At 41.5% G+C, this 57,671-nt stretch carries 47 protein-coding genes and 1 pseudogene (3 of these 48 running past the window's edge); 27 read left to right on the top strand and 21 right to left on the bottom strand.

Features of this window, described 5'->3' with window-relative positions:
* Nucleotides 1-10, bottom strand: the 5' portion of a protein-coding gene (locus tag J2T13_RS11970; RefSeq protein ID WP_429371491.1) for an FtsX-like permease family protein. 1,937 nt of this gene lie to the left of the window's left edge; the window shows 10 of its 1,947 coding nt (coding positions 1-10); it begins with the start codon at nt 8-10; the stop codon falls past the left edge of the window.
* Nucleotides 1-761, bottom strand: the 5' portion of a protein-coding gene (locus tag J2T13_RS11965) for an ABC transporter ATP-binding protein (RefSeq protein ID WP_429371489.1). Its footprint begins 1 nt before the window's first position; 761 of the gene's 762 nt are visible here — the first part of the coding sequence; the start codon lies at nt 759-761; only part of the stop codon is in view: it crosses the left edge, with 2 bases visible at nt 1-2. The genes J2T13_RS11970 and J2T13_RS11965 overlap by 11 nt, the downstream gene beginning before the upstream one ends.
* 100 nt (nt 762-861) lie before the next feature.
* The gene (locus tag J2T13_RS11960) at nt 862-1,866 is read right to left on the bottom strand and encodes a sensor histidine kinase (RefSeq protein WP_429371487.1); all 1,005 of its coding nucleotides are present in this window, start codon (nt 1,864-1,866) and stop codon (nt 862-864) included.
* A complete protein-coding gene (locus J2T13_RS11955) occupies nt 1,859-2,554 on the bottom strand; it encodes a response regulator transcription factor (protein ID WP_429371485.1) in 696 nt (231 codons plus the stop codon). The genes J2T13_RS11960 and J2T13_RS11955 overlap by 8 nt, the downstream gene beginning before the upstream one ends.
* Before the next feature lie 9 nt (nt 2,555-2,563).
* Nucleotides 2,564-3,184, bottom strand: a complete 621-nt coding sequence (locus J2T13_RS11950; protein ID WP_429371483.1) for a TetR/AcrR family transcriptional regulator — start codon at nt 3,182-3,184, stop codon at nt 2,564-2,566.
* Nucleotides 3,185-3,314: 130 nt separating this feature from the next.
* Here J2T13_RS11950 and J2T13_RS11945 point away from each other — a divergent pair, with 130 nt between their 5' ends.
* The gene (locus tag J2T13_RS11945; protein ID WP_429371481.1) at nt 3,315-4,574 is read left to right on the top strand and encodes an MFS transporter; all 1,260 of its coding nucleotides are present in this window, start codon (nt 3,315-3,317) and stop codon (nt 4,572-4,574) included.
* A gap of 346 nt (nt 4,575-4,920) precedes the next feature.
* On the opposite strand, the gene J2T13_RS11940 is transcribed toward J2T13_RS11945, so the two are convergent.
* Nucleotides 4,921-5,712 (bottom strand): hypothetical protein, encoded by a 792-nt coding sequence (locus J2T13_RS11940; RefSeq protein ID WP_429371479.1) that lies wholly within the window; start codon nt 5,710-5,712, stop codon nt 4,921-4,923.
* Nucleotides 5,713-6,245: 533 nt separating this feature from the next.
* On the opposite strand from J2T13_RS11940, the gene J2T13_RS11935 reads away from it, so the two are divergent.
* Together J2T13_RS11935 and J2T13_RS11930 are read left to right on the top strand one after the other, a co-directional pair.
* The gene (locus J2T13_RS11935) at nt 6,246-6,614 is read left to right on the top strand and encodes a PadR family transcriptional regulator (protein ID WP_429371477.1); all 369 of its coding nucleotides are present in this window, start codon (nt 6,246-6,248) and stop codon (nt 6,612-6,614) included.
* Complete coding sequence (locus J2T13_RS11930) at nt 6,571-7,461, top strand: permease prefix domain 1-containing protein (protein ID WP_429371475.1); 891 nt, start codon at nt 6,571-6,573, stop codon at nt 7,459-7,461. Before J2T13_RS11935 ends, J2T13_RS11930 begins: the two co-directional genes overlap by 44 nt.
* A gap of 175 nt (nt 7,462-7,636) precedes the next feature.
* Here J2T13_RS11930 and J2T13_RS11925 read toward each other — a convergent pair whose 3' ends face one another.
* The gene (locus tag J2T13_RS11925; RefSeq protein ID WP_429371473.1) at nt 7,637-7,978 is read right to left on the bottom strand and encodes a transposase; all 342 of its coding nucleotides are present in this window, start codon (nt 7,976-7,978) and stop codon (nt 7,637-7,639) included.
* A 403-nt stretch (nt 7,979-8,381) separates the two neighbouring features.
* Between J2T13_RS11925 and J2T13_RS11920 the strand changes: the two genes are divergently transcribed.
* Together J2T13_RS11920 and J2T13_RS11915 are read left to right on the top strand one after the other, a co-directional pair.
* The gene (locus J2T13_RS11920) at nt 8,382-9,416 is read left to right on the top strand and encodes a stalk domain-containing protein (RefSeq protein ID WP_429371471.1); all 1,035 of its coding nucleotides are present in this window, start codon (nt 8,382-8,384) and stop codon (nt 9,414-9,416) included.
* Nucleotides 9,417-9,740: 324 nt separating this feature from the next.
* Nucleotides 9,741-11,255 (top strand): DHA2 family efflux MFS transporter permease subunit, encoded by a 1,515-nt coding sequence (locus tag J2T13_RS11915; RefSeq protein ID WP_429371469.1) that lies wholly within the window; start codon nt 9,741-9,743, stop codon nt 11,253-11,255.
* A gap of 107 nt (nt 11,256-11,362) precedes the next feature.
* On the opposite strand, the gene J2T13_RS11910 is transcribed toward J2T13_RS11915, so the two are convergent.
* The 5 genes from J2T13_RS11910 to J2T13_RS11890 form a co-directional block, all read right to left on the bottom strand.
* A complete protein-coding gene (locus J2T13_RS11910) occupies nt 11,363-12,199 on the bottom strand; it encodes a MurR/RpiR family transcriptional regulator (RefSeq protein ID WP_429371467.1) in 837 nt (278 codons plus the stop codon).
* Nucleotides 12,200-12,301: 102 nt separating this feature from the next.
* Nucleotides 12,302-13,060, bottom strand: a complete 759-nt coding sequence (locus J2T13_RS11905) for a PHP domain-containing protein (protein WP_429371465.1) — start codon at nt 13,058-13,060, stop codon at nt 12,302-12,304.
* 17 nt (nt 13,061-13,077) lie between these two features.
* Complete coding sequence (locus J2T13_RS11900) at nt 13,078-13,917, bottom strand: energy-coupling factor transporter transmembrane component T family protein (protein ID WP_429371463.1); 840 nt, start codon at nt 13,915-13,917, stop codon at nt 13,078-13,080.
* A complete protein-coding gene (locus J2T13_RS11895; protein WP_429371461.1) occupies nt 13,904-15,673 on the bottom strand; it encodes an ABC transporter ATP-binding protein in 1,770 nt (589 codons plus the stop codon). Before J2T13_RS11895 ends, J2T13_RS11900 begins: the two co-directional genes overlap by 14 nt.
* Nucleotides 15,673-16,548 carry a cell division protein FtsQ gene (locus tag J2T13_RS11890; RefSeq protein WP_429371459.1) on the bottom strand — a complete coding sequence of 292 codons (876 nt, stop codon included), beginning with the start codon at nt 16,546-16,548 and terminating at the stop codon, nt 15,673-15,675. Before J2T13_RS11890 ends, J2T13_RS11895 begins: the two co-directional genes overlap by 1 nt.
* 235 nt (nt 16,549-16,783) lie before the next feature.
* Here J2T13_RS11890 and J2T13_RS11885 point away from each other — a divergent pair, with 235 nt between their 5' ends.
* On the top strand, nt 16,784-17,539 hold the full coding sequence (locus tag J2T13_RS11885) for a PHP-associated domain-containing protein (RefSeq protein ID WP_429371457.1): 756 nt from the start codon (nt 16,784-16,786) through the stop codon (nt 17,537-17,539).
* Nucleotides 17,540-17,557: 18 nt separating this feature from the next.
* Here the strand turns inward: J2T13_RS11885 and J2T13_RS11880 are convergent.
* A pseudogene (locus J2T13_RS11880) lies at nt 17,558-17,707 on the bottom strand (hypothetical protein); the annotation flags it as partial.
* Nucleotides 17,708-17,960: 253 nt separating this feature from the next.
* Between J2T13_RS11880 and J2T13_RS11875 the strand changes: the two are divergent.
* The 3 genes from J2T13_RS11875 (at nt 17,961) to J2T13_RS11865 (ending at nt 21,419) form a co-directional block, all read left to right on the top strand.
* Nucleotides 17,961-19,166, top strand: coding sequence for a nitric oxide synthase oxygenase (locus tag J2T13_RS11875; protein WP_429371455.1), 1,206 nt, complete (start codon nt 17,961-17,963; stop codon nt 19,164-19,166).
* A gap of 177 nt (nt 19,167-19,343) precedes the next feature.
* Complete coding sequence (locus tag J2T13_RS11870; RefSeq protein ID WP_429371453.1) at nt 19,344-19,952, top strand: class I SAM-dependent methyltransferase; 609 nt, start codon at nt 19,344-19,346, stop codon at nt 19,950-19,952.
* A gap of 231 nt (nt 19,953-20,183) precedes the next feature.
* The gene (locus J2T13_RS11865) at nt 20,184-21,419 is read left to right on the top strand and encodes a sensor histidine kinase (RefSeq protein WP_429371451.1); all 1,236 of its coding nucleotides are present in this window, start codon (nt 20,184-20,186) and stop codon (nt 21,417-21,419) included.
* Between the two features lie 204 nt (nt 21,420-21,623).
* Here the strand turns inward: J2T13_RS11865 and J2T13_RS11860 are convergent, their stop codons facing one another.
* Nucleotides 21,624-22,154, bottom strand: a complete 531-nt coding sequence (locus J2T13_RS11860; protein WP_429371449.1) for a DUF3298 and DUF4163 domain-containing protein — start codon at nt 22,152-22,154, stop codon at nt 21,624-21,626.
* Between J2T13_RS11860 and J2T13_RS11855 the strand changes: the two genes are divergently transcribed.
* Entirely contained in the window at nt 22,154-23,092 is a 939-nt protein-coding gene (locus tag J2T13_RS11855) for a hypothetical protein (protein ID WP_429371447.1), read from the top strand. The two genes, J2T13_RS11860 and J2T13_RS11855, sit on opposite strands and share 1 nt — an antisense overlap.
* A 231-nt stretch (nt 23,093-23,323) precedes the next feature.
* Here the strand turns inward: J2T13_RS11855 and J2T13_RS11850 are convergent, their stop codons facing one another.
* Nucleotides 23,324-23,968: a lysoplasmalogenase gene (locus J2T13_RS11850; protein ID WP_429371446.1), complete on the bottom strand. Its 645-nt coding sequence runs from the start codon at nt 23,966-23,968 to the stop codon at nt 23,324-23,326.
* Between the two features lie 64 nt (nt 23,969-24,032).
* Nucleotides 24,033-24,926: a MerR family transcriptional regulator gene (locus J2T13_RS11845; RefSeq protein WP_429371444.1), complete on the bottom strand. Its 894-nt coding sequence runs from the start codon at nt 24,924-24,926 to the stop codon at nt 24,033-24,035.
* Nucleotides 24,927-25,107: 181 nt separating this feature from the next.
* On the opposite strand from J2T13_RS11845, the gene J2T13_RS11840 reads away from it, so the two are divergent.
* From J2T13_RS11840 to J2T13_RS11830, 3 genes are all read left to right on the top strand, one after another.
* Complete coding sequence (locus tag J2T13_RS11840; protein WP_429371442.1) at nt 25,108-26,034, top strand: methyl-accepting chemotaxis protein; 927 nt, start codon at nt 25,108-25,110, stop codon at nt 26,032-26,034.
* Between the two features lie 227 nt (nt 26,035-26,261).
* A complete protein-coding gene (locus tag J2T13_RS11835) occupies nt 26,262-26,960 on the top strand; it encodes a response regulator transcription factor (RefSeq protein ID WP_429371440.1) in 699 nt (232 codons plus the stop codon).
* A complete protein-coding gene (locus tag J2T13_RS11830; protein WP_429371438.1) occupies nt 26,953-28,089 on the top strand; it encodes an ATP-binding protein in 1,137 nt (378 codons plus the stop codon). The genes J2T13_RS11835 and J2T13_RS11830 overlap by 8 nt, the downstream gene beginning before the upstream one ends.
* A gap of 933 nt (nt 28,090-29,022) precedes the next feature.
* On the opposite strand, the gene J2T13_RS11825 is transcribed toward J2T13_RS11830, so the two are convergent.
* Nucleotides 29,023-30,252, bottom strand: coding sequence for a VWA domain-containing protein (locus tag J2T13_RS11825; protein WP_429371436.1), 1,230 nt, complete (start codon nt 30,250-30,252; stop codon nt 29,023-29,025).
* Between the two features lie 1,157 nt (nt 30,253-31,409).
* On the opposite strand from J2T13_RS11825, the gene J2T13_RS11820 reads away from it, so the two are divergent.
* From J2T13_RS11820 to J2T13_RS11765, 12 genes are all read left to right on the top strand, one after another.
* On the top strand, nt 31,410-32,267 hold the full coding sequence (locus J2T13_RS11820; RefSeq protein ID WP_429371434.1) for a M15 family metallopeptidase: 858 nt from the start codon (nt 31,410-31,412) through the stop codon (nt 32,265-32,267).
* A gap of 37 nt (nt 32,268-32,304) precedes the next feature.
* On the top strand, nt 32,305-32,826 hold the full coding sequence (locus tag J2T13_RS11815) for a VanZ family protein (protein ID WP_429371432.1): 522 nt from the start codon (nt 32,305-32,307) through the stop codon (nt 32,824-32,826).
* A gap of 128 nt (nt 32,827-32,954) precedes the next feature.
* Entirely contained in the window at nt 32,955-33,458 is a 504-nt protein-coding gene (locus J2T13_RS11810; protein ID WP_429371430.1) for a hypothetical protein, read from the top strand.
* Entirely contained in the window at nt 33,455-34,447 is a 993-nt protein-coding gene (locus tag J2T13_RS11805) for a linear amide C-N hydrolase (RefSeq protein WP_429371429.1), read from the top strand. The genes J2T13_RS11810 and J2T13_RS11805 overlap by 4 nt, the downstream gene beginning before the upstream one ends.
* Nucleotides 34,448-35,004: 557 nt before the next feature.
* Complete coding sequence (locus tag J2T13_RS11800) at nt 35,005-36,828, top strand: non-ribosomal peptide synthetase (RefSeq protein WP_429371427.1); 1,824 nt, start codon at nt 35,005-35,007, stop codon at nt 36,826-36,828.
* Between the two features lie 16 nt (nt 36,829-36,844).
* Entirely contained in the window at nt 36,845-38,161 is a 1,317-nt protein-coding gene (locus tag J2T13_RS11795; RefSeq protein ID WP_429371425.1) for a glycosyltransferase family 4 protein, read from the top strand.
* A 4-nt stretch (nt 38,162-38,165) separates the two neighbouring features.
* On the top strand, nt 38,166-43,676 hold the full coding sequence (locus J2T13_RS11790) for an amino acid adenylation domain-containing protein (RefSeq protein WP_429371423.1): 5,511 nt from the start codon (nt 38,166-38,168) through the stop codon (nt 43,674-43,676).
* 77 nt (nt 43,677-43,753) lie between these two features.
* Nucleotides 43,754-44,500, top strand: coding sequence for an HAD family hydrolase (locus J2T13_RS11785; protein WP_429371421.1), 747 nt, complete (start codon nt 43,754-43,756; stop codon nt 44,498-44,500).
* A gap of 295 nt (nt 44,501-44,795) precedes the next feature.
* A complete protein-coding gene (locus J2T13_RS11780) occupies nt 44,796-47,225 on the top strand; it encodes a TIM-barrel domain-containing protein (protein ID WP_429371419.1) in 2,430 nt (809 codons plus the stop codon).
* 37 nt (nt 47,226-47,262) lie between these two features.
* Nucleotides 47,263-48,249 carry an ABC transporter ATP-binding protein gene (locus tag J2T13_RS11775; RefSeq protein WP_429371417.1) on the top strand — a complete coding sequence of 329 codons (987 nt, stop codon included), beginning with the start codon at nt 47,263-47,265 and terminating at the stop codon, nt 48,247-48,249.
* A 3-nt stretch (nt 48,250-48,252) separates the two neighbouring features.
* Entirely contained in the window at nt 48,253-49,041 is a 789-nt protein-coding gene (locus tag J2T13_RS11770; protein WP_429371415.1) for an ABC transporter permease, read from the top strand.
* Nucleotides 49,042-49,091: 50 nt separating this feature from the next.
* Entirely contained in the window at nt 49,092-49,883 is a 792-nt protein-coding gene (locus J2T13_RS11765) for an ABC transporter permease (RefSeq protein ID WP_429371413.1), read from the top strand.
* A 195-nt stretch (nt 49,884-50,078) separates the two neighbouring features.
* Here the strand turns inward: J2T13_RS11765 and J2T13_RS11760 are convergent.
* From J2T13_RS11760 to J2T13_RS11745, 4 genes are all read right to left on the bottom strand, one after another.
* Nucleotides 50,079-51,427, bottom strand: a protein-coding gene (locus tag J2T13_RS11760) for an IS3 family transposase (protein ID WP_429371411.1) whose coding sequence is annotated in 2 segments (ribosomal slippage) — nt 50,079-51,043 and nt 51,043-51,427 — 1,350 coding nt in all. Because the reading frame shifts where the segments join, the coding sequence is not laid out codon by codon here.
* Nucleotides 51,428-51,622: 195 nt separating this feature from the next.
* A complete protein-coding gene (locus tag J2T13_RS11755) occupies nt 51,623-52,441 on the bottom strand; it encodes a carbohydrate ABC transporter permease (protein WP_429371409.1) in 819 nt (272 codons plus the stop codon).
* Nucleotides 52,442-52,446: 5 nt separating this feature from the next.
* The gene (locus tag J2T13_RS11750; RefSeq protein WP_429371407.1) at nt 52,447-53,316 is read right to left on the bottom strand and encodes a carbohydrate ABC transporter permease; all 870 of its coding nucleotides are present in this window, start codon (nt 53,314-53,316) and stop codon (nt 52,447-52,449) included.
* A 69-nt stretch (nt 53,317-53,385) separates the two neighbouring features.
* Nucleotides 53,386-54,714: an ABC transporter substrate-binding protein gene (locus tag J2T13_RS11745; RefSeq protein ID WP_429371405.1), complete on the bottom strand. Its 1,329-nt coding sequence runs from the start codon at nt 54,712-54,714 to the stop codon at nt 53,386-53,388.
* Between the two features lie 153 nt (nt 54,715-54,867).
* Between J2T13_RS11745 and J2T13_RS11740 the strand changes: the two genes are divergently transcribed.
* Together J2T13_RS11740 and J2T13_RS11735 are read left to right on the top strand one after the other, a co-directional pair.
* Nucleotides 54,868-56,649, top strand: a complete 1,782-nt coding sequence (locus J2T13_RS11740) for a sensor histidine kinase (RefSeq protein ID WP_429371403.1) — start codon at nt 54,868-54,870, stop codon at nt 56,647-56,649.
* Nucleotides 56,646-57,671, top strand: partial view of a response regulator transcription factor gene (locus tag J2T13_RS11735; protein ID WP_429371402.1) — the 5' portion only. Its footprint extends 534 nt past the window's final position; 1,026 of the gene's 1,560 nt are visible here — the first part of the coding sequence; it begins with the start codon at nt 56,646-56,648; the stop codon falls past the right edge of the window. Before J2T13_RS11740 ends, J2T13_RS11735 begins: the two co-directional genes overlap by 4 nt.

The raw sequence follows: 57,671 nt of genomic DNA, 5'->3' as shown, positions 1-57,671 counted from the left end.
TAATACTCATTCTGCACCCCGCCTAATACACCCTGTGTTTTCATAATGTCTTTGAAGAAGTCTTGTCTTGTTTCTTCACCTTTATTTAATTGTGTATAGATTTGCCCATCTTTTATAAAAATGACTCTACTGCAATAACTAGCGGCCACAGGATCGTGCGTAACCATAACAATGGTTGCTTTTCGATTTCGATTTAATTCACTCATTTTGTTCAATAAATCAGAAGCGGATTTAGAATCAAGTGCGCCTGTAGGTTCATCGGCAAAAATAATACTCGGGTTATGAATAAAGGCTCGTGCGGCAGAGGTACGTTGTTTTTGACCCCCGGAAATTTCATTGGGATACTTATTTTTTAGATCAACAATTCCTAATTCCGTCGCAACAGCTTTAAATCGAAGTTCTGCTTCTTTTTTGGGGGTCTTGGTAATCGATAACGGTAAAAGGATATTTTCCTTAACGGTCAGTGTATCTAGTAAATTATATTCTTGAAAAATAAAACCTAAATGGTTCTTTCGAAACTCGGCTAGCTGCTTTTCCTTCATGCCGGAAATCTCTGTTCCTTCGATTTTAATAGTCCCGTCACTAATCTTATCAATCGAGGACAGAACGTTGAGTAATGTCGTTTTTCCTGAACCGGATGCCCCCATAATACTCACGAATTCCCCTTGTTCAATGCTAATATCCAGCCCACTTAATACGGCTTGTCTATTAAATTTATTGCCATAACTTTTATGGATTTTGTTTGCTTCTAATATAACCATCTCGATACACTCCCTTTTCTTCATAACTTTATTATAAAAGGGTTTGCCGTTTTTATCCTTCGATTGACCGAACAAAACAACGAAGCATGTGACATTGTTGTCACACGCTTGTGATCTTAACAAATTCATTTTTTTGTGGAAAGGTTAAGGTGAAAGTCGATCCTATACCCATGGTTGATTGTACGTGGATTTGAATGAGTAATGACTGTGCTGCTTTTTTGGCTAAATATAACCCCATGCCTGTTGCGGCATTGTCTTGATGCAGGGTCGTTGATGTAAAACCTCTATCAAAAATACGTGAGAGATCCTTGGGATCGATGCCACGTCCGTGATCCTTTACCTCAAGGAGGGTGTGATCATCTTGTTGGTAGCTGGTAATCCTAATATCGGTTTCTTTGCTGTTTTTCACAGCATTAGTTAAGAGTTGTCTGAGGATAAAGGCCAACCATTTGGCATCACTAAGTACTTCTGGTACTTCTAATTGGATGTCAAAGCCGATTCCCTTCTGAATACACCATGATTGCAGGGTTTTAATTTCACTAAAAATGATCGTCTCTAAATGGGTGTGTTCAATATATAGATCATTCTCAATAAAGGGTATACGCCGCTGATGGAGCTGTTGGTCGAGTAGGAGATGAATTCGTAGCCATTCATAAGTTAACTGAGTTTTCATCACGCCTTCGTCTAAACGGTCGATCATTAAATGCATGGCTGTTAATGGCGTTTTAACTTCATGAATCCACGAGAGTAAGTCATCTTTCTCTTGTTCTAACATGATTAGATTGTGCGAAGCTGTCTGTTTCAGGAGTTGGACATGGTTTGTCATCCCATGTTCAATAATCTTTTCAAACGGACTTTCTGCATTTGCTAACCTCGATAAATCAAGATTGTTGTCCCGTTCTTCTAGACTTTTGTAGAATTTCGTTTCTATATTGTAGCGAATGACGAAGAAGATCATAAACATGATCAGCGATAAAAAAACGAGATAGACGATGGGCATGAGGGGGATTTCTGAATCAATCGATGCGACAAAGATGATAAATAGGAGTTGGAGGATAACTAGCATGATCCAGCTAAGTCGTTCTATGACATACTTTTTAATCATAATCAGGTGCCTCTTCAGTAGCGATGTACCCTTGCCCAACTTTCGTTTCGATATAGCCTCCTAGGCCAAGCTCATCCAACTTTTTACGTAGACGGTTTACATTGACTGTAAGGGTATTATCACTTATAAAACGCTTATCATCCCATAGGTTATTCATTAATTCCTCACGGCTAACGATCTTATTCTTCTTCTCAATTAATATTTTTAATACAAAAATTTCATTTCGTGTAAGTTCAATCGATCCTGTATCATGGGTGACCACATTTTTCTCATAATCTACGGTTGCACCACACCACGATTTAAGTTCGCTCTTGTCTGTATTGTAATTATATACACGTCGTAGTACCGCTTGGATCTTGGCAATGAGTACGTCGAAGTGAAAGGGTTTTTGGATATAATCATCAGCTCCCAGCTGCATAGACATCACAATATCCGTTGGGTGATCGCGCGAAGATAAGAATATAATCGGAATATTGGAATGGGCACGAATCATTCTACACCAATGAAACCCATCGAATTTAGGCAACTGAATATCAATAATAACTAAATCAGGTTTAATATCTGTGAATTCTTGCATGACGTTACTGAAATCGTAAATACCATAAACATCATAAGACCATTGTGATAATCTTTCTTTGATTTCCTTAAATAAGGTTGTGTCATCTTCAATTAACAAAAGTTTAAACAAATGGTTTCACTACCCTTCATAGTAAACGTCATTCAGGTGAACCAGGCATACCTGTTGTAAATAAGCGGAGAAGCTTTCGATATTCATCTGCATATGTCGATTGTCTCCTTCTAGTTTGCTCATCATGATGCCACCCTCCATCGTGGAAAGGGTGAAGGAAGCTAAGGCGTCGATATCGAGATCTGCTTTAAACTCTCCGCTTTCAACCCCTTTGGAGATAATCGCTTTCAGGGTATCCAGCGTATTCTTTAGGCCTTGCTGGGCTCTTTGGCGTAAGAATGGATGACCATCATCGCTTTCAATAGCTATGTTGAGGAGTGGACATCCCCCGATAAAAGGTGGGGCTTCGACCACATTTTCGTAAACATATAAATAGGCTAACAGTTTGTTGGAGGCTGTCTCTTGCTGATTAACCGCATCCGTAAAGTGACTACCCACTATGTTCCCTGCATAGTTATAAGCTTCAATAGCTATCTCATCTTTACTGGAGAAGTGGCGGTAGATACCGCCTTTTTTAATGCCTGTAATCTCTGTTATATCTGATAAGGATGTGCCCGAATATCCCTGCTGGTTAAAAAGCTCAGCGGCTTTAGCTATGATATACTTGCGGGTATTTTCGCCTTTTTGCATTGTCATCCTCCATATAAAATGAAATTGTAAAGTTATTATAACAAAAGATGTTGTCATATTGAAAAGCATAGCATATCATAAAAGATACCGATTGGTATCTTTTATGATATGCTATGGGGAGGAAAAAGAAATGAGTGCGACATGGTTCAAGGAATCTAAGGTTGCTTGGGTTGGATTAGGATCGTTGTGGATTATAGGACTTATTGGGTCGCTGACGCGCTTTAGCATGGCTTATTTTCAAGTACAAATATCAGAGGATTTACAGATCAGCAGAGGATTCATCTCGATGACATGGTCAACCAATCTGTTGATTGCAGCCTTATGTGCACCTATAGGAGGTTGGGTTGTGGATCGTTATGGGCCCAAGAGGGTGATGTTGATAAGTGCAATCATGAGTATATTGGGCACGGGGATTGTTGTGCTAGGCGATGGTTCTACCCTTTTCTTTATTGGATACGGTGTTATTTCTGGTCTAGCTGGTATTGGGTTGACGACAACGTACATATTGATGTTTGAATGGTTTCGCTATCATCGGGCCAAAGCAGTGGCGTTGCTAGCAAGCGCCTCCTCTGTTGGGTTAGCGATAACTACGCCAATCTTCGTTTCTGAGAGTTGGCTGACATGGAAAGATGCCTTTTTGATCTCATTTGTTCTAAGTATTCTTGTTACACTTCCTGTCATTTGGCTGGGTGTTAAGAGTCCGCAGCAGAACAAAGCGAAGATCGTTCAAAGGGATGGAGCCATAGAAGTTGAGAATTACGATAAGTCACATACAGCAGCTCCATCACGCAAGAGATTAGCTCACCTGCCTATCCTTATCTTGGTTGCCATCGCACTGTTCACCTGTGGCTTAAACATGGGGTCCGTCGAGATGAATTTGGTCGCTATTCATCAGTTGGCGAGTGTGTCGCCGAGCATGATCGCTCTATCCATGAGTATACTTGGCATCATGGAAATTACGGGGTCGTTTATATTTGGATTTTTTCTTGATCGATTCAATAAGTTAGCTATGATGACCCTTTTGTATGGTATACGTATTATGGGTTTTGCCTTCCTTTTTATGCATGTGGGATGGTCGCCAATTCTTTTTGCCGTAGCGTTCGGGGTGACATATTTAAGTGCATTTCCCGGCGGGCTTCTTATCGTTAATGAGTTTGCAAAAGGCAATGGGAAACAAACTGGCTTTCTGCTTCTTTTCCATCATGGAGGCGCCATTTTTGGTGCCTTAATCGGGGGCTTATCCTTTGATTATTTTAAAAATTATCAGGTGTTAATCGTTGTTGACGTCGTTATTTGTATGCTCGTAACTCTGGGTTATTTCCTACTATTCACAAGCCAGAGGCGAAGACGAAGTCTGCAACTTCTCAATATGGAAGCCACTGTTTGTTAAGGGCGTCAGTAAATGTTATCTATTTTAAAACTTTTTTGTTATTTATGGCTCAATAACAAAATCAGTGCTTGACAAATGTATCGAGTTAATAAATGACCGCTACGATCAGCCTGGAATTGTATTTTTAGAAAGCACTAATTATGAATTAGAGCCTATGTATTATACCAATTTCCTTCAGATCTCAATTGGATACTTGTTTACTTTACTAGTCTATTGAATCTTTTGGCATGAATATTATTAGATAAAAAGCTGGAACAAGATGATCCCTTATATTAAAGGGTCATCTTGTTCCAGCTTTTTAATTATTTGAAAAAAAGAAAACGTATGTTATATTATATGGTTACTATTAATTGGTATATACGTTACCGGCACCGTCTGTTAGAGATGTTGCCCAACTTACAATACGTATATGATAGTCGCTTCCAGCTGCAATACCACTGAATGTTTTAGTATACCAATCGATAGTATTCCCTGCTGTACTGTTACCAAATTCATTCTGTGGTTGTCCAAATGTGCTCCAACCCCAAAAAGTATCTTGGGCTATTTGATAATCGACATCTGCATGTTGGCTACTTCCAGCGTTCTGCCATCCTTTAATAACAATATTATTACCGTTTGTGGAAAATGAATTAATTGTATAATGTGGAGAATTAAAATTATAACCAGTAAAGCTATAGTAATCGACAACTGCTCTAGTTGAAATTTCAGGTGCGTTAAGTGCCTTGATTGTACCTTCATCTCCATCTCCGAGCAACAATTTCCACTCGCCTTCCACTTCTTTAAGATTTAGTTCTTGTTGAGTGTTAACGCCTGATATATTTCCTTCAATTGTGACTGTGACGGTTGAGTTATCTTCAACATCTGAACTTATAATTTTCATGTTTCTAAAATCGCTTACCTCATTATAATGCTTATATTTGTCAATTTGTTTTTGTTTATCAGGATAACGAGGATCTACTACTAAAGAAACTGCTTTAAAGAAGTCTTGCTCATACATAGCAGTAAAATACTGTTGAACAACTCGTTCTGGGGCTCTTTCAGGAGATTCATTTGCATAACTTGAATCAGGATTAGAAAAAAAGGTAGGAGTAGCAACTAGAACAATGGCTACTAAAGAACTAAGAAATTTTAATTTCATTTTTTGCTCCTCTTATAAATTATTTTACTATTAATACACTATTATGTAAGTACTTACAAGTAAATGATAACATTTTACAATTATACCTAACAATGGTGATATGTACCTATTTATCTGATGATTATCGACACAAGTGATGAAATTATGTCATTTTATGCTTATGATTTTACATATATTACGTTATTATGTCGGTATTTAAAATTAGATGAAGATTTTGAATGTATTGGAAGCGAATGTTCAGTGTGAAAATAAAAGAATGTGCAATGGAGGTATTTAATTTACAATTGAATCAATTTTAAAGGGGGAGGTTTTCTTCAAATTTTAGTTAATCCCTTTAACCACTGCTCTCGCTCATCTTTGGATTTGCGACCATTTTTTTCTTTGGAAGTTTAGTTGCCAATGCATCGATTTTAATAATCTGATACAAAATGTGATGAAGAGAAATTATATTTTGTTAGCGTGTTGAAATTTAGATTCGTATAAGTTATTCTTTATACATAGAATAACATAGTATATAGGGAGGAGGTGGGATATTGCGAAATGAAATGATTAAAGGCTATATTGATGCAATTGTACTTTCTATTTTGAATCGTGAAGATGCTTATGGGTATGAAATTTCTAAATTTGTTCATGCGGAAACCGCAGGGCAATTTGAACTTAAGGAAGGTACATTATATCCGGCTTTAAAGCGAATAGAGGCGAATGGTTACATTGAAGGTTACTGGGACGATAGAGATTTGGGTCCTCGTAGAAGATATTATCGTATTACTAAGGATGGGCAGAAAAAGTTAAAGGAATATAGAAATTCATGGACAAATAACATACAGATCATTAATACTTTTCTTGGAGGAGAGCTTAATGGAACAAATCACACTATTCTTAAACCAAATTTTACGTCATAGTTTTCTTTCCAAACGGGAAAAGGCAGAATGGATGGAGGAAATGAGCGCTCATTTGCATACTTCTATTGAACATTTTAAAACCCAAGGATTTAGCGACGACCAAGCGGTGGAGAAATCGATTGAAAAATTTGGATCCCCATCTGAATTGAAAGACAAATTAACGAAAGAAACATATGGATTCAAAAGCAAAACAATATTATTAATAGCATCATTAAGTCTCATCCTATTTGTTGGTTCATTGATTGGAGGCTTGGGTTTAAACTGGTTTGGCATCCATAACAGGTACATAGAGATATTACCGGTCTTATTTATAACATGTTCCATACTGGGCATATCTTTGTTCTTAACCCGTAAACGGATGGATAGAATTTGTTTAATATTTATGCCTGTGCTGTTTGCAGTGGGGTATTTACAAGCGTATTTCCATTTTTTATCAAATTCGTTTGGGAATAAATTAGACTTTGCTATGTTTGAGAATCTTTTCTTCAGTGGGGCTTACGATTATTCTAATCGTTTCAATTTTATGTTGATAGGATGTTTATTTTTAATCGGCCAGTCGACTATTATATACTTAATAAGTAAAAATAGATACCTTTCTGTGTTACCTGCTGCTTTGTCGATTGTTTACACGGTAACACACATGATTATTTTCAAACTCTATTATGCCCTCTTTTTATCTGTTGATTTTATGTCCGCTGTGACTTTGGGTTATGATCGTTTTACTCAGGGAAATACGCATCGAATAATAGATATTGTTCTGAAATTAGTAGTATTAGTTTTACTATTCGTAATTTTTAATGTTATTGAAAAAAGTATTTTGAAACTAAAACGAAAAGCGATTATTTAATTTCAGAAGAGTAACTAAGATATGGACAATACACTCATCTTAAAGGTGTGACCGGTCATTAAGCTAAAATCAGCAATGTTATATTGATTCTAAATGACAGTAGGGGAAGGCCGAGTCTTCATTATCTTAGTAAACTACTAAGCCCTTCTTCTCGTGTATGAAAAATGAAGAGGCTTTAAATGTTGACGTGCACGGGGAGAAGGGCCTTTCTGAACCTGTTTTCTAATGACTTGCTAGGCCTTGGTACGTACCGATTTGCTTGAAAACGATTGGCAGTTTGAAGGGTAGAAGGATAGATTTCCTTGATGAAGGTAAGGTAAGGTAAGGTAATCCTTTTCCAAATCCATAACGACTGCCACAGGTGAAGATCCGTCCACCTTGGGGTCTCCTCATAATAAGTCCGCATTTCTTCTAACCTCCGACCCGGAATGACGTCCAAAAACGTCCCACCCCGCAAATCATGGAGACCGGCATTATAGGTATGGCCTTTGCGGATTGCGAAGTCATCAATACCCAAAACAAGTTGCTTACTTTCTGAATCCTATTGCTTACAAATGGTTTGAATGCTGACTAAGGCATTCAAGTGAAAATGTAACCATTCAACTGGAGAAATCCCGATCATCCGTTCAGCCTACCATCAGTAACCAAGCACAACAATTAAGTGAAGTGGATCTTATGTTTCTTTTTAATCGTTTTTATAAAGCAGATCAGATGAGGGCGGGAAAGGGCACGGGCTAGGATTATCCATTGCAAAAAGCCTTATGCAAAAAATGAATGGTAATCTTTCAGCTGAATTAAAAGGAGATCAATTGTTCATGAAATGTGAATGGGAAATCAGGTAACCAAATTTTGGATCAAAACTAATCGAGCTTGTTTTCGTCAAAGTAGTTGAACATATCAATCAACGAGGTGATGACAACATGACGATAAAAAGGGGTTCACTACTACTTCTATTACTTACATCCATGCTTTATTCAGCCCCAGTTCATGCGGAAGCTACACCTTCGACACCGGTCTCAGCCGTCTATCTGGACGATCGTCAGCTTCAACTTGACGCTGAGCCTTTGCTCATAAAGGGCACTGTACTCGCTCCAATGCGCAAACTATTTGAAGATCAGGGAGCCGAGATTACTTGGAATAAGGATACGAAAACCGTTACAGCGACCAAGGGTAATAAGGTGATTTCCTATCACATTGGGGAGCATACAGTTTATGTCAATGGGCAACCCCTAAGCTTGACTGTTCCTGGTCAAATTAGTGGCGGTTATACGATGATGCCATTGCGGTTTGTCAGCGAAGCGCTAGGAGGCACGGTGAAGTGGGACGGGAACACTCGAACCGTTCGCATCTTCTCCACGATCGATTACAGTACGACGGTCAAGTATGGAGTCAACCTACGAAGCTTGCCGAGTTCTGCAACGGATTCCGCAATCCAGCAAATGCTGCCTACAGGTGAAAAAGTTCAGGTTATCCGAGAAGTTGGCGCTTTCTGGCTGGAAGTCCGTACGAAGGACAATAAGACCGGATACATATCTGCCAAACCCAAATATAGCGATTATGCGAGTGCGTCTCTCGTCGAGCGGCAAGCGGACGAGCTGATCGCTTATGGAGAGACGTTCTTGGTTACACCCTACGAGTTCGGTGCGTCAACGGACCAGACGCTTGCATTTGATTGTTCTTCTTTTGTGAGTCGTCTTTTTAAGGATAAGTTGTCGATCGACCTCCCACGCGTTTCTTATAACCAAGCCAAAGAGGGCAAGGAAGTTGGGATCAACGAATTACGCAAAGGGGACTTGTTGTTCTTTAGTGCACGCGGGCTCGATATTGGACACGTTGCCATCTATGTGGGGAACAATCGGATATTACATACGTATTCGAAGGAGCTAGGCGTTCATTATGAGAGCTTAGATACCCATTGGATGAAGCGGTTTGTGACGGCACGCAGGATATTGTAGTGCGGTTGCCATGGAGATACCAAATGGGTTCTTATCGAGCGAACAACTTATGCAAATGAGGCCTTCATTTGAAGTTGGAATCTAAGTAGAATAGATAGCAAAGGAGTCACTTCTCATAAGTGACTTTTTTGCTTTTCTTATGTTAATGGAGCTTGATAATCATCCATGTTGTTCGGAAAAAGGTATCTACTTGCAAATTTTCAAAGATAACAGAGCGCTCTCGATTAAGAAAACCCTAGGTTCTTGTGGTTCATGAGCTCTAGAATAGACGGGCCCATTTAGACGCACAATACAATGAAATGAATTGTTAAGTGGGGGTCCGAAATGAAAGCAAAAGAAAAAGAAAATAAACCATCATATGGCATTTTGGCAATCCTCATGATTGGTGCGTTTGTGGCTTTGCTGAGTAATACACTACTCAATATAGCTTTACCATCCATTATGAAGGAATTTGATATAACGGCGGCAACCGTACAGTGGTTATCAACGGGTTATATGTTAGTGAATGGGATCATGATTCCATCAACAGCCTTTTTAATTCAAAAGTATACCGCTAGACGACTATTCTTAATTGCCATTGGCTTATTTGCAGTAGGGACACTTATTGGAGGATTTGCACCGAGTTTCGCTATATTACTGTCTGCAAGAATGGTTCAAGCCTCAGGGGCAGCGATCATGATGCCATTATTAATGAACGTGTTATTCACGACATTTCCACCTGAGAAACGTGGATCTGCTATGGGGATGTTCGGATTAGTTATGATTTTCGCACCCGCTATTGGGCCGACATTATCAGGATGGATTATTCAGCATTATGAATGGCCAGTACTATTCTTTATGATTGCACCGATTACCATCTTGGTATTCATCCTAGCCTTCTTTAAATTGCATGATAAGAAAGAAAAAGTGGATATTCATATCAATGTTCCTTCTATTATCTTATCAGCTATTGGATTTGGGGGAATATTATACGGATTCAGTTCGGCAGGAAATAAAGGATGGGATGCTCCTATCGTATATACAACAATCATCGTTGGGGTCATTTCTTTAACCCTATTCATTATACAACAGTTGAAAATGAAACAGCCTATGCTAGACTTCAGAGTCTATAAATATCCGATGTTCGCCTTATCATCAGCGATCTCCGTTACATTAAACATGGCGATGTTCTCGGCGATGATGCTAATGCCAATCTACTTGCAGAACATTAGAGGGATCTCACCTCTAGATTCCGGATTACTCATGTTACCTGGAGCTATAGCGATGGGGATCATGTCTCCAATAACAGGTAAAATATTTGATAAATATGGCGCGAAAGTATTATCGATCATTGGTTTAGCCATTGTCATTGTTTCTACGTATTTCTTTAGTCAATTGACAGACAGCACGGAATATTCGACATTGGTGATTCTGTACACGGTGAGAATGTTCGGAATAGCTATGGTTATGATGCCAGTCATGACCAATGGTTTAAATGCTATACCGGCAAAATATACACCGCATGGTACGGCCATGAACAGTACGATTTCACAAGTGTCAGGGGCGATTGGAGGAGCGTTACTTGTAACGATTATGTCTACTCGCACCGTAACCCACACGAAAGAAATGGTGACTGATGCTGTAAGTAAATTAACTACGACGCCTTCAGAGAGTGCTTTGGCAGAAATACAACAACAGATTCTTTCGAAAGCTACAATTGAAGGGATTAATGATGCATTTCTAGTGTCAGCAGGAGTAGCGGCTGTTGCCTTAATCCATGCGTTCTTTATCAAAAAAAGAAAAACAGATGTGGAATCAAAAGGAGAAAAGGGGGTTGCCAAGGAAGTAGCAAGTCCATAGTGATGTTGCCAAGATAACGATATAAACTACAAGCTCCAGACCTATAGGTCTGAGCTTGTAGTTATTCACATATTAAAGAGGTTCATCATCCTCTGAATGAGATTTCTTTATTTGGGTAATAACGAGGCGTAATGCTTACGCATTGCATGAAGTTGCTGAAGTTTCTCCATCGCCGACTCTCCCCGATGTCCAGCTAGTGATATGGAGAGGCTCTCGACAATGGTCATTGGAGCTACAAGGGAATGAAAGGCATCCCGGTCACCACGGTCCACTTGGAGAACGATGTCGCTGTCGTCAATCATGTCCGAGAGTAGAAGATCCGTAACTAGAATCGTCGTATAACCGGACTCAGAGGCTTGATCCAAAATGACTGTCGCTTCAGGGGATTTACGGACGAATCCGAAGAAAAGAACGACGTCATTCGGACCTGCATGGACGAGACTTTCCAGCAATTCGTGTCCACTTTGAGCCATGATCCGAACTTCCATGCCAATCCGATTCAGTCGGAAACGTAATAAATCACTTAGACATGAAGTGGAGCCCGGCCCGTGAACATATACTTTATCCGCAACGCTTAGCACCTCTACAGCTTGGTCGAACGCTTGACGAGAAATCCGCTTTGCCGTTTCTTCCAAATTAACTGTCGCCGAGGTAATCATCTGAACGACGACTTCACCTTCGGTTTTATCCAAGACATGTTTCATTTTGCGTGCTGGGGTTGAATGCTGTATTTCCTGCAAATATTTCTTGAATGATTTCAAATTATCATACCCAATGGATTTCCAGAATCGAGATACTGTTGCAATGCTGACGCCTGTCTTGGTCGCAATATCTTCTTCTGTATAGAAAGGAATCCGTTCGGGTGATTTAACGATGAAATCGGCGATTTTCTGTTGGCTTTTGGACATTTGATGAAATGGAATCTCGAATTCGAGCTTGTTCATGGGCATCCTCCCATAGGGTAAGTAGTATGTAACCAGCCATGATGACTGAGGAAGTAATACTCACATTGTATCTTCTTCAGTCCAATTTTCCAAACGGTATGATTACATAATCACTTTCCCGTGCTGTTTCAAAAGCTTCTTAATCAAGTTTGCACCCTTCACTTTTTCCTCCAGACATGGAGATACGATGATGTGATAACGTCCCTGCTTGAGACAAGTGGATAGCTCAGAGACTTTGTTATATTCACCATCTAGTTCGTTGATGATACTTCCAAATTGAAGAGGGTGATGCGTATCACTACCTGCGACCATCGGAATACCGGTACTATGAGCCAACGCCTGTACAGTGTCTCTCATAGTTGGGCCGTAGGAGAACAGATCCTTGGCATTGAGATCGAAACCATCCAGCCGACGGAGTAATGCAGGATCATGTTGGGTTAGGGAGTTACTTTCCCGGTAAGGATGAGCTCCGATCCTCAGTAACGATAATTCATCACACCAATCAAGTAGTTGTTCGAAAGCTATGAATTCGTCGGCTTCGATATGGGGTTCGAGTCTTGAACGCAGTTCCAAGATAGCGCCTCTCGTACCGATAACCAGGATATGACCTCCGAATTTGACGTCGATTTCCATGCCAGGGAACACTTTGAACCCATCTACGTCGTAATAATCTTCTGTATATGTGTAATTTCGATCCAACGAATCATAGATATCATGGAAATGGTAGGTATTAAAGTGTTCTGTCATGGCAATGGCGTTGAGACCATTGGATATGGCTTCTTGGATCGATTCTTGGAAATATTCAATAGAAAATGTTGTTTTTTTAGTCAATTTGATATGGGAGTGGAGATCGATTTTCATTGGTAATGCTCCTATCATTATAAATTGATGATACTGCCCATCCAGAATAAAAGGGCAACGTAAATAGCAGATACAGTAATGAATACATAATCTCGTGGAAGTATTTTTAAATAGGCTAGCTTGATACGTTTGACTTTCGGATCCTTGATGGCATAAGTAAAGCCCTTCACTTCTAGAGCTTCAACTGTTGTTCGCGTACGCTTTGCCGTATTGAGAATGAGCGGATAAAAGGCTAGAATGGATATTTTTCCGATATGAATGAGCGATCGATAGCCTAGAAACCCCTTGCGCAGTGGCGCACGTCCACGAAGCCTGTAAGAGTAAAGTAGATTGTTATATTCTTCAATCAGGATCGGTAACATCCGGTAGCCATATGCTACCCCGAAGCTGAATTGCGCTGGCATACCGAGACTGAGTAGGGCATCGCTAAGTTTCTCAGGATCCATACTGGAGAAGACAGCAATGCTCGCAAGCGCAATGACCAGAAGTTTCAGCGTTAGCGTGGACAGTGCCCATGCGGCAGAGAGTCCACCACCGAATGCGAGCGAGACGATCAGCATATAAGCTGTGTCGGTCAGTAGTCCAAAGGCCAGAACAATGAGTACGAGAACGCTAGGCTTCGAAGTGTAGGTAAGGATAGCGATCGCTAGTAACATACCGATGAGTACTGTTTTGTCATGAATAAACCAAGGGGCAATCGCAAAGAAGGAATACCATACGATGAGAATCCGTGGGTCGAACTTTGAGAGGAACGTCAAAGAATGCCCGAAAGCTGTTCTTAGCAGCTCAATCTTGATTCTTTCTACACTTAACTTTTCCCAAAGTGTCGATTTATGGGGCTGTTCAACTAATTCCATATGAAGGCTCCTTTCTTGGTGTACTCTGCATATGAGCTACGAATTCATCCACAGATAAACATGCTGGCACGATACCCAGACGCCCACTTAATTGAACGATCTGTGGCGCAATCAATGCTGCCTTTTCGAGAATATCCGTATGCTGAAATACAGTACGGCTGTCTGTGTCGAGTAGGATGTGGCCTTCATTCATGACAATAACCCGAGTGGCCCAATCCGCCACAAGTTGCATGTCATGTGTAGCTACGACGACGGCCTTGATATGATCATGGAGCTGATCGAACAACAGGGTCATTTCCTTGCGGCTGGCAATGTCGAGGCTCGCGGTTGGTTCGTCGAGTAGCATAATGGTCGGACGCATAGCCATACCGATCGCAAGTGTCGCACGTCGTTGTTGTCCGCCACTTAGTAACCGGCCATCACGCTCTTGCAAATCGGTTAATTTAAATCTTTCTAACACCTCGTCCACGAATGAATCGATTCCCTCTTGTTTTCTAGCGTCCAGGAAGTAAGATATATCTTGGCGAATGTTATCGGCAATGAACATTTCCTCGGGATTCTGGAAGAGGAAAGCGACTTGGTCGGACAATTGTTCTGGTGTCGTCTTGCGTGTATCTGTCCCGCAGACAGTTACCTTGCCTTCCCAAGGACGGCGTATCCCTGAGATTAATCGTAATAGAGTAGATTTGCCAGCACCGTTGTTGCCAATCAGTGCGATTCGCTCTCCTTCGTGAATGTCTAAGTCGATGCCACGAAGTACAGGCTTCTGCTTACGATCGATGCCTTGATAACCGCAGGTTACTCTCTCGAGACGGACAAGTGGTTGAAGGGGAGTTACTCTTATAGGCAGGTCCTGCTTAGCTTGGGTCAAGTCCCTTGAAGTACTTATTCCGAGCGGTGCCCAATGGGCAGTAGCTTCTTCAATTGTTATAGGGTACACGGTTCCTGGTTTCCTATCTTGTTCGCTGCAAAGAGCATGGAATGCTTGAGTCACTTGTGGAGGCTGAATATTCATTTCGTTGAGCTCTGTGACCGCAGACAATCCTTCGGAGACAGATTTCACCCACCGGATTCTACCGCCAGCTTCCATGAGAACAATCTTGCGGCAGTAATCGGCGATGAATTCGGTGTGATGCTCAATGACGATAATTGTTTTTCCATACTTTTCATTCAACAGTTTAAGCTTCTCATAAATAATGCGTGCATGAGCAGGATCAAGCTGCGCTACCGGTTCATCCACGACGATAATATCGGGATTCAGAGATAATGCTGCAGCTAGTGCAGCCATATGTTTCTGCCCACCACTTAGTTGCCATATCCACTCTTTCTGCAAGTGTTCAATTTCGAGCATTTGCAGTGCAAGCATACCTCTTTCCTTGTAGTCCTCGAACCCGAAGTTAAGGGGTGCGAAGCAGACTTCATCGTAAACAGTGGGACGTACCAATTGGTTCTCGAAGTCCTGGAATACGTAGGCGACATCCTTAGAGAGTTCAGCAACGCTTCGTTCCGATGTAAGATGTCCGCCAATCATCACAGTTCCTTCCATATCACCGGAATAATAAGTGGGGATTAGACCGTTAAAGCATTTGCAAAGCGTCGATTTCCCACTCCCGTTACTTCCTGCGATCGCAATAAAATCACCGCGGTTAATCGTTAGACTAACCTGTTCTAGAGAATTGGATTGTGCACCTGGGTAACGGAAGGTCACGTTGTTGAGCTGGATAATCGGTTGTTCCTCCGTCGATGTGTTCGCCATTAAGCTGCTTCACCCTTCCGTTTATTTGATTTTCTATTTAAAGCCCATAGTATCGTTGTAATGAAAATAACGGTTGCAACGCCCATACTGATCCATATCGCGCCATTACCCATACCAGCTATGAAATCCGATTCCCAGTCAATGAAGTTAATGTCCGATTCTGCCATAAATTCTGCTGTACCTGCTGCGACGAACAATAGAATGCCTAGAATGAGTAATCTTGGTGTGACGAAATCGCCAATAGATGTAGTCGCACGTCCATCACGAGGCTTCATACCGAGTAGGGGTTCAACTTTACCGTACAGACGCGGGACCAGGTATAACGTCGGGAGTAATGCGAATAGTGTTCCAGAGATAACCATGGCATTTAGAAAAGCAAAACCTTCGATAGCCAATATGCTCTCAGGTAGGCCTGGAACGGCTTCGAATTCCTCGATTCCAAAAGTTACTTTTCCGATATCGACGATGGTACCGAGCAGTTGATCGATCCCTATAGCGACATAAGCCGCAATGGCCAGCTGGCGTTTGTTGGAGGGGTTCGTGACAAGCATTCCGGCGATAAATATAGCCAGTGAGAATTCGATGAATTTCTCTAACTCACCTAGCCCTCCGAATTGACCTAGTAGTAGTTCTCCAAAAATAATTTCTCCCACACAAGCACCTAAAGCTGCATACAGAGGATTAAAGAGAATAGCGAATAGAAGTGGAATGAAAATGAAATATTCAACTTTAAGTTCAATGGGTCCAATCTTTAATTCCGGTAAAAGCTCCGTAATCATGTTCGAAATACCGTACAAAGACATGGATAAAATGAAAATCATAAGTTTTTGCTGTGAGGTTAACTCCCAGCGTTTCTTCATAGTTCCAGCGTTCATTTTCGTTCCCCCTAAAAGTTTTGGATGGCCAACTAGTGCTCCAAAAGACTACATTGTAAGTTAGGATGTGTGTTGTTACGTCTTCTCTTTATAGAATAGGGTAAGTTTGTTCTCAGACTGTTAAGACAATGTTATTTATGCGTTAAATTTTATCATGTTATTGCATATGAAAATAAACTTTCATTATAATAAGCATATAACGTTATAACGATGTCGATAAAGGGGCGGTTATGGAGTGAGAATCGATTTGCATACACATGCTAAATGGTCAAAAAGTATTGGATTTTCCTATGATTATTTTCGGAATATGATGAAGGAGGCCGGTAAAAATCAGTTGGATGCCATAGCATTAACGGAGCATTTCAACACACATCGGTTCTACGATATTTACGATATCTTAGACCGTCATTGCGAATATGTTGGGGGTTATTATATTGTTGAAGGGATAAAGGTATTTCCTGGAATGGAAGTTGATGTCGATGAGTTGGGGCATATTCTGTTGATCGGAACGAGGGAGAGTATCGTTAGGGTCCGCTCGAGGCTGGAAGGGTATACAACGGAGGGTAACTATATTGAAATGGATCCATTGCTGGATCTGAGTGATGAGCACGGTTGTATTAGTATTGGGGCCCACCCGTTTCGCGAATTGAATCCTCTTTACCATATGAAGCGGGAAGTGCTGAAGCGATTGGATGCCTTCGATTTGAACGGTAGAGATCTACATCATTATGGACTGGATATGGAGGGAAAGGTAAACGCTCTGGCAGAACTTATCGGATTACCGGTCATCGCGGGAAGTGATACACATCAGCCATTGCAATTCGGAAGTGTGTACAATCAATTTGAACAAAGTTGTGACACGATTGATCAGTTGCGTAATGCCATACGGTTAGGGGCTTATGACTATCATATTTCGCAGCATCTTCATTCGAAGGTGAACTCGGCTGAAGTAGAACAAGCTCAATATAAGAAGAATTTAATAAGGATTTAATAACACTGAAGGAACTCGTAGCCCAACGACTAATGGAATTCCGAAGTAAAGAACCGTTTGATTTGAATTCCTTTCAACAAATCTCCTTGTGGTGAAGCCAAATTTTCTTGAAATAATATAACTAGACTTTTCATCTTCACTCTCATTCATTTGTTTAAAGTAAAGAATAATACACGCATCATGAATCCCCTGTTTTGTTTCTGGTTGTTGCTCATTTCTACTTGAGAATCATATTTACGCATATTATCGAATCCTATTTGATTGTCCGTAGTGGGAAATCAGCTGCTTTCTAACCATATAACCATTTCACAATTAGTGGATGACTCTTATCCAAGCTACAAAATGAGGTTAAAGTAGCGCGAATGTTATACTGAATGGAAGAGTTGTGTGAGATCAGGATCGAGATTGAGGAGTGAGCAGCATGGATAGTACGAACAACGAAGAATTAAGCTGGCAGGCGGAAGCATTTCTCCGCCTTTGTTACGTTGAGCTGAACAAATCTGAAGCCCAGCTGGAGAATCGCATCATAGCCGTACGCGAAGAAATACAGAACTCTGGCACCTATTCTCATACAGAGGAAGAGTTGGAGCACGGAGCGCGTATGGCTTGGCGACATAATAGCCGCTGCATTGGTCGCCTGTTCTGGCATACGCTGGAGGTCATCGACGCACGTCAGGCAGAGAATGAGGAGCAGGTAGCGGAGGCTCTGTTACAGCACTTGGAAAGGGCGAACAATGAAGGGCGCATTCGTCCGCTAATCACGATATTCCGTAGCGATGAAGACCCTGCTCGGAGCATCCGCATATGGAACCATCAACTGATTCGGTATGCCGGTTATCCCGGCGCAGGAGACACCCGTTTTGGTGATCCGGCATCGGATGACTTCACCCGAGTATGTCAGCGTCTGGGTTGGCAAGGCACCGGCGGAGATTATGATGTGCTACCGTTGGTTGTCGGTATCGGAGAAGGACATCCTCGTTGGTTTACTATTCCCAAGAGCCTCATTCAGGAGGTCCCATTAAGTCATCCGGAAATTGAACGGTTTCCGGAGCTGCAACTTCGCTGGTATTCTGTACCTATCATTTCAGACATGCAGCTGGAAATTGGAGGAATTCTGTACAAGGCCGCTCCATTTAATGGCTGGTATATGGAAACTGAAATTGGCTCACGGAATCTGGGAGATACCGAGCGATATAATCGTCTACTGGCTGTTGCTGATCTGATGGGACTCGACCGTTCCAGCAATACGACATTGTGGAAGGATCGGGCACTTCTAGAACTGAACCGTGCGGTGCTTCATTCTTTCAAGCAAGCAGGTGTCAGTATTGTTGATCATCATACTGCGGCCGATCAATTCGTTCGCTTTCAGCAGCAAGAGCAAGACAGAGGACGTCAGGTATCAGGGCGCTGGTCTTGGCTTATTTCGCCGTTGTCACCATCGGCGACTCCAATCTGGCATGATCATACCTTGAAGGAAATAGATCTCAGCCCCCGCTATCTATATCAGAATCCAGCATATACAGGTTGGTTGGAACAGGAGGATCGTTCTCCAAATGTTACTGATAACGACGACATAGGGTCGTCCGAAGTGCGATCGGCTGAAAGTCATTGTCCTTTTCACCGTTGATAATATATGGTTCACGTTTTAGAAAACATGTTTACTTGTATGGGATTGGCACCCAGGGGCGAATAGCAAGAGTGAATCCTCAATAACCGAGAATTATGGGTTTAATCAACACTGTGACATACTATAAGGTGCGTTAATAACATACTAATTAGTATTGAATTTGAAAGGGGGATGTAGGTGGAGAAGGAGAAGATTGTACGCATATTTGACAAGCAAGCAAAGCAATATGAGAATAGAAAAGAAGGATCGACATTGAGACAATGGCGACAGAAGCTATTACAGGATGCAGATGGGGAAGTGCTCGAATTGGCTGTGGGGGCAGGGGCCAATTTTCCATTTTATCCTTCTGGTGTGAAGATTACAGCAACTGATATTAGCCCAGAGATGTTGAAGAAAGCTAAGCAAGCGAGTAAGGTACATAATCTTCAAACCAAGTTTGTCTTGTCTGATATTGAAGAGCTTGAATTTGCCGATCATTCATTTGATACGATCGTGTCGACGTTATCCTTGTGTTGTTATGAGAATCCATTAAAGGTATTGAATAAGCTCAATAGCTGGTGCAGTCCCGAGGGGAAGATCTTACTCATGGAGCATGGGATTAGCTCGAATATAGCATATTCCACGGCTCAAAAAGTATTCGATCCACTCTTATATCGCTTCATTGGATGTCACCATGCAAGAGACATGCAAGATTTGCTTCAAAAGTCAGGCTTAACGATGATCAGAGTGGAAAGTTACTGGATGGATACGGTGAAGTTGATCTGGGCTCATCCCTCCCGTGTATGAATCCTGCTCTATATAGTATAATGTTAAGGCTCAGATTGTAGGTAGGGATCACTGATCCCATGGATCAAGATGGCATATCCGAAAAAATCCTAATCCAAAGCCCTATTCTGTCGATAATAATATATTAAAGTCATAAGGCAAAAGGACTAGATGATGAAATTTAGCAGACTATATACCGATAAGAGAATTGCATATCTTATGTTTGTTTCCATTGTTGTATTGAGCGCGCTCATGAGCGTCAAACTATATATATCGCACTACTCGACTAACCAATCAGCTCAGGTTGCGCTTGCAAAGCAGTATATCGGGATTGCCACAAATGTTGCAGAGGGACTTGATAAAGATGCCTATCAAAAGTTTCTATTAACTAAAGAAGATGAAGATAACCGTAAAGAGATAAGTCATTATTTAGAACAATATCGCTATCGTATTAATGCGCTCTATGTTTATATTTTAATGCTAGACGAAAGTGATGTTTCTAAGGTTATGGCATCGGCATTTCCTCCCCATTTGAAAGATTTCCCCATAGGTGAGCCGTGTACGGTTCCTCCTGCTCAAGTGAGAAGGGCTAAGAGCGGTAAAAGTTATTTTACGGATATTATTAAGGATGAAATGAACGGCGCTTACCTGTCTGTGGGAGTGCCATTGTACAGTGATGATGGAACGATTCTTGGTGTTGTTGGCATTGATATTGATGCGAAGGAGTTAGAGGAGGTTAGTCAGCAAGTCGTCGTTAATAATAATGTCTTCGTCTTTATTATTGATATATTATTTGCGATGTCATTGTTAATCGTTGTATTTCTCTTAAATAAGTGGTACAAAATACGTTTCAAAAGAGATTTAGATCAAACAGAAAAAATGTATATCTCTGAACTTGGAAAAGTAATGGATACGATTAAGTCAAGCAGACATGATATGATGAATCATCTTCAGGTTCTAGGTGGATTAATGGATTTGCAGTTGCATGATAAAGTGAACGATTATTTAAAACAACTGACGAAAGAGTCTAAAATTTCAGAGATGTCGTTACGGATTAAGAATCCAATCCTGATGGTCTTATTTCAGAGTAAGTGGGAACTTTCCCAGTCTAAAAACATACAAATGTACTTCGAAGCCGATCAGTATGATTATAGTAGAGTGGACTCTATGGACTTAGCCAAGATATATTCTAATCTGCTGGATAATGCCATTGAAGCAACGGAGTCTTATTCAGGGGATCTTCCCCAACAGATCCATGTCGTATGCCAAAGAGTGGGAGGCAAATATATATTTGCAGTAGAGAATCCGGCTCAACTTACAGCTAAAGAACAGAAGAACCTCTTTCAATATGGTTATACAACCAAAGAAAATAAAGATGCTCTGCGGGGTAATGGTTTAATGATCATTAAAAGAACGGTTGAGAGATACATGGGCGATATTTATTTTCAGTATGAAAAGGGTAAGGTGAATATTCGGATAATCATTTGAGAACGCAATAGGCTGAAAGCTTAACAGTAACAATACTTGAGCTTAAATTATGAGGACAAGCATAAAAAGAGGCCATTTCATTATGAAATGCCTCTTTTTATTTTGCTAATCGTTGGTTAGGTAAGTTCTATGAAATAATGGGCATTCGGGAGTATCCTTATTTCAGGGTAGTTAAGGCAGGGTGACCTTTCACTTAACAGAAGATCATTCACTAAAAGATACGAAAGGATTTGTACCCTTGGGTAGCAACTCGCTAAAGTTAAATTCGTAAGTAGGGAATCCCGCCGCATAAGGTGCAATTTCATACTGTTGGTATAGTATGGCGATTCCACCTTCTCTGACGTAGAAATCTGGCTTAGCGTTCAATCCAGCGGACACATCTGCGAAGGATTCGTTCTTTGTTCTTTCTTTTAGCATGTTATCCAGCGTTTGCTTGTAGTTCGGATCCGCCTTAAGTAAGTCTCCCAGTTCCAGCTGCATTCCACTCTTCAATGAGAAGGTAAGTCCTTCACGTACTGTGCTACCATGGGCTCCGCCAGTATAGGAACTTTGATCGATCACGACACTGAGGATACCTTCACGATTAAAGGTAACAAGAAAATCCTGACGGAAATCATACTTGTGCTCTTCCACTGATGCGTCTCTATTGTTGGCACTTTTTTCACTTTCGGTTACGAATTTCTCGGTTTTCTGCTTGAACACGGCATTTATTTCTTGTTGCGCTTCATTTGTCATTGTTTATTTTTCAGGATGATGGAATGCTTCGATATATTAATCCTAGCACTATGCCGAATGTGGGAATCCTAATCAACTTTAATAAACCCATTACTAATGCTCTGGAAGATATAGATGCACTTAAGAGTAAAGTTTTCTTCTCTACTGACGATGGGCAGAACTATAACCCTTTAAGTGAACAAGATCAGGTGAGTTTCGAAGGAAATGCTTTAGTAGTCACCTTCGATAAGAAATACAAAGGTTCGCAAAATGTATTAAAGTTGCTTGCTGGTGCTGTTAAAGATGCAGATGAGAATGTGAATAAAGAGGTTATTACTTACTCAATCAGTGCAGGACCTAATTTGGTCTTTTCATCCGATACTCATGATATTAATGTTGGTGATAGCATCCATTTCAGCATTGATCAAGCTGAGACTGTATATCTGGTTTCACAGAGTTTTGGGGGTGGGAACCAGACCGATTACGAATATCTAGTGGTTGAAGGTAAAGCCGCAAAGCGGATTGTAACAGAGAGTGAAATTAATACTGATGTTACGCTGGATACGACAGGTTTAACTCCAGGGCGATACAGCTTGCAGGGGTGGTCCGGTGAGAGTACTTGGATTAACCTTTCAATTACGCCGCAATTTAATATAAATAATACTAATTTTCACGTTGATAATCAAAGTGGAACCGATTCGGATTCCATTGCATTTAGTGGCCTTCAACCAGGTGATATTGTACGAATCTACACTGGGTATGATCTGAGTGGCTTGATTACATCTGGGACTGTTGCTGAAGGAAGCACGGAGGTTACAATCTCCGTCCCTCTTGATGATGCAGGTGAAATTACTCTCTATTATACGATTCAATCAACAGGCAAAGCAGAGAGTTGGTCTGTAGGAAGTACCTACCCTGCGAAAAGTGATCCGCCTCTTGTCAATGACGTAGTCGAATAAGTTACATCGCAATAATATAGTTATCATAAACCCGCGAGATTAATCGCGGGTTTATTTGTTATGTAACCTTACAGAACCTTTGTTAATCTTTGGACTCGGATACAGAAGAGGACATGACTCAGACTGTAAAGCTTATGTTATGTGGAGCGGAGTAAGGGAGGATCTCTTCCATTTACCCGATAATCGTTTTTTCCTTTGGTAAAGGTAACTAAATCCCCACGTTGCAGCAGTTCATAAGCTTCGTGGGATTGGAGGAAGCGAGATAGGATTGTGTTTACTCTGATCTGCTATTGTTCGAATACTATAAGCTATACAAAATTGAGCAGCATAATAGGTTGTCATGACGAGTGGACCGGAGAACGAAATATCGGATACAAATAGATTCCAGGATAATATAGAGTCCGAAATCGCAAATAAGAGGCTTCCGATAATTGCCCATTTGCGACCCGTCATGATAGCAGACCAGGTCATCAAGGAAATTACGATTACATAAAGAAGAACAGGCACAATTAAGGATTCATTGTTATTTCGTATTAAGGCATATATGAGCTCTCGACCCATAAATGAACAATACAGGGCAATCGGAACAACGGTTGCGAACCGAATTCTTGAGTAATGCCACCTGCTAAAGAAACCAGTCATGTAGAATAGATGCCCGATTAGAAAAGCAGATAAGCCAACGACAAACGAACCGAGCAGACCATCACCCAACATACAGAAGAACAATCCGATGAATAACACCCAGTGAGAACGTTCTCTCATGGAGGGGATTTGCAGGTACGCATAGACGATAATGAGCCACATCGGAATTAACTTGAATAGAAGCTTAACCGCGTGTGGATCAGAAGGAATGAAGAAAATATAGAGCAGGCTCATTAGAAGGATTAGGGCAGGCAAACGATAATGTTTCAGAACAATTGCTCCTTTATAATTTACTTACCTATAGTTTGGATTCGATTTCCGAGTTATACCATTGTTCCCAGCTTATCTGATCATCAGATAGTACATAACTCGATATAGGTGTCACGCAATCTTGAAAACCAACCCCACCCAGTACAAACTTTAAATCAGGAAATTCCCCGTGACAGACTTCTATCGAATCCTCCAATACCCCAATGTGGCACGGATGGGTAATCGAGATGGCCACTACTCTAATATTCTTCATTTCAATTAATATCGTCAATTCGGATAAGGGTACATTGGGGCCTAAGTAGATGACATCCATCCCTTTTTTTCGTAAAAATAAACTGAATAGCATCAATCCTATATGATGTTGCTCTCCCTCAGGACAGAGTGCCAAGACTTTCGGAAGATGCGGATAAGTAGGAAGGATTCTAAAGAATTGGGTAAATCTTTGCATAACTAATTGGGTAGAGAAGTGCTCTTGAGCAACTGTGATGTTCCCATTCTCCCATTCCAGACCCATTTGGAATAATACAGGAATAAGTATGTTGTGGAATACGTCGTCATAGTGATACATCGAAAATGCTAGATCGATGGTCTCATGTGCCCGAATTGTATTGAGATCAGCCAAATCATGGAACAGTCTATTGATCAAATCATCGTAAATGGTATTGCTATGAAGTACTTGTTCCCTCTTAACTGGCCCTTCAAGAGTTCTTTGTTTCAACAACCAAACAGCTTCACTAATTTTCATGTTGTTTACGTCAATTTGATGCTTTAACCATTTCAGAGTTTCAATATCTGTTTCGCTGTATAACCGATGTCCGCCATTACTGCGAATGGGACTTATAATCTGGTATCTATTCTCCCAAGCACGTAGGGTAACAGTGGGAATACCGAGTAATTCAGAAGCCTTTTTAATACCATACATATATTCACACCTCAGCTTTATTATACATAAACTACACAAAATAAATAGGGTAAGTATGATATGAACGCAAGACGAGATTGTTTTAACAATACTGTTGCATATTTTGTATAGATTACGTATAGTTATAATCATTATTATACAAAAACTATACTAATATACCCAACCCACGAGGGGGAGCTCCATGAGTAGTGTGAGATATGATACATATGCTAGTACGCAAGTACTGGAACAGAACGCAGTCCTTGCTGCGATTGAGAATTCATTAGCCATGATCGAATTCGATATTGAAGGGAATGTGCTGTGGGCAAATGACAACTTTGCACGGGCTATGGATTATGAAGCATTTGAAATGCCAGGAATGATGCATCGGCAGTTTTGTACATCAGAATTTGTGAACAGTGCGGAATATACAGCGCTATGGAACGATTTGAAAAGTGGACGTCCTTTTCAAGAAAAAATATTACGAGTTACAAAAAATCATCGTCTCTTATGGTTTGAAGCGACATATACCCCCGTTTTTGATTCAGAAGGTCATGTGCAAGCTGTTATTAAAATAGCAACAGATATTACGGATCGGGAAAATGCGACTACAAGAGTTACAAGTGAATTTCAACACATGGCTGAGGATCTTTTGAAACGAGCAGAGGAAGGAATCTCCAGCAGTCATCAAATTGCAGCAGCCATTGAACGGGTCGTTAAGGAATCCGATGACAACATGCGAAACCTCCAGTTGTTGGAGAATAGGGCTGACTCCGTTCGTGGGTCTTTACAGACCATTCAGTATGTTGCCTCGCAAACTAATTTGCTGGCTTTAAATGCTGCGATTGAAGCAGCGCATGCAGGGGAATATGGGCGTGGATTTAACGTGGTGGCAAACGAAGTGCGCAAGCTGGCTAAGCAAGCAGAAGAAACAACGAAGGAAGTGAACTCCAATTTGGAGGGGATCACTGCTCAGGTGGAAGAGATTGCAAAAGCTACGAAACGTTCACAAACGGTTATTATAGATAGCCAACGCCTTACCCAACTGGCTGTTGATGAATTTACAGGCATCGGTCAAGCGGCAGGTCTTCTTGATAAACAGGCCAGAGCACTAGGGGATATGTTGTAAAGAAGCGCGAAAAGGGGATTCTATAGATAGATACATACTTGGTTATTAGGGCACCCTTGGGGTGCTCTTTGTTTCAGTTGAATATGATTAAGATTGACCTCATTCATATTTGAGCTTATTCGTAAATTACTGGCATGTCTTGGATAAGCATCCTACCCTAGTAGATAAATGAGGAACGAAGGGGTTATAATGAGTTGTTAATCTATTTATTTAGGAGTGGAATACGAATGAGGCGTATCACGATTTTGATAGCTGACGATGAGGCAGAGATTGCGGATCTGATTGCCTTACATTTAATAAAAGAGGGATATCATACGATTACAGCATCCGACGGGAAAGAAGCCATCCAGGCTATTCAGACGCAATCGATAGATTTGGCGATTCTAGATATTATGATGCCTGAACTGGATGGTTATGAAGTCACTCGTCAAATTCGAGAGCAACATCATATGCCGATTATTTTTTTAAGTGCCAAAACCTCTGACCTTGATAAGATCACGGGACTAGTGATGGGGGCAGATGATTATATGACCAAACCATTCAACCCGATGGAACTGGTTGCTCGTGTAAATTCCCAATTACGACGTTCTATGGAGTTTAATCAGCCTACAATCATGAACAAATCGGTATTAGAAGCGGGCGGGTTGACCATTAATCCCGATCAACATACCGTGACTCTATATAGTGAGACGATTGAGTTAACACCGAAAGAGTTTGATATTCTATACCTATTAGCCACTTATCCCAAGCAGGTTTTTAGTGTGGAAAGCCTTTTTCAACAAGTGTGGGGAGAAGCCTATTACGAAAGTGGCAACAATACGGTCATGGTGCATATTCGGACCCTACGTAAAAAGCTTGGAGAGGATAAAAGCAAAAACAAATTCATCAAGACCATTTGGGGTGTGGGGTATACATTCAATGGATAAAATGAAGCGAAGCTTTCGGACTAGAATGATTGTGCTATTAGGGTTAAGTATGCTGTTGTCCGGGGTCATCACCTATGTGGTCTATAGAGTTCTACAATTCTACTATGTTGGGGTCCGTGCCGAAGATCCAGTGGCTCAGTATCGTCGGATCATGTACAACATAGGGGATATTTACTTTTTCCTCATTATTTTTATCCCGTTAGCGATTCTGTTCTTCTTCCTGTTTACTAAACCTTATGCGACTTATTTCAATGAAATCTCCAAGGGCATTCACCATCTTGCGAATGGGGACTTTAAGAATCGTGTGCATATTTCCTCTAATGATGAGTTTAGCGAAATTGCGGAGCAACTAAATGTTGCTAGTGAGAAACTGCAAGAGGCGGTAGAAAGAGGAGAGTTCGCTGAGAGTAGTAAGGATCAATTGGTCGTCAATTTAGCTCATGATTTGCGTACGCCACTTACTTCGGTGTTGGGTTATTTAGATTGGATTCTTAAAGACGATCAGTTGACAGAGGCGCAAATCAGACATTATACATCGATTGCTTTTACCAAGTCCCAACGTTTAGAGAAGCTTATTGATGGATTATTCGAAATCACTAGAATGAACTATGGCAGGCTACCTGTTGAAAAAAACCAAATCGATATAAGTGAACTGCTCCTACAGTTAAATGAGGAATTGTATCCTGTGTTCGAGAAAAATCATGTTGTAGCTAGATTGAACATTACGCCTAGCTTGTGCATCTACGGGGACGGAGAACTGTTGGCCCGTGTGTTCGAGAATCTTCTGACCAATGCTACTCGTTATGGAAGGGATGGTCAGTTTGTAGATATCAACTGCCATCTTGATGGAGAGCAAGTGGTAATTCAGGTGATCAATTATGGCGGGAGTATCTCTCCAGAAGAATTACCTCATATCTTCGATATGTATTATACAAGTGACCGAGCACGGACACATCATGAGGGTGGCACAGGTCTCGGCTTGTTCATTGCGAAGAATATTGTAGAGCAGCATAATGGAATCATTGCTGTCGAGAGTAATGTGGTGCGGACACTCTTTGAAGTACAGTTACCACTAGAAAATATTCTAATTCAAGAAGTAACGACTTCAGTGCCCGCAAAGGGACGGTAACCGTTTCTTGTAGAAGTATGAACAAAGTAGAGTGAAAGCTTAATCATTCTTATATCTTGGCTATGTTAAATCTTAATGTTGATTTTCAACCTAAAGAAAACCGCCCCCACGTAGGGCGGTTTATTGAGCTAACGTGTCCCGTTAACTTAATGAAGAACTGACTTCAATCCTCTAAATGCTATGGGAGAATCCAATGAACCGAAGCGTCCTTGAAATTCGCCGGCTTTTATGGGGCGAGCAAGGGGATTGTCTCCGGAGAGGATAAAACTCTTGTTTACCTGGAGCCAAAGATTCGTGCTCAGGTGAAAATGAGGAGTTGGACCAAGGCAAGGCTCCCTCGCGATCCAGTCTTCACACGGTTTATAGTGTAGCTCGCATATATAAACGTGCAGTTATCGCGCATATAGAACTCGTTATTGGCGTTACACGTGTTCTGACCTATAGTAGTTAAATACAATATCTTCCCTACCTCAAGGTTATTAACTATCTACCTAATTTAATAACTATCTAATCGGCAATGAGACCATCTTCTTATCCATAATCGGTTAAGGGGTCAAGTTCTTGTCTTTTGTCCAGGACAAGAACTTGATCCCTTAAAAAAGTTTATTGTCCGTTGAACTTAATCTTATTGCTTGCATCTTACCTGCCCGGTCTATATCCGCATACTTTTGCCTGAAAATAATGTCTTTCCTAGGTTTTCCGCTCTGGTGTAACTGAACCATCTGTGCTCTTCAAATGTAATGTCTGTAGTTTACTAGACCACAATTTTTCTGTCCAGATGAGTGTAGCCGATACAGTATATTTATTGGTGGTTCAACTGTTTTTCAAGTACTTCTATTTATTTCATTAATTAGCCACTCTCTTTAGCAGATATAAAGAGAGACACTTTAAATTTAAAGGTCCCTCTAATATATTAAATATTACCTATTGGTGTTATGGGTTAACACTCTCGTCACGTTCTGATTTTGAATCCTCAACAGCCTTGTCCCTAGACTGTTTTGATTCCTCAATAACCTGATCTTTCTCCGCCTTCTTTTCCTGGATTAATGCTTCATTTTCCTGTTTAATTCGCTGATAAACCTCATCACCAAATTCTTTAGCATCTGGATCCTTATTATTTTTTCTACTTGATATCTCAGCATAAATTTTATTATTTTGCGTCGTGAGCTCAAGCCAAGTACAGTTTGACTCTTGCGTTTCTTTGAGCCACACAGCGTTGCTTTGACTTGTTTCATTTAACCATACACAGTTATAATAGGTCGTCCATTCTAACCAATTGAAATTATCCTCAAAGATTTTCTTTAACGCAGCATCACTTTTTGCATCAAAGTACTTACCGTTCCCATTCTCTGCTATCTTGTTTAAACTGTCTGTACTCTCTTGGACATCGAACCCGATTACATTGACGACGCCCTCGATATCGGAATCGGCTAAAGTTGTAGCTACAGCCGCTGGATTACCACCACAAGTTTCAAGCCCGTCCGTAACAAGATAGATGATGTTTGTGTTACTCTCACCTTTATATTCAGTAAAATCCTTTTTTGCCTCTTCGAGTGCCTTAGCAATCGGTGTCCAACCAGCAGGTTTTGTATCTTGTATTATGGTATTAAATTTAGCCTGGTTTAACTCTTGAAAAGGGTAGACTGTTTCTGTAGAAGAGCATGAAAGATTTCTTTGCTCCGGATCGTTTGCCCCTTTTTGACCGTAAACTCTAAGAGATACTTTTGTATTCTTTGGAAACCTGGTCACGAATTTTGCAATCTCATCTTGAGCAATCTCCATCTTGCTGCGGCCATTTATCAGTTGATCCATACTTTTAGATGAATCCAAAATAATCTGAATGTTTATATTTTCTTTCAGATCAGTTGATAAAGAACTTGGTTTTGAACATTCAGCCGCTCCATCCACTTCGTTTTGTCTGCAGCCTGCAAGATTAACAGGGTATTGTTCCTTTAGTTCTTGATACAATTGTTCTACTTTTTGTTCACGAGTTGGCTCTACTTCCTGTCCACTAGTCGGCTCTACAGCTTCCTCAGAATTCACTTCAGTAACCGTTGAATTTCCTTGTTCCTTTGTAGCTTCATCTGCTGGTCCAGATGTACAGCCACTTAAAACTATGATCAGTAACATATAAATGAAAATGGATACTGGTATTCTTTTCATTTTCTGTGCCTCCATACCTCTCTAATTTAGTTCTTATGTGAATTTCTTAGATGAACCATTGATGTAACTACTACGGAGACGGAGCATAGGCACTTGAGGCGTTTATTTTTTAAGATATTAATGAGTACACCGGCTCCAGGGTAATAAATGGATTGGTTATTCTCCATTTTGAGCTAACCCCCTATTTCTCATTGACTTACCTGACAATTTTATATACAGATAGCTCGTCAATTCCCCCATCTTGTTAATAAACTTTTTTCATCCATTATTCCCCCTCCTCACCAAAATTTAAATTACCCTTTTATTTAATTAACCCATATCGACCTTGTAATTAAACAGAATAGGAAAAAATTCACTTCTTCCCTGGAATGTTTCTAAAAATCAATCCTATAGTTCTACTCTTGGATTCCCATACGCATCCTAAATACTCCCTCTCTCACTGTATAGTGAATACTTCCATTAACGCTGAATACGAAGATGTTACATTTGTCTTCCCATCACATCCCATGATTATTAAATAAATGACCCGCAGGATTCATAGTTGTTTATAATACACACATCCTAAATCCAATTTTTAGGTTTTAACTATACATATACAGTTATAGACGTTCTAATCTCATAATAGTTTATTGCAGATCAAATTGTTGTTCAACATAACTGCCCGTTAGCGGAACAACTAACTTTTGGATTATTAATTAATCATTTCTTTTTAAAAATTGAATAAGAAAAATAAATCACTCCACCAACACCTAAAATCATTGATATACCAAACAATATCCATATTAATTCCACAATAGTATCACTAGGACCGTTACCTACTGGACCAAATTTTGGTTCGAAAAAATTATTTAGTTTCCATATACCATAGAAAATGAGAAGTATTGATGCGAACAATCCAACTAAATTTTTCTGTTTAATGTTACCAACTCCTCCATCTGTACTGATATTGAAGTAACTCAGTAATTAGCTTTAAAAATATATAATACCACATATTGGAAATATACTGCCCGTTAGCTCAATGAGCAAAAACAACAATGACGTTTAACAGAGCCTATATCTTAAGAAAAACTTTATAATTGTCCCACTTTTTTTTAAACAGTTTTCTTTATCCTAAGGTGATAGAGGGAGTAGTAGTAGGATAGAGGAGGAAACTGCCTATGAAGAAGTGGGTATTTTTGGTGATTATTATCGTGTTGCTAGGGGTCAAATCCATGGATATCGCCCCAACCGTTCGACAGAAAGAGGAGGTTATGAATGGGGATCCTGAAATGGAGCAGAGTATTGCTAACGATACGATAGACCTTATACAAGAACAGGTGTATCAAGGGAATCTACTACTCGTTAATACAGAATATCCCGTTCATCAAGAAAGTGTGAAATCGGATGTCATCCGTTTATTTGAGCACAAGGATTTGATAAAGGGATATGGATTGCTCGATTCAAATATTCAATTATCACAGCATGTGGCAGAAAACTTCCTGAAGATGATAGAGGCTGCTGGTAAGGATGGGGTAGATCATTTCTTGATTAGCAGTGGGTATCGAGATTTTGAAGAGCAGCAGAAGCTTTATCAAGAAAAGGGCTCTGAGTATGCTCTGCCTGCGGGTTATAGCGAACATAATGTAGGATTATCTCTTGATATCGGATCTACGCAAATGGAGATGAGCAAAGCACCTGAAGGAGAATGGTTACAAGAAAATGCGTGGAAGCACGGATTTATTCTAAGGTATCCCAAGGATAAAACGGCGATCACAGGCATTCAGTACGAGCCGTGGCATTTTCGCTATGTGGGTCTGCCGCACAGTGCGATTATGCAGGAACATCATTGGGTGTTGGAAGAATACTTAGATTTCTTGAAAGAAAAGACGAGCATCTCAACCGTAGTTGAGGGCATAACATATGATGTTAGTTATTATGCTGTCTCTCAGCATTTGACCTTTGAAGTTCCTGAAAATCGTCAGTATGAGACATCAGGGAACAATATAGACGGCGTCATTGTGACGATCTACGAATGAAATACATATATGAATAGAAACGAGGCGAGGATATCCATTGAGACTTATAAAGGTACTGAGTAAGATCATGCTTGCAGCAGGGTTTATCGTGTATTTGTATTTGTTAATCAAGCTGATTTTATTTAAATGGGGTCCTGTGAATATAGAATCACTGTTCTACCAACTTCGGCGAACGTTACAACACCCTGATATGATCTTTAAGCGCCAAGGAAACTATATTCCGTTCAGGGAGATTTCAAGAGGGATTGAGAATATGTCGATCTACGAACCCTTTTCACAGATGAACTTGACGGGCAATATTATCGCCTTTATTCCGTTTGGTATTTTTATTCCTATGATTTTCAGTAAAAAAGGTGCGTCATTTATAGCCGTATTTATACTATCGCTATTATTAAGTCTATGTTTCGAAGTTACACAACTGGTGTTGTATATTGGCACATTCGATGTGGATGACCTTATATTGAACACCTTTGGGGGGATGGTCGGTTATGTTTTCTTTCGCGTGTTCATTGGATCGGATAAGCGCCGGCGAAAAAAGAGAAAAATCGCAAAAACTTAAGATCGTAGGGTCAGGACGTTCCAGAGGAGCGTCCTGACTCTGCGTTTATGACTGTTGACATAAAATACGTCGGTGATATAATGACATATATTACGTATGACATATTTTACGTCAAAGGAATGATGAATATGGGAAAAAGTACTGAATTACAATCCATGACAACCCTGCAATATTTGGCGCTTATCCACCAAGTATCGTACACCAACGTGTGTAGAGAGGTTGGATTGACTCCGCAGCAATTTAACGACTGGGTAAAGAAGCGACGCCCGGTACCTCAGGAGAGGATCCAAGGTATAGCAGACTATTTTAAAGTGGATGCAAACCGGTTGATCGATGATAATCATTATTTACTTGACCTCACGTCAGAAACGAAAGTGGATCTGCAGATTATTTTTTTGAATCAACTTTTGGAGGAAGAAGGAGAGAATGCCGATACGGAAGCATACAGCGAGAAACTGGCAGCACTTCAATTGGAGAAAAAGAAGCAAGCTCTCATTACCAGATTTACAACGATCATGAATCAAAAGGATGAACAGAAACATCGGATAAGTGAAGCCTTCTTAAATCATATCGAACAAGGAAATCTCAAGATACTGGAGCAACTCTTAGAAGAACAGGAGTTGGGATCATGAGTACAGCTCTTCATATTCGGCAACCCGAAGTAAACATTGTCTGCAAAAATCAAGATGTTGTTTACGATGGAGTTTATCTATTTACGAACCAACGAGGCATTGCAAAGACCGCTTTGATGATGCCACCAGCTAAACCGGCTACTTGGATATCGACCTATGGAAGCCTGACCATCTCACAGATTGGGAAAGAGAATCCTAATGGTGGGATCAATGAAGCGGGGTTGGTGGTGGAACAAACGACACTGTGGCAAACGGAATACCCAGCCCCAGACGAACGCTCCGTTCTGAGTGAGTTAGCCTGGATTCAATTCCTGTTAGATACGTGTAGTACAGTGCAAGAAGCGTTGGAAGCGACCTCGAAGATTCGAATCGATCAGAGCACCTCGAAGCTGCATTATCTGGTGGCTGACCGCAGTGGTGATCGCGCAATTGTGGAGTTTCTAAAAGGAGAAATGATTGTGCACCGTGACAATGTGCCCGTTCCTATCATAGCCAATACTGCTTATGCCGATGCAGTTCAGGAACTGGAGACGGGTCATAGGGATGGGTCGCATAGGGATGAATATGAGCGTAACTCCATGGAGCGTTTTCTAGTTGTCGCAGAAACACTGCAAGCCCGATTGGACGAGGGAGAAGCTCCAAACGTTGACTTCGCCTTTGAAGTTCTTGCCTCCGCACAGCGCAAGGATACGGTATTCAGTCTTGTTTATAACATTGATCTTATGGAGATTTATGCCGTGACGGTTCGCAATCAAGAGCGAGTAACGATACATATAGCGGATTTTGATTTCACTAAAGAAACCCCTGCACAAGCGGTAGACCTTCAAAGCCTTCATGCAGGTCATGTAAGGGATCAGTTCGAGACATACTCCGCTGCATTTAATCATAATGCTGTTATGTCGTTCTTTAGAGATCCGGTTTTAACTTCCATTTTTAAGTGGGAGATTTCCGAGGAGATGATTCATTATTTAGCACATTACCCTTCTTAGTAAGGCTCAATCTAAAGATCAGTGGTTGACAGAGAGAAGACCTCAGAGGAGTTTTGGAGGAATGTGGACAAGCGGAGCGTTCACCTTAAAGGAGGGTTTCTACCTAATTCAATCCAATTCAAGAAATCCTCCTTTAACAGTGGGGTAACATCCTCCAAAACGGAACGCTGTTTCCACTACATTTTATTGTCAACCGCTGATTTTGGTTTTGAGCCCTTAGTAAAAGACGGAATATTCCTTACTCAATTATTAAGTAAAAATAAAAATCTTAATATTACACAAACCTCTGGGTTCAATCACGCTGAATAGCGGGTTGGACCCTTTTTGATTTTTTGAAACTGGAAGAAAATCTACATATGGAAAATAGAGCTGTGATATAGAAAATCGCCTCGAATAATATAGAGAATTTTGGCGGAACTTTAACTAGACTTTAACTAAGCTTGGTAAGATATATTCGACAATGCTAACGTTTGCACAGCAATCAATATGATTGCATTGTGGGCTCATTCTTATGAAGTCAGTTTAGCTGAAAAAAACTTTAGGGAGGCAGGAAAATAATGAACACAAATTTCAAACCGATCTACGAATGGTTTCAAGATAGGGTCAATCAAAGCCCTGATTCAAACTGTCTCGAATACGGCGAAACTGTTTGGACTTATAGAGAAATTAATGAAAGGGCAAACCAACTTGCCCATTATCTAAAGAGAAATGGCGCAGGTCCAGAATCACTCATAGGTATCTTCCAAGAGCGCTCGCCGCAACTTATTATTTCGATTCTTGCTGTATTGAAGTCAGGTGCAGCCTATGTGCCGATCTCAACAACCTATCCTGACGAACGAATCGCGTACATTGTGAATGAAACGAACTTCAAGATGATTCTAACAGGCTCTTCCTATGTGCAGAAAATAACAACGATAACGGATGCGAATCCAACGTCATCGGTAAAATTGCTAGATATGGACAAAGAGTTGTCGCACATTGCCATAGAGTCTAGCAACAATATGCCTAGTCACAATTCTCCTAACGATCTTGCTTACATCATCTATACTTCAGGTTCTACAGGTAAGCCTAAAGGCGTCATGATCGAGCATAGAGGAATTCCTAACCTTGTTCAAGAGCAAATCCACAAGTTTCAATTGAACGACCATGATAGAGTGCTTCAATATGCTTCCATATCCTTTGATGCATCGGTCTCTGAAATCTTTACAACGCTTATTGCCGGGGCAACACTCGTTCTAGTACCTGAAGATAGCTTATCTATTGGTGAAGCACTTCACCGGATTCTGAAGAAGCAACGGATTTCCGTAGTCACACTAGTGCCTTCGGTCTTGAATGGATTGCCGCATGAAGAGCTCCCTGATCTGAAGACATTGGTTACTGCAGGTGAAGCTTGCACGAAGAAACTGATTCATTATTGGGCGCCAAAGCTAAACTTCTTGAATGCTTACGGTCCGACCGAAACGACGGTCTGTGCCACGATACATGCATGTGATGCCGCTGATGAAATGATTTCGTTAGGCGCTCCTATTGCTGGGACTGCTGTCTACCTCCTAAATAACCAGTTACAGCCTGTAGCTAATGGTGAGACAGGTATGCTCTACATCTCAAGTATGGGACTGGCACGGGGATACGTTAATGAGGCGGCGCTGACAGCGAGGCATTTCATAGACAACCCCTTCACCGAGGGTATTAGCGATAAACTATATCGCACGGGGGATATCTGTCTGCAGGCAGCAGATGGCGTAATCGAATGGATCGGTAGAGACGATCATCAAGTGAAGGTATCCGGTATTCGCATTGAGTTAGGCGAGCTTGAATATGCGTTACGTGAATACGTAGATATTCAGGAGGCCGTGGTCATTTATAATTTTGACCAGAATACGATAGGCGCTTATATGAAATCTGCCTCTACCCCCAAGCCAAACATTAGCCAAATTCGAAACTATCTATTAACCAAATTCCCCAGTTATATGGTTCCGACCCGATTCCTATTCGTTGATGAGTTTGCGCTGCTAACAAGCGGTAAAATTGACCGCAATAATCTCCCCCCTATGGAGGATGTCAGACCAGATATTGAGATTGCGTATGTGGCACCAAGCACTTATTTGGAGAAAGAACTCTCGCAAATATGGGGTGAGGTCTTGAAGCTCGATAAGGTGGGCACGCATGATAACTTTTTCGAATTAGGTGGACAGTCGTTAATGGCTACACAGATCGTATCACGTATCCGTTCCGTTCTCGGTATGGAAGTGCCGTTGCATATTATTTTTAGTGCCAAGCCGACCATAGAGCAGACGGCAGTAACGCTAGAAGAATATCAGCTGGAACAGATGGATGCAACTGAGCTTGAGTTGTTGTTAGCCGAGTTAGAGAACGAATAATTGAGGAGGAGCTCGCATGAAAGTACTTCTGGTTCAGTCTATGGAATATCTGTATCCTTGGGGCGGCGCGCACAAAGCAAATCGAATATTGATGGAGGGGCTGGCAGATAGAGGGCATGAATGTCGGGTGATTACACCCTCGTTAGGCATTGTTGGTTATGACGATTTTCTTGCAGGAAAAATTAGGGACAATGATTTCGAGGTACTCGAGGACATACCAGATGAGTTATTCGTTATCCGTAGGCAAGGGGTTAAAGCCTACACCGTTAAGAGAATGTTCCAAGTGTTCCCGTTTATTAAGAGAATTATTGATGAGTTCAAGCCGGATATCACAATCGTGTCTGAGGATAATACTCACTTGTTACTTGAGACGGTATTGGAGACCCAAGCCAGAACGGTGTTCTTCGCACATAGCCAGGCTACACTACCCTTCGGTCCGGAATGCTTTGAAGAAGATCGCTCGAAGATCGAGTTGTATAAGAAGCTTGACGGCATCATCTCCGTCAGTGAGTACTTAAAGGGTTACATTCAATCCCATGCAGGTCTAGATTCAGAGGTAATATACTTTCCTTCTTATGGTCCGGGCCCATTCCCGTATTTGGCCGATTTCGACAACAAATATATAACGGTTATTAATCCTTCGGCTATTAAGGGGCTCTCGATCTTCATCGGATTAGCGCGGCAAATGCCCCACCTGCAATTCGCGGCCATTCCCACCTGGGCTACAATGGATGAAGAGATTGAGGAGATGAGATCTGTACCCAATATTACAATCCTGAAGCCTGCTGAGAATATTAACGATATCTATAAGCAGACCAAGGTGTTTCTTATGCCCTCGTTGTGGGGTGAATCATTTGGACAAGTCATTGTTGAAGCTATGCTGCGCGGTATACCGGTCATTGCAAGCCATGTGGGCGGAATACCAGAGGCTAAGCTACACCTGGACCATATCCTGCCTGTCAATCCCATTAAACAATATATCAAGGAAAAGGTACTTACCAGTTCCATTCCGACCCCCGTCATTCCAGAGCAGAATTTGGAACCGTGGATCGAAGCCTTGAACAAACTGACCACGGATGAAGAGCATTATCACAGTCTATCGCAAGCCTCCTACCATAAATCCGCTACCTTTCACGCTACTTTAAGCATTGCAGCCTTCGAGACCTACTTACACCAAGTAATCAACACAACGGCCCAGCCTCTAGAGGATCTACCCTCTGACCCTGTCACCCTAACCTCAGGTCGCGATAAGAATAACCTATTAGAGCGGATCAATACGCTTTCTCCAGAGAAGCGTAAGCAGTTATTAGCAGTTCTCCAGGAAAGAAGGTAAGGCTTTGAGTGAATTATTAGATCGGATTAGCAAGCTCCCGCCAGAGAAGCGTCAGCAATTGCTAGATAAAATCAAAGATAAGACCACTCGAAAGCCGTTGCCGAATCGAACGATTTCACCGTTACCGCGAGACAGCCGCCATACCCATGAGTTTCCGCTATCTTTCTCTCAGCAACGACTCTGGTTTATGTATCAATGGGAGCCGGATAGCCCATCGTATAATATACCTTGTGTATTCGGGATTCCAGTAGAATTAAATATTGCCATATTAGAGCAATCCGTCAATGTACTCGTGGAGAGACATGAAATTTTACGTACGACATATAAAATGGTGCAGGAGGAAGAGACGGTTCAGGTTATTCATCCATTCTCACCCCTAAGCATGCAGGTATTCGATCTTAGTAGTCTATCTGAGAAGGATAAGAAGCGTCAGATGGAGACCCTTATTAAACAGAAATCGATGATACCGTTTAAGCTTGAGAGTGAACTACCGATTAAGGCGCATTTGCTGACCCTGAATTCACAGGAACACTATTTATTCCTGAATATTCATCATATTGCTTGTGACGGTTGGTCACTCGGCATCATCATGAATGAAATACAGCAGTCTTATAAGGCGCTTAGTCGTAATCTACCTTTAGAACTGCCACCGATACCCGTTCAATATGCCGACTATGCTGCTTGGCAAAGAAGCTTCATGGTTGATGAAGTGCTGAACTACCATCAGAGCTATTGGCTCGATAAATTTCAAGGGGAGCTTCCGGTACTGGAGCTACCTGTCGATAAACCGCGGCCACCCGTGAAGAGCTCTAACGGATCACATATCATACAACCCTTGCCCGACGGTTTCTATCATCGACTGCAACAATGGTGTAAAGAAGAAGATGTGACCGTTTATATGATGACGCTCACTGCCTATGCTGTATTACTGTATCGCTATACAGGCCAGACCGATATCATTATCGGATCTCCCGTTGCTAATCGAAGTCGGGAAGAAATCGAGCAAAATGTTGGTTTTTTTGTAAACACGCTTCCCATTCGAGTTCATCTAAGCGAGACATCAACATTCAGGGAAATGGTTAAGCAAATCAAACACATTTCCCTAGAAGCGCAAGAGCATCAAGATTTCCCGTTAGATAAGTTAATCGAACTGCTTCCTATTGAAAGGGATTTGAGTCATAGTCCTCTGTTTCAGGTCATGTTTATCTTACAGAACATGCATGTGGGATGGAATGATGATTCAGAAGAGCTCCCCTTGCAGTTCGACAGTTCTACCCATACGAACAGCTCTAAATTTGATATGACCTTCTCCGCTAACGCACATAATGTAGAAGTGGAGTATAGTACTGATTTATTTCATGAAGCTACGATGAAGAGGATGCTGGAACACTACTTCAATCTGCTAGATCGTGCATGTTCCGATCCTGATCAGGTTATCGCGGATATTAACCTAATGTCAGTAGAAGAGAAACAGCAATTACTTGTCGAGGGGAATAAGACAGATGCAGATTATGACAGTGAATTTAACCTTGTACATCGTATAGAGGCGCAAGCCGCCAAGTTACCTCATCATCCTGCCCTTATATTTGAAGGTATTACCTACACTTACGATGATATGAATAAGCGCGCCAACCGTCTCGCTCATTATTTACGTTCCCAAGGGATCGGACCTGAACAGGTGGTCGGCATTTTTATTGAACGGTCTGCTGACTTTGTTATCGCTATGCTAGCTGTATTGAAAGCCGGAGGCGCGTATGTACCACTCGATCCTTCCTATCCTAAGGAACGTCTGACTTACATGATTAAACAGTCGGGTATGCAGATCCTTCTTACGCAGAGCAAGCTATCGGGGGACATTCAGCTTGAACAGGTAGCCGTTGCTGTCGTCGAGCTTGATCAAGCTAAACAGAGACTACGGTTAGAACAGCTTAGTGACGATAATCCAGTGTTGGACACGGAATCTGCCAATCTCATGTATATTGTGTTCACCTCAGGTACGACGGGCACTCCCAAGGGGGTTGCTGTTGAACTTCAGCAATTCCACAACTATATTCAGGGATTGATTAAGCATCTAAGTATTCAGGAGCCATTAAGTTATGCTATGGCCTCAACCTTTGCGGCAGATCTCGGTACAACCAATGTGTTCGGAGCTTTATGTACCGGAGGCACACTACATGTCTTATCCTATGATCTGTCCTGTGATCCTGATGGCGTTGCTGAGTATTTCAGGATCAACCGAATTGATGTGATGAAGGTTGTGCCAAGTCATTTTGAAGTGCTGATGGAAGCCGCTCAACCTGAACTTGTGATTCCGCACAAGATATTAATTCTTGCAGGTGAAGGCTTAAGTTGGGAGACCGTTCGGAAGATCAACAGACTGCGACCAGATGTGATGATAGAGAATCATTATGGACCCACGGAAACGACCGTATCGGCTTTCGCTTATCCGATCAAGGGCGATTTGCATGCACATCCCTTCAACACAGTGCCGATTGGGTATCCTTTTGGAAATGTACAACGTTATATTCTAGATACTCGCCTACAACCTGTTCCTATAGGGGTACCGGGTGAATTACTTATTGGTGGGGCTGGTGTAGCAAGGGGCTATTTCGGCAATCAAGAGCTTACCGATACAAGATTCGTTCCTAACCCTTTTGTAGAGGATGAAGATGCGCGGCTGTACAGAACGGGTGATCGTGTTCGCTATATGCCTAATGGTGCCGTTGAAATATTAGGACGGATGGATCGTCAGATTAAGATACGTGGTTATCGAATTGAGCTAGGGGAGATTGAATCTGTCATTACTTCATTTCCTTTCGTAACAGATGCTGTGGTCTTATTGAAGGATGTAGGTAACGATGAGAAGAAAATTGTTGCTTATGCTGTGTTCGACCTAGCTGAACAGGTGGAGAATCCGCACGTTGAGCTGAAGAAGAAGCTTAAAGATAAATTGCCGGAGTATATGATCCCAACCCATATCATCCCAATGGATTCTCTTCCGTTAAACCCGAATGGTAAGGTAGACATAAACCTGCTGGCAGCTATGGAAATAGCAGTAAAGGTGGCGGATCCTAATGCCGCACAGCCACAAACGGCTACTGAAATTAGAATATGGGAAGTATGGAAAGACATTCTGGGTGTTGATATGATCGGAGTGGATGACAACTTCTTCGAATTGGGCGGAGAATCATTCAAAGCGCTGAAGGTTGTAAGGCGATTAGGCGATTGGATTAGTATTATGGACTTTTTTAAACAACCAACGATTCGTTCCTTGGCGGAATACATCGATCAGGGAAAAGCGTCGGATCATCATTTACTCCATAAATTAACAACACATCCCGCACAGACTGCACCAGATATGTCATTAGTGTGTATCCCCTACGCTGGGGGAAGTGCGATTACGTATCAACCTCTCGCTGCGCAAATGCCCGGTCATATCGACTTGTATGCGATGGATCTTCCTGGTCACGATTACAGTCGTAAAGATGAAGCGTTACTTCCGATCGAGGAAGTCGCACGTTTGTGTGTGGAACAGATCAAACAGATGATCAAGGGACCGGTCGCTCTATACGGTCACTGTGTGGGTGGGGCCTTAACGATTGAGATCGCTAGACAGTTGGATGATGAGAATTATCCATTGCAGAGTGTCTTTCTGGGGGGCACTTTCCCGATCGCCCGAATTCCGGGTCGTTTCTTCGATTTCTATTCCAAGCTATTCCCATCTGACCGCAGCATGTCCAATAAATCGTATCATGCGTTCCTGAAGGCATTGGGCGGATTTACAGAAGTAGAAGATCAGGATGAGCGAGATTTCATGATACGTTGCCTACGACATGATGCACGAGAAAGCGAGAATTACTATACCTCTGCTTATGCTAATCATCAATTGACGAAGTTAAGTTGTCCGATTACATGCATCATTGGTGAGAAGGACAAGGCAACCGAGCTTTATGAGGAACGCTACAAGGAATGGGACTATTTCAGTGAGCAGGTTGATCTCGTCGTGATCCCTCAATCAGGTCATTATTTTATTAAGCATCAGGCAGATCAATTGAGTGGGTGGATCAGTGACATTGTTGAAGCAAAAGACGATTCGTCTAACAGCATAGAGGAGTTGACCCCACCACAGAAACGAGTTACTGTTCCGAATCTGAGAACGTTCTTTACCGTTATATTGGGGCAATTAATGTCGATTTTAGGCTCAGGACTAACAGGTATTGCTATTGGTGTGTGGGTGTTCTCACAAACGGGGTCTGTGGCGGATTTCGCAGCTATCTCATCCGCATCATTAATTCCAGGTATACTTATTTTGCCTATTGCAGGTGCCATCGTTGACCGATATAATCGGCGGCTCGTTATGTTATTCAGTGATGTGATGATGGCCATACCTATTATTGTGCTTGCGATACTCATGGCTACGAATTCCCTTGAAGTATGGCACATTTACGTGACATCAGCTGTGGGTTCCATCGCCCGTTCTTTCCACAGACCTGCATTCATGGCAGCTATTGCGCAAATTATTCCGAAGCAATATTTGGGTCATGCTAACGGTCTTGTTCAACTAGCTACTTCAACGAGTGAGATGATTGCACCGCTTGTGGGTGTAGCGCTGTATACCATGATCGGTATGACTAATATATTTATACTCGATTTCTTTAGCTTTCTGATCGCCATTTCTACACTGGCTATCGTAAGATTCCCGAATACATTATTCCATCGAAGAGTGGAGTCATTCGCTAAGGAAGTACTAATGGGCTGGAAATTTATTATTAGAAGACCGGGTATGCTCTATATGATTGCATTTTTCTTTGTAGGAAATGTTCTGTTCGGTTTGGCGACTGTACTCATTCAACCCCTTATTCTTTCATTCGGTTCAGCAAGAGATCTTGCAACGGTTACAATGACAGGTGCCATTGGAGCCATGGTAGGCGGACTCTTGATGAGTATCTGGGGTGGTACGAAACGTATGGCTACAGGTATGGTTGGTTTTGTTATTCTAGAAGGGCTGTCTATGATTGTTGCTGGACTTCGCCCTGATGTCTTCGTTACTGCCGTAGGGATCTTCGGCATCTGGTTCTCCGTTACACTCGTGAATACACACTGGCAATCCCTCATCCAGTCCAAAGTTGGATTGGAACTTCAAGGACGGGTATTGGCTACCAATCAGATGATTGCTATGTCTAGTATGCCGATTGGCTATTTAATAGCTGGGCTACTCGCTGATTCGGTATTCGGTGCAGCAATGAATCAAGGAGGCGTGCTTGCCAGTACGCTTGGGCCTATCCTAGGTGTGGGTCCCGGCCGAGGTATTGGCTTACTGATCATCTGCGTAGGGGTTCTAGTGATGATCTGGTCGATCATCGGATTTAATTTCAAGCCATTACGTCATATGGAGGACTACTTAGATGATGCTGTTCCCGATTCAATCATGGGGGATATAGATTCCTTGCAGACAAGACTTGATAGTCACGTTAAGAAGAAAGTTAACTCAAGTAGTAGCACGCTTAAAGTGTAGATTTAGAGTTGAAGAAAATGCCTGCATGGGATATTATTCCTGTGCAGGCATTTTGACTAAATCGGGATGGGTATGAGATGGCCAGCACACACTCATTAATCGGAGGCATCGGTATGTACAATACTTATATTTTTGATTTATATGGAACTCTAATTGATATTGAAACAGATGAGGGAACACCTGAACTATGGGAAAGACTAAGTTTTCATTTCCTATACAGCGGTTTTGTGATAGAGCAGGATGCACTTAAAGAGCAGTATCATGAAGAAGTATCTCGGCAACTTTCTAATCCGTCTGTTAAATGTCAATTCCCAGAAATAGATATTCATAACATATTTGAAACGATTGTTTCTCGAGAAGGCCACTCGCCAGGAGCGGATTGGATTGAGGAAACCGTGCGTTGGTTCAGACAGTTGTCTATTTGTCGGTTGAAGCTATATGACGGTGTTAAAGAAACATTATGCATATTAAAGAAACAGAATAAGAAAATCTATTTATTATCTAATGGACAAAAAACATTTGTGGAAGCGGAAATGCGTGTTCTAGGCATTACTGACTTGTTTGATGGCATTGCAATCTCATCTAATCCGGGGATATGTAAGCCAGATCCGCTGTTCTTCGATTACCTTGTCAACACGTTTAAGGTCGATTTGTCTTCTGCTATTATGGTTGGAAATGATGCGACAACAGATATTGAGGGTGCCAAACGCATAGGGATCGATGCATGTTACTACCATTCCAACTGCTCTCCAGATACACAAAAGGTGGATTGTAAATATCAGATCTGGGACGGAAACTTTCGTAGGATCTTGGAAATAGTATAAATCTTAATAAAAGAATATAAACAGGGTTCATTGCTTTAAAAATTATAGCAAAATAGGCATTCTTTGTGGTATATATAAGGATGTATTTATCCTAAATAATGGAACCTATATTTCATTTGAACGGTGCTCTTTTTGTTCAGAAGGGTTTCCAACTTTAACTAGACTTTAACTATGTTTGGTAAGATATAGTCTATTATGGTAACGTTTGCACTTGATGGGGCTATACCATTTGATTACATCACTTTTGGAATTTTGAACTGAAAGATCAGACTAATATTTAATGGGGGAATTAACGATGCAGCGATGGGGAAAGAACAAGCGGACGCTTATCGGGGTCTCACTAGCAGTTATTCTATTAATCGTCGGAGCAAGTGTAATTGTGAACAAAATAGGTCCATACAAGGTTAGTTCTACTCCGTTAGATACAGAGGCATCTACAGTCGTAAATGCGCTCACGTCGGTGGGTAAAGAATTGGTTGTCGCAGCGGCGAGCAAGGATCATGTCGAATTGAAGGCAGGAACAACAGTCATTATGGTTGATGTCATTCAATCGGATGCGATAAGGGTACAGGTGAATCCAGACGGGGTGGCAGAACCCGATACCGAGGTGGTTGCGAATAGACAGTTTACTCCAGTAGGAGCGACAATGGACACCCGTGGAAATCCCATCATCATCTCAACCGACCGGATGGAAGTCACAATAGATTTAGTTAAACATAGCCTGACCGTTCATGATTCGAAGAACAAGCTTTTACTTGAACAGCCGGATTTATTACGAGCATTAAAATCTGAAGTAGAGTTTACACATGATCCAAAGGATCGTTTATACGGAATCGGCGGATATGATGCTTCCGAAAGTTCAGAGGAAGGCATACTGCTCGGAGATACCAAAGTGGTACGGGGCGGAAGCCAAGGTCATCCTGGAGCACCCTTAGTATGGAGCAGCGCTGGATACGGTCTACTGGTAGATACGATCGACGCTAGGTATTACAACAATGAAGGTGTGGTTTCTTTCAAGAATACTTCCAAGAAAGGAGCTCAGTACTACGTCATGGTGGGAACGCCAGCGGATATGATGAGTACAGTGGCTGATATTAGCGGGAAACCGCCGCTATTTCCGAAATGGGCGATGGGCTTCATGAACAGTGAGTGGGGCATTGATGAGAAGGAACTTCTTCAGCACGTATCTACCTACCGCCAGAAGCAGATTCCGATTGATAGCTTTACACTCGACTTTGATTGGAAGGCATGGAGCGAAGATCAATACGGAGAGTTCCGCTGGAACGAGGAGAAATTCCCGAGTGGATCGTCTGGGAAATTACAACAGACGATGGATCAGATGGGGATCAAGCTTACCGGTATTTTTAAACCACGTATTCATGTGAATACCGAGCAAGGGCGTTATGCGACTGAACACGGCTTCTGGTGGCCGGGCAAGGCGAATTATTTCGATTACTTCTCTAAACAACCTGTAAACGATCTTAATTTCGATATGGAAGAAGTCCGCAAGTGGTATTTCGACCAGACGAAGAAAGCCTTTGATACAGGCATTATCGGGTATTGGAACGACGAAGCAGATGAGGGGTATACAACGATGCAATTCATCAACATGCAGAAGGGGCTCTATGAGGGGCAACGGAACTATTCGGATCAAAGGGTATGGTCACTTAATCGGAACTATTATCTTGGGGCACAGAAATATGCTTATGGGCTATGGTCAGGAGATATTCAGTCAGGATTTGAGACGATGGCGAATCAGCGGGAACGCATGTTGTCATCGATTAATGTTGGCCAATTCAAATGGGGGATGGATACAGGTGGATTCCAGAGAAATCCAGAGCCTGATAATTATGCACGCTGGATGCAGTTCAGTGCGTTCACGCCGATCTTCCGAGTTCATGCTCAGCAGAATATGCAACGTCAGCCATGGTACTTTGGAGATAAAGCCGAGGCAGCTGCAAAGGCGGCAATTGAGCTACGTTATCAACTTATTCCGTATATTTATTCCTATGAAGCGAATGCCTATAATACGGGAATCGGATTAGTAAGACCACTAGTGTTCGATTATCCGCAAGATCGGAAAGTGGAGAATCTTGTTGAGTCTTGGATGTTCGGTGATTGGCTGCTTGTGTCCCCTGTGGTGAGCCAAGAAGCTTCTAAATCTATCTACTTACCACAAGGGGATTGGATTGATTATGTGAACGGAGGTGTGTATCAAGGCGGGCAAACGATAACGCATCAGGTTGATCTCGAGAAGTGGTCAGATATCCCGTTATTTATTAAGAGGGGAGCAATCATTCCATCACAATCGGTGATGAATTACATTGGTGAGAAGAAGGTTGAACTCTTAACCGTCGATGTGTTCCCAGATGCCTCGGAGACATCATTCATCTATTACGATGATGACGGAGCTACGTATAACTACGAGACAGGTGAATATTTCAGTCAGCAATTATCAACACAGGAGAAAAACGGTCAAGTAACATTCCGAACCACTGCTAGAGAAGGGACATTTACGCCAGAAGTGAAATATTATCTAGTCAAGATTCATGGGCGCGCTGGACAGAGTGTAACTACGAACTTAACACCATTGACTAAGGTTAAAGATCTAAACACGCTAAACAGCCAATCCGGTGAAGGATGGTCGAACGGCACAGATCAATACGGAGATGTAACCTTCGTGTTGATGAAGGCAGGAGTATCGAATGAAATCATTGTGAAATAAGATGGGTGACTTGGTATGAGTAAAGAGGGGGATCACTATGATTCAGGTTAGCGGATTAAGTAAGCATTATCGGATTGTCAAGAAGAAGCCAGGACTAACAGGAGCAATTAAGGGATTATTCCATCGTGAATATGAAGTCAAGAAAGCCGTTGACGATATTAGCTTGCTTATTCGGCCGGGAGAAATGGTAGGTTACATCGGCGCTAACGGTGCAGGTAAATCCACGACGATCAAGATGTTGTGTGGAATTCTGACTCCAAGTAGCGGTAATGTTACGGTCAACGGTGTGATTCCCTATAAAGAAAGAAAAGAAAATGCTAAGAATATCGGTGCTGTATTCGGACAACGATCACAGTTATTCTGGGACATCGCTGTTCTTGAATCTTACGATCTGCTCAAGCATATCTATGAAATTCCAGAGCATGAATATCAAGAGACAATCAAGATATTTACTGAAGTGCTTCAGCTGGAACCGTTACTTAATATACCCGTGCGACAGCTGTCACTTGGGCAGAAGATGCGCTGTGAGTTGGCCGCGGCTTTCCTACATAATCCACCGGTTGTGTTCTTGGATGAGCCAACCATTGGTTTGGATGTCACGGTCAAAGTGAGAATACGCGAGTTTATCAAAAAAATGAATCAAGCCAAGGGAACGACAGTTATTTTAACGACGCATGACATGCAGGACATCGAGGAAATATGCAACAGGATTATTATCATTGACGAGGGTAAGATTCTCTATGATGGTAGCGTACAATCGATCAAGGACCATTTTGGAAATAAGAGGGTTATTCATTTTGAACTGGATTCGGAGGCACCTTTCCAGCTACCCGAGTCTCTCATGCATAAGGTTGATTTCAGCTGTGGTGAAGATGGCACGATTAGTGCCTCTTTTAGTAATAATGTCATTACGGCAGCTGATGTAATTACCGAAGTGATGAAGGAATATCGAATCCGTGACTTGACGATCGCAGATCCCAAGATAGAAACGATCGTACAGGAAATATACGAGCGGGGTATATAGAGGATGAGAAAATACTGGGAAATGATGAAATCTCAGATCAAGATTGATACTGCCTACAGCGGATGGTATTGGTCGTCGACGGCATCCATGATCCTACGCATGTTGATAATATATGCCTTTTGGCATGCGGTGTATGAGAACAGGACAACGATTGAAGGCATGCCGCTGGATATAATGATTACGTATGTGGTTCTGGCTATGGTGCTCAACAACTATTTAGCAGGAGTAGGTACTCAATTGGGCAATAGCGTTCGAGATGGTAGCGTGGCGATTGAACTTATGCGGCCTTATAATCTGCTTGATAAATTGGTTGCTCTTGATCTCGGTGATAAGATTTCCGGGACGATACGGGAAGCCGTTCCCTTGCTGATTATTGCCTACTTATTCATGGGGATCAACACTCCGAATCATTGGACAGATTTTATATTATTTTTGCTTAGTGCTCTTCTAGGTATTCTAATCGGCACTCAGCTAGACCTGGCTGTCGGAATTATGGCTTTCTGGCTGACCAATATATGGGGATTGAGAATGCTTCGCAATGCGATTATTTTGTTCTTCTCAGGTGGACTGTTACCGATTACGATGTTCCCGGAATGGCTTCAAATGGCAAGTAGATTTCTTCCCTTTCAGTATATGATTTATGTTCCTGTGTCCATCTATACCGGACAAATCTCTGGGCTAGATGCGTTATATGCTCTTCTAGTGCAGATATTCTGGTTAATCTTAGTTTTTGTAATCATCCGGTTAACATGGTCTCTAGCTATTCGTAAAGTAACCATATTCGGAGGCTAATGAGTGGGAACGGATATCGTCGTTGGTTATGAGAGAGGAGTGTCCACACCGTGAGACGTTATAGTAAACTGTATTGGCAGTTTTTCAAAGCTCGATTGAAGGTCATGATGGAGTATAGAGCTGATTTTTTAATTGGCGTTTTCTCCGTATTTTTGATCCAAGGGACATCACTCTTGTTCATTACCATTGTATTTGAGCAGATTGAATCTCTTCATGGTTGGACGTTCTATCAAATTTTGTTTATTTATGCGATTGCTCTGCAAGGCAGGTCGATCGAACATATTTTTTTCGATAATTTGTGGACGATTGGCTGGCAGTATATCCGCCCTGGAAATTTCGATAGGTTGATGATTCGCCCGGTGAATGTTCTGTTTCAACTGATTGCTGATCGAGTGCAGCAGGATGGCGTGGGGAGTTTCATCATTGGACTGATTGTACTATTTACGGCGGCACCTCACTTGGGAATAGATTGGGCCGTTACCGATGTGCTGTTACTCATAGTGATGATCTTGTCCAGTGCGGCGATCTTCATGGCGGTTAACTTGTTTTTTGCAACTTTCTCCTTCTGGATGGTCGATAGTTTGCCGATTATGGTCGCGGTTCAAGGAACAAGCGAATTCGCCAGATATCCGATGAGTATCTACGGTAAAGGCATTCAATTTGTGCTTACATGGATTATTCCATATGGATTCACAGCCTTCTATCCCGCAGCTTTTTTCATAGATCAATCAGGATTCCGACACATTGCTGTGTGGACGCCTGTGGTAGCCGTTGTTAGCGTAACGATAGCTTACTTATTCTGGAACAGAGGGCTTCGGGCATTCACAAGTACAGGAAGTTAGGTAGCAAAAAGAGTGTTGGAAATATGAATTAGAATTCTCTCGCTTAGTGAGGATTATTAGACGATATGATCTAGTGATACATTTAGGTTTCTGAGACTATTTTTTTTGGTGGTTTTAATAATATGAATGTAAAAGACAGCCACGAGGGCTGTCTGAACTGTGACCGTATTTGTGGAAAGTTTGAAAAAAAGACCTTTAAGAGGCAGTTAATAGGTGACTCCTAAATTCATCGGGAGTCATCTTTTTTAATGCCCATTGATATCGTTCGGAGTTATAGTAGGCGATATAATCATCAACCCTTGTTCGCAACTCAATGAGGGTCATACATGACTTGTACTCCAAATCATCCTTCATATGACCAAAGAAGCTCTCCATGGAGGCGTTATCCCAGCAGTTTCCTTTCCGTGACATGGACTGGATAAACCCCGCCTTGTGTACGAGAAGTCGGAATTTAGGATGAGTATAGTGCATTCCTTGATCCGAGTGTAAAAGTGCCTCCGGATGAATATTTCCGTCCAGTCGCTCGATTAGTTTCTCAAGTGTTCGTTCTACAATTGGCATTGCCAATGATGAAGAGAGGTGGTGGGCTAAAATTTGTCTCGTAGCTCCGTCTTTCACCACAGATAAATAAGCACATTGTCCATTTCCATAATGCAAATAGGTAATATCCGTCAGTAGGACTTTCTCAGGCTCTCCCTGGTCGAATTGACGCTTCAATAGGTTAGGACAGGTTAAATGTTCTTGTGTGGCTTTCGCCATCTTACGATAGGGATTCGCTTGTCTAATCGTGGCAACAAGCCTATATTTCTGCATTAATCTTCGGATCTTTTTGTGGTTCATGATGATCCCATTATTTCGTTCAAGCCACATCTTAACGACCAACGCTCCAGCCTTGCCATCTAAAGCGTCAAATTGTTTCTTAATAAGCCAAATGTCACGCTCATCTGCCTCCTCACGTAGTTGCCTGGATTCCTCAGCCGAAAGCCAGCGGTAATATCCACTTAAACTCACACGAGCTAACCTGCACAGGTAACGTGTCATTCGTTGTAGGCCATGCTTACGAAGGGTAAGGTTGATGATTTGAAAGCGCTCGGAGGACGTTAACGTTTCCTCTGCATCTTCTGCTTTTCGAGCGCTTCTAGCTTTTTTAAAAAGTCGTTCTCCATCTCTAGTAACTTGATTCGTGCTTCCGCACGCTTAAGCTTTTCCTCCGTAGAAAGTTCTCCTGCTACTTTTCTGCTGGGAGATCCTTTTCCTCGTTGCTCCTCAAGTAATCCGGCTTCTCCATGGGTGTTGTACGAATTACGCCAACGACTTAGACAATGCTTGGGCTTCTTGCGGCCGATAACATCCAAGTCAAATCCCGCTTCAAGAAAAACTTCCATTGGAGTTTGACCTTCCTTGTAGGCTTTAAGCGCAGCTAGCTTAAATGTAGACGAATACGTAATACTCTTCTCCGTCACATTCTCCACATTTGGATTCATCTCTAGCTGTCTGATCTCATTTTCATTGAATATCTTTGAAGTGCCTCGCGTTTTGTTCATAGCTTTTCCCCCGTTTTTTTATCCATTAGTTCGATTAAAACACAAATGACCCGCAAGAGGGTCACTTTTTTCAAAGTCTCCATCTTTCGGGTCACAGTTCAGTCTTTGAAAAAGGACGGCATTGCCGTTTCTACTTGTGAGGATACATAGAGTTTATTATTTTAGCGAAGTGGTCCTTGTCATCTGGAAACTCTACTAACTCTTCACTGCACCCGATGTCATTCCAGCGACAATGTAGCGTTGCAGGAATAGATAGAGCAGGATAACAGGCGTCGATACAAGTAAGATCGTAGTAAAGACTAGGTTCCAATCTGCTGACTTCTGACCAAAAAAGAAATAGATCAATAAACTTAATGTATAACTGTCTGCTGAATTCAAGAAATAAAAGGGAATGGTGAAATCATTCCAGATATTCATGGAGGTCAAGATGATAACAGAGGCATTGACCGGGAGTAGGAGCGGAAAAATAATACCAAAGAATAGTCGGTATTTACCTGCTCCATCGATAATGGCAGCTTCATCAAGTTCCCTCGGAATCCCATGCATAAAGGAAATATATAAATAGGTAGTAAAGGCATAATTACCTGCTACGAATAATAAAATAACTCCGGTGTAACTTCGTATCAGATGAAAGAAATCTACGACATAGTAGGTGGTAATAACCATCATTGGCAAGATTAAACCCACAACAAGAATTTTTGTCATTATTCTAGTGAGCTTGGTATCTCGTCTCTGAATGACAAAAGCAGATACCGAACACAGAATTATAATCAGAAGCACACCGAAAAATGTAATCACAAAAGTGTTCCAAAATGCCTGTAGAATATCTGTAGATGCAAACACTTCCTTAATATTGGACAAAAAATTCCATTCACTAGGAAGTGCAAGACTCATGTCAGCCGCTTCGGACTTCGTCTTAAAGGAATTAACGATAACAAAATAAAGTGGGATACCAATGATAGCTATGCAGATGACAGAGAGAAGTTCCAATAACCATTTTGTAGTTTTTTTCATTGAACTCACCTTTTTGCTTCTTTATTGATGACATTGTTAAGCGTTAATACAACTATCAATACAATGAGGAATAGAACAAGGTTAGCTGCGGTTGCTTCTCCATTACGTCCTGCGGCAAAGGCTTTAAAAACGGCAGTATTAATAACATTTGAAGCATTACCTGGACCCCCGCCCGTGAGTGCATAAACCATATCAAACACTTTAAGTCCTCCGATAACACTAAGAATAACATTCGTATTCACAACCGGAATCACCATGGGAAAGGTAATAAAACGAAACTGTTGCCAAGGTGTAGCACCGTCTATTTTTGCGGCCTCGTTTACTTCCTGTGGTAACGATTGGAGAGCCGCTAGGAATAACATCATAGTAAGTCCGGTCCATTTCCAGATCTCTACAAATGATACGGAAAACATGACGATTGCTGGATCTGTTAACCAGTTCATAGCTAACGAATCAAGTCCCACAAAATTCAAAAATACATTTAGAATACCCGTGCTAGGATGAAAGATTGCTTTAAATGCAATGGCAACGGCAATAGAACTTAAGATAACTGGAAAGAAAAGGACGGAGCGTAGCAAAAGCCGACTTTTCAACATTTGATTAGCAAGAAGAGCTAATAAAAGCCCTAAAAATACTTTGAAAACGGTGGTTACAATTGCAAATATAAAAGTGTTCTTGAGTGCAAGCAAGTTACTTGGATTCTCATACAGTGTAATGAAATTATCGAAACCAACAAATCGAGTCACTTTGAATGACGCATCTAAATTTGTAAATGCAAAGTAGAAGCTCATGAGAGAAGGCAAGATAAAAAAGGTGAAAAAGACCAATGCGCCAGGGAAAATCAACCAATAGGAGTAATATTGTTTTTTTAACATAGATGGCTCCTTGAGTAAGGAAAGGAGGTTCTTTATGTAAGAAGCTCCCTTCCTTGTCATCATATTTTCTTATTTGAAATTAGGGTCGCCTTGAGCTTTTGCGTCTGTTTCTAAATCTTTTTGCAATGCTTCAAGAACTTGATCCGGAGTCTTTCCGCCTTTGACGAACAATTCCTGTGCGTATGTTGCCAAATTACCGTGCACATTAAACTTGACTGGGTAAGGAATATTTCCGATAGCTATACCTTCATCAAGATACTTCTTCGCATCTAACTCCGCAGGTGTAAGTTTCGTTTGGGTGACACCTTTGATCGTTGGGATACCGCCCTGATTCGAGAAGAAGGTATCTTGAACAGAAGGTTGCTCAAACCAGTTTACGAATTTCTGCGCGTTATCTTGATTCTCACCTTTTACGATATACATTGATTTTGGAGCCCAAATCGCAGCTAAGTCTTGGCCATTTCCTTTGTAAGGCATAATGAACGTACCGATATCATTGGCTCCCTCAGGATACTTAGCAACGATTTCGTTCATCACCCATGAAGCCATGAGATACATCCCCGCTTCACCGCTGCTTAGTGCTTTCTGAGCATTGTCATAAGTAGATGAGAGAATATCTTCGTTAGCATATCCCTTTTGAACAACGTCTTGAATGAATACCATACCTACCTTTTGATCATCCCAATCCATTACTTTAGCTTTATTCTCATTGATTAATGGGATTAGATTTGCTCCCGTTTGGGTAGCAGTGGACATCAGGATGGGTAATTGAACGGTCCAAGGATCTTGACCGGAGAAGTAAACGGGTGTTTTACCTGCCCCTTTGATGGCTTCAGCCACCGCCCAGAATTCGTCCATTGTTGTAGGAATTTGAAGATTCAATTCTTTAAACACTTTTTTGTTATAGTGGACTAAGCCCATATCCGTTCCGCCGTATGGAGCCCCGTACCAGTGTCCATCGATGACCGTGTCCATCAAGTTCTTCCAAGCAACCTTATCGAAATTTTCCATCCAAGGTTGATCGTCCTGAGCAACAAATACATCTGCTGGCGTACCAAATCCGTGAGTAGTGGAAATTCCGTACTGATAGAATAGAATGTCCGGTTTATCGTTAGTAGCGAACCGCGTTTTCATCAGATTGGCACCATCATCGCCTTCAGGTACTTTTTCAATGACTAGTTCAAAACCATTTTTTTTAGCTTCTGGGATGATCGCTTCCATACCTTGAACAAACCAAGTGGTATGACCAAGCATTTTAATTTTAACTGTCTCTGTCTGAGTCAAATTTCCATTAGTGGCCGTGTTTGTTTCCTGTTTGTTGTTTCCACCACAAGCTGTAAGAGCAGTTACGAGAGTAATAACCATAATTGCCGTAAATGTACTTCTAATTCTCTTCATGTCTTTTCCCCCTAAGTAGATGATACTTAATACAGCAATGATAGCCCTTACAATTCAATTGTGTAAATGGTGATTTTGACGCGGGGAGGGGGAAAATATTAAACGCTTTCTTTTACAAAATTTGATATGATTGCTCTAGGAGAGTGAGAATCATTGAGAAGTTTCCGTAGCAAGCTGTTCTTCGTGTACTCCATGACATTAATTACATTAACTCTTTCGGTTAGTTTTCCTATGTATTTTTATTTTAAAAATAGTATTAAAGAGAGCAGTATCACCAGTGTTGAGCAATTAGCAGGGAGTACGGCTAGCAATCTTTCATCCCAACTTAATATGTTTAGTAATATGACCTTTCAATTCTACAACAGCTATGATATTAACCGATCTACCATGGCCGATTACTTGACGTTGATGAGGGATGTGGATGACACGCAAATAGCATTACAAGCGCGAAAGTCAGTCAATAACTTCATGATGATTGCCACCAACACCTATAAGAGTATTGACCAACTCAATTTGTATACAGCTAATGGAGAACTCTTCTTTAACCGTGCGGATGGGGTTAGTACTAGAATCAGGCAAGTCAATGCGGATGCTAATGAGGCGGATGCCACCAAGGGAGGAGTTATACTTACCAGTAAGGGTACATCTTCTTCATTTACACTTATGCGTAAGCTTCAATGGCGCTCAATTGATTTAGGTTATTTAGAAGCTATACTGAGGCCCAATACACTGATAGACCGGGATAAGTCTAATGCTATAAAGGGGGCTTCTATTGTAATCCTTGATCATGGACGTGTCATTTACACAAGTGAAGGTTCGATAGACGAGGCTACGAAGACGATAGAAAGTCTTACTCAATTAGCGACGAGCAAGAAGGAGTATGCCACCATTCAGGAGAATAGCCTATTGGCCGTCAAACAAATAACAGAAGATGCAAATTTCATGGTAGTAACCATTGTTCCTGAGAAAGAGCTATTTGCTCCTTTACGTGTTTTTCGTAATGCGATGACCCTTGTCGTCATTCTGCTGATTGTGTTCTCAGTTGCTTTTTACTACTTACTGGCCAAGTTGTTGACCCGGCCGATCACATCATTAAAGCATGTCATGGATGGGGTCACAATGGATGATGAACAAGAGTTACATATTGAAAATAAATATAAAATGAATGAAATTGAATCGTTACGGCGATCATTCCAAAAAATGAATGCGCGATTAAAGAAATCTGCTGATGATAAATTACATTTCCAGACGCTACAGCTCAAATCTCATTTTCAAACACTGCAGGCGCAAATCAATCCTCACTTTTTGTTTAATATGTTAGGTGTGATAACGATTATGGCTGATAAAAAGGATTCTGCTTCCGTAGCGGATACCAGCCGGAAGTTATCTGAATTCATGCGGTATGCTATCTCTGCAGAATCATCGTTGGCACGGCTTCAACAGGAGATCAACTTTACGGAGAATTACCTAAAACTTATGAAGACAAGATATATGCACCGACTTGATTATGAGCTTGATATCCCCACCGAGATGGGCGATCTATTGTTTCCTAAACTTACGATTCAGCCGATTGTGGAGAACTGTATCCAGCATGGTCTCCATGAGGGAATTCAGCAAGTATGTATTAGCGTTAGAGGGAAAGTAACATTAGATCGTTGGGAGATTGTAATCGTGGATAATGGTACTGGGTTTTCCGAAGAAGCACTTATCCAGCTCAACCAGAGAATTCAAGACTATATGGTTCATTTGGATATGAATGAAATAGAACAATCTCAATTCTTGGTATTAGGGGGCATGGGACTCATTAGTACACTTGCGAGACTAAAACTCACAGGGAAGGGCAATTTTACGTATTCGATCGGTAACCATGATGATGGAGGGGCAGTCGTATCTCTTCGAGGATTATTTATCTCACAACAGGAGGAACTTAAATGAGAATTATGATTGTAGATGACGAACCTATTTTTCTATATCACTTAAAGGAGACCATACAATCCTGTTGTGAAGCATTGAATTGTGCATTTGATTTTGTCTCTGAATGCTACAGCGCGGAGAAAGCTATTATGAATATACCAGAAGTATTACCGGATATCATATTTACAGATATCCGTATGAATGCCATGGATGGAATAGAATTAGCGCAAAAGGTACGAGAGGAATGGCCGCATATCAAAGTAATTATTGTAAGCGGTTATCCCTCATTCGACTATGCCCGTTCAGCTATGAGAGCGAATGTCGTAGACTATTTAATTAAGCCTATTGAATCTGAAGCGGTATTAAAGGTGTTGACACAGACACTAGGTCATATGAATGCCAATCTTTATCAACGTAAGGGAGTCCTACTGCAGACGCTCATCGAAAAGGGGGGAATGAGTTCAGGCCATAACGGCCTTGATCCTAATCTGCTATCCTCTAATCCATACGGAGTTATTGCAGTGAACAGCAGTGAATTTCAGTTCAATCCCTTGTTGTATGATGCTCATATGGGTATGCAATCCGTCTGCTGCGAATCGATTCGGCCCATGTTATTAGAGGGAGAAGAGGTCTGGCTATTTCCAAATGCGAATAAGAAGGGATTACTATTTATTTTCACTTTGCGAGAATACCAACTTTCTAAGATGAAGAGTATTGGCGAGTATCTTCTAGACCGCTATTCTACCCAGCAGTCTTTTGCGATTACAGCAATCAGTCCACAACTGAAAGAAGTATCAGAGCTACGCGAGGAAGTCCGAAGACTGTCGCGAAACCTAGACCATCATCAGGTGATCGGTTTGAACATCTTGCTGCTTCCAGAAGATAGGGAGATGGAGAACAATAAAGAGTACACATCGCTGTCTGATATACAGGGAAAAACATTGAACTATTTGAGTAAAAAGAACGATTGGCATGGGATTCGAGAGGCTATCCTACAATTGTTTGAAGTGTGGAGAATGGAATCTTGTCCTTCTGTGTATATT

This window comes from Paenibacillus sp. DS2015 (assembly GCF_050433705.1).
GTDB lineage: Bacteria > Bacillota > Bacilli > Paenibacillales > Paenibacillaceae > Paenibacillus_AQ.
The sequence above is the reverse complement of the archived record's forward strand: the minus strand, read 5'-3'. Positions and strand labels throughout refer to the sequence as shown.

Bases quoted from the DNA above. Each gene is read 5' to 3' on its own strand.
- J2T13_RS11960 (WP_429371487.1), bottom strand. From the start codon at position 1,866: ATGATTAAAAAGTATGTCATAGAACGACTTAGCTGGATCATGCTAGTT.
- J2T13_RS11950 (WP_429371483.1), bottom strand. From the start codon at position 3,184: ATGCAAAAAGGCGAAAATACCCGCAAGTATATCATAGCTAAAGCCGCT.
- J2T13_RS11945 (WP_429371481.1), top strand. From the start codon at position 3,315: ATGAGTGCGACATGGTTCAAGGAATCTAAGGTTGCTTGGGTTGGATTA.
- J2T13_RS11940 (WP_429371479.1), bottom strand. From the start codon at position 5,712: ATGAAATTAAAATTTCTTAGTTCTTTAGTAGCCATTGTTCTAGTTGCT.
- J2T13_RS11930 (WP_429371475.1), top strand. From the start codon at position 6,571: ATGGAACAAATCACACTATTCTTAAACCAAATTTTACGTCATAGTTTT.
- J2T13_RS11920 (WP_429371471.1), top strand. From the start codon at position 8,382: ATGACGATAAAAAGGGGTTCACTACTACTTCTATTACTTACATCCATG.
- J2T13_RS11915 (WP_429371469.1), top strand. From the start codon at position 9,741: ATGAAAGCAAAAGAAAAAGAAAATAAACCATCATATGGCATTTTGGCA.
- J2T13_RS11910 (WP_429371467.1), bottom strand. From the start codon at position 12,199: ATGAACAAGCTCGAATTCGAGATTCCATTTCATCAAATGTCCAAAAGC.
- J2T13_RS11905 (WP_429371465.1), bottom strand. From the start codon at position 13,060: ATGAAAATCGATCTCCACTCCCATATCAAATTGACTAAAAAAACAACA.
- J2T13_RS11900 (WP_429371463.1), bottom strand. From the start codon at position 13,917: ATGGAATTAGTTGAACAGCCCCATAAATCGACACTTTGGGAAAAGTTA.
- J2T13_RS11895 (WP_429371461.1), bottom strand. From the start codon at position 15,673: ATGGCGAACACATCGACGGAGGAACAACCGATTATCCAGCTCAACAAC.
- J2T13_RS11890 (WP_429371459.1), bottom strand. From the start codon at position 16,548: ATGAACGCTGGAACTATGAAGAAACGCTGGGAGTTAACCTCACAGCAA.
- J2T13_RS11875 (WP_429371455.1), top strand. From the start codon at position 17,961: ATGGATAGTACGAACAACGAAGAATTAAGCTGGCAGGCGGAAGCATTT.
- J2T13_RS11865 (WP_429371451.1), top strand. From the start codon at position 20,184: ATGAGCGTCAAACTATATATATCGCACTACTCGACTAACCAATCAGCT.
- J2T13_RS11860 (WP_429371449.1), bottom strand. From the start codon at position 22,154: ATGACAAATGAAGCGCAACAAGAAATAAATGCCGTGTTCAAGCAGAAA.
- J2T13_RS11850 (WP_429371446.1), bottom strand. From the start codon at position 23,968: ATGAGCCTGCTCTATATTTTCTTCATTCCTTCTGATCCACACGCGGTT.
- J2T13_RS11845 (WP_429371444.1), bottom strand. From the start codon at position 24,926: ATGTATGGTATTAAAAAGGCTTCTGAATTACTCGGTATTCCCACTGTT.
- J2T13_RS11840 (WP_429371442.1), top strand. From the start codon at position 25,108: ATGAGTAGTGTGAGATATGATACATATGCTAGTACGCAAGTACTGGAA.
- J2T13_RS11835 (WP_429371440.1), top strand. From the start codon at position 26,262: ATGAGGCGTATCACGATTTTGATAGCTGACGATGAGGCAGAGATTGCG.
- J2T13_RS11830 (WP_429371438.1), top strand. From the start codon at position 26,953: ATGGATAAAATGAAGCGAAGCTTTCGGACTAGAATGATTGTGCTATTA.
- J2T13_RS11825 (WP_429371436.1), bottom strand. From the start codon at position 30,252: ATGAAAAGAATACCAGTATCCATTTTCATTTATATGTTACTGATCATA.
- J2T13_RS11820 (WP_429371434.1), top strand. From the start codon at position 31,410: ATGAAGAAGTGGGTATTTTTGGTGATTATTATCGTGTTGCTAGGGGTC.
- J2T13_RS11810 (WP_429371430.1), top strand. From the start codon at position 32,955: ATGGGAAAAAGTACTGAATTACAATCCATGACAACCCTGCAATATTTG.
- J2T13_RS11805 (WP_429371429.1), top strand. From the start codon at position 33,455: ATGAGTACAGCTCTTCATATTCGGCAACCCGAAGTAAACATTGTCTGC.
- J2T13_RS11800 (WP_429371427.1), top strand. From the start codon at position 35,005: ATGAACACAAATTTCAAACCGATCTACGAATGGTTTCAAGATAGGGTC.
- J2T13_RS11795 (WP_429371425.1), top strand. From the start codon at position 36,845: ATGAAAGTACTTCTGGTTCAGTCTATGGAATATCTGTATCCTTGGGGC.
- J2T13_RS11785 (WP_429371421.1), top strand. From the start codon at position 43,754: ATGGCCAGCACACACTCATTAATCGGAGGCATCGGTATGTACAATACT.
- J2T13_RS11780 (WP_429371419.1), top strand. From the start codon at position 44,796: ATGCAGCGATGGGGAAAGAACAAGCGGACGCTTATCGGGGTCTCACTA.
- J2T13_RS11775 (WP_429371417.1), top strand. From the start codon at position 47,263: ATGATTCAGGTTAGCGGATTAAGTAAGCATTATCGGATTGTCAAGAAG.
- J2T13_RS11770 (WP_429371415.1), top strand. From the start codon at position 48,253: ATGAGAAAATACTGGGAAATGATGAAATCTCAGATCAAGATTGATACT.
- J2T13_RS11755 (WP_429371409.1), bottom strand. From the start codon at position 52,441: ATGAAAAAAACTACAAAATGGTTATTGGAACTTCTCTCTGTCATCTGC.
- J2T13_RS11750 (WP_429371407.1), bottom strand. From the start codon at position 53,316: ATGTTAAAAAAACAATATTACTCCTATTGGTTGATTTTCCCTGGCGCA.
- J2T13_RS11745 (WP_429371405.1), bottom strand. From the start codon at position 54,714: ATGAAGAGAATTAGAAGTACATTTACGGCAATTATGGTTATTACTCTC.